This is a genomic window from Wolbachia endosymbiont of Culex quinquefasciatus Pel, from assembly GCF_000073005.1.
Lineage (GTDB): Bacteria > Pseudomonadota > Alphaproteobacteria > Rickettsiales > Anaplasmataceae > Wolbachia.
Genome location: NC_010981.1, coordinates 1,384,243 through 1,441,913, shown reverse-complemented (window position 1 = coordinate 1,441,913; position 57,671 = coordinate 1,384,243). Strand labels below are relative to the sequence as shown.

General features: G+C 34.6%; 44 protein-coding genes and 1 pseudogene (2 of these 45 only partly in view). 18 read left to right on the top strand and 27 right to left on the bottom strand.

What is annotated here, in order from left to right:
• Both WP_RS06740 and WP_RS06735 read right to left on the bottom strand, forming a co-directional pair.
• Nucleotides 1-1,008: the beginning of a TomO hydrophobic C-terminal domain-containing protein gene (locus WP_RS06740; RefSeq protein WP_007302849.1), read on the bottom strand. The gene continues 2,679 nt to the left of window position 1, outside the view; only the first 1,008 of its 3,687 coding nucleotides appear in the window; its start codon is at nucleotides 1,006-1,008; the stop codon falls past the left edge of the window.
• Between the two features lie 56 nt (nucleotides 1,009-1,064).
• The gene (locus tag WP_RS06735) at nucleotides 1,065-1,937 is read right to left on the bottom strand and encodes an IS982-like element ISWpi16 family transposase (protein ID WP_007301954.1); all 873 of its coding nucleotides are present in this window, start codon (nucleotides 1,935-1,937) and stop codon (nucleotides 1,065-1,067) included.
• A 759-nt stretch (nucleotides 1,938-2,696) separates the two neighbouring features.
• Here WP_RS06735 and WP_RS06730 point away from each other — a divergent pair.
• From WP_RS06730 to WP_RS06715, 4 genes are all read left to right on the top strand, one after another.
• Nucleotides 2,697-7,523 (top strand): hypothetical protein, encoded by a 4,827-nt coding sequence (locus WP_RS06730; protein WP_012482048.1) that lies wholly within the window; start codon nucleotides 2,697-2,699, stop codon nucleotides 7,521-7,523.
• 59 nt (nucleotides 7,524-7,582) lie between these two features.
• The gene (locus WP_RS06725; protein ID WP_007302851.1) at nucleotides 7,583-8,050 is read left to right on the top strand and encodes a hypothetical protein; all 468 of its coding nucleotides are present in this window, start codon (nucleotides 7,583-7,585) and stop codon (nucleotides 8,048-8,050) included.
• A gap of 203 nt (nucleotides 8,051-8,253) precedes the next feature.
• Complete coding sequence (locus tag WP_RS06720) at nucleotides 8,254-9,201, top strand: IS110-like element ISWpi12 family transposase (protein ID WP_007302573.1); 948 nt, start codon at nucleotides 8,254-8,256, stop codon at nucleotides 9,199-9,201.
• 230 nt (nucleotides 9,202-9,431) lie between these two features.
• Nucleotides 9,432-21,080, top strand: coding sequence for an RHS repeat-associated core domain-containing protein (locus tag WP_RS06715; RefSeq protein WP_007302852.1), 11,649 nt, complete (start codon nucleotides 9,432-9,434; stop codon nucleotides 21,078-21,080).
• Here the strand turns inward: WP_RS06715 and WP_RS06710 are convergent.
• On the bottom strand, nucleotides 21,064-21,984 hold the full coding sequence (locus WP_RS06710) for an Rpn family recombination-promoting nuclease/putative transposase (protein ID WP_012482047.1): 921 nt from the start codon (nucleotides 21,982-21,984) through the stop codon (nucleotides 21,064-21,066). The genes WP_RS06715 and WP_RS06710 overlap by 17 nt on opposite strands.
• A 120-nt stretch (nucleotides 21,985-22,104) precedes the next feature.
• Between WP_RS06710 and WP_RS07775 the strand changes: the two genes are divergently transcribed.
• The 5 genes from WP_RS07775 (at nucleotide 22,105) to wmk (ending at nucleotide 26,434) form a co-directional block, all read left to right on the top strand.
• Entirely contained in the window at nucleotides 22,105-22,659 is a 555-nt protein-coding gene (locus tag WP_RS07775) for a helix-turn-helix transcriptional regulator (protein ID WP_007301903.1), read from the top strand.
• Nucleotides 22,660-22,685: 26 nt separating this feature from the next.
• Entirely contained in the window at nucleotides 22,686-23,000 is a 315-nt protein-coding gene (locus WP_RS07770) for a hypothetical protein (protein ID WP_007301902.1), read from the top strand.
• 187 nt (nucleotides 23,001-23,187) lie between these two features.
• The gene (locus WP_RS06700; RefSeq protein WP_007301901.1) at nucleotides 23,188-23,856 is read left to right on the top strand and encodes a JAB domain-containing protein; all 669 of its coding nucleotides are present in this window, start codon (nucleotides 23,188-23,190) and stop codon (nucleotides 23,854-23,856) included.
• 295 nt (nucleotides 23,857-24,151) lie between these two features.
• Complete coding sequence (locus WP_RS06695; RefSeq protein ID WP_007301900.1) at nucleotides 24,152-25,393, top strand: hypothetical protein; 1,242 nt, start codon at nucleotides 24,152-24,154, stop codon at nucleotides 25,391-25,393.
• Nucleotides 25,394-25,456: 63 nt separating this feature from the next.
• Nucleotides 25,457-26,434, top strand: coding sequence for a WO male-killing family protein Wmk (wmk, locus tag WP_RS06690; protein ID WP_007301899.1), 978 nt, complete (start codon nucleotides 25,457-25,459; stop codon nucleotides 26,432-26,434).
• Between the two features lie 66 nt (nucleotides 26,435-26,500).
• Here the strand turns inward: wmk and WP_RS06685 are convergent, their stop codons facing one another.
• Nucleotides 26,501-27,421 (bottom strand): patatin-like phospholipase family protein, encoded by a 921-nt coding sequence (locus tag WP_RS06685; RefSeq protein WP_007302854.1) that lies wholly within the window; start codon nucleotides 27,419-27,421, stop codon nucleotides 26,501-26,503.
• Between WP_RS06685 and WP_RS06680 the strand changes: the two are divergent.
• A pseudogene (locus WP_RS06680) lies at nucleotides 27,420-27,926 on the top strand (phospholipase D family nuclease); the annotation flags it as partial. The gene WP_RS06685 and the pseudogene WP_RS06680 overlap by 2 nt on opposite strands.
• On the opposite strand, the gene WP_RS07765 reads toward WP_RS06680, so the two are convergent.
• From WP_RS07765 to WP_RS06600, 17 genes are all read right to left on the bottom strand, one after another.
• A complete protein-coding gene (locus WP_RS07765; RefSeq protein ID WP_012482045.1) occupies nucleotides 27,917-28,135 on the bottom strand; it encodes a hypothetical protein in 219 nt (72 codons plus the stop codon). The pseudogene WP_RS06680 and the gene WP_RS07765 sit on opposite strands and share 10 nt — an antisense overlap.
• Before the next feature lie 47 nt (nucleotides 28,136-28,182).
• Entirely contained in the window at nucleotides 28,183-28,701 is a 519-nt protein-coding gene (locus tag WP_RS06675; protein ID WP_007302856.1) for an ankyrin repeat domain-containing protein, read from the bottom strand.
• A 52-nt stretch (nucleotides 28,702-28,753) separates the two neighbouring features.
• Complete coding sequence (locus WP_RS06670; RefSeq protein WP_012482044.1) at nucleotides 28,754-29,698, bottom strand: contractile injection system protein, VgrG/Pvc8 family; 945 nt, start codon at nucleotides 29,696-29,698, stop codon at nucleotides 28,754-28,756.
• Nucleotides 29,699-29,908: a tail protein X gene (locus tag WP_RS06665; RefSeq protein ID WP_006015620.1), complete on the bottom strand. Its 210-nt coding sequence runs from the start codon at nucleotides 29,906-29,908 to the stop codon at nucleotides 29,699-29,701. It lies immediately after the preceding gene.
• Nucleotides 29,905-30,252, bottom strand: a complete 348-nt coding sequence (locus WP_RS06660; RefSeq protein ID WP_007303025.1) for a phage tail protein — start codon at nucleotides 30,250-30,252, stop codon at nucleotides 29,905-29,907. The genes WP_RS06665 and WP_RS06660 overlap by 4 nt, the downstream gene beginning before the upstream one ends.
• Complete coding sequence (locus WP_RS06655) at nucleotides 30,252-32,543, bottom strand: phage tail tape measure protein (protein ID WP_007303024.1); 2,292 nt, start codon at nucleotides 32,541-32,543, stop codon at nucleotides 30,252-30,254. The genes WP_RS06660 and WP_RS06655 overlap by 1 nt, the downstream gene beginning before the upstream one ends.
• A 109-nt stretch (nucleotides 32,544-32,652) precedes the next feature.
• Nucleotides 32,653-32,910 carry a phage tail assembly protein gene (locus WP_RS06650; protein WP_007303022.1) on the bottom strand — a complete coding sequence of 86 codons (258 nt, stop codon included), beginning with the start codon at nucleotides 32,908-32,910 and terminating at the stop codon, nucleotides 32,653-32,655.
• Between the two features lie 83 nt (nucleotides 32,911-32,993).
• Entirely contained in the window at nucleotides 32,994-33,275 is a 282-nt protein-coding gene (locus WP_RS06645; RefSeq protein ID WP_007303021.1) for a type II toxin-antitoxin system RelE family toxin, read from the bottom strand.
• On the bottom strand, nucleotides 33,259-33,459 hold the full coding sequence (locus WP_RS06640; RefSeq protein ID WP_007303020.1) for a hypothetical protein: 201 nt from the start codon (nucleotides 33,457-33,459) through the stop codon (nucleotides 33,259-33,261). The genes WP_RS06645 and WP_RS06640 overlap by 17 nt, the downstream gene beginning before the upstream one ends.
• Before the next feature lie 61 nt (nucleotides 33,460-33,520).
• The gene (locus WP_RS06635; RefSeq protein WP_012482042.1) at nucleotides 33,521-34,027 is read right to left on the bottom strand and encodes a phage major tail tube protein; all 507 of its coding nucleotides are present in this window, start codon (nucleotides 34,025-34,027) and stop codon (nucleotides 33,521-33,523) included.
• A 15-nt stretch (nucleotides 34,028-34,042) separates the two neighbouring features.
• Nucleotides 34,043-35,221 carry a phage tail sheath subtilisin-like domain-containing protein gene (locus WP_RS06630; protein WP_007301888.1) on the bottom strand — a complete coding sequence of 393 codons (1,179 nt, stop codon included), beginning with the start codon at nucleotides 35,219-35,221 and terminating at the stop codon, nucleotides 34,043-34,045.
• Nucleotides 35,214-35,765: a hypothetical protein gene (locus tag WP_RS06625; protein WP_012481833.1), complete on the bottom strand. Its 552-nt coding sequence runs from the start codon at nucleotides 35,763-35,765 to the stop codon at nucleotides 35,214-35,216. The genes WP_RS06630 and WP_RS06625 overlap by 8 nt, the downstream gene beginning before the upstream one ends.
• Nucleotides 35,766-35,787: 22 nt before the next feature.
• A complete protein-coding gene (locus WP_RS06620; RefSeq protein ID WP_007301886.1) occupies nucleotides 35,788-37,161 on the bottom strand; it encodes a hypothetical protein in 1,374 nt (457 codons plus the stop codon).
• Nucleotides 37,158-37,352 carry a hypothetical protein gene (locus WP_RS06615; protein WP_007301885.1) on the bottom strand — a complete coding sequence of 65 codons (195 nt, stop codon included), beginning with the start codon at nucleotides 37,350-37,352 and terminating at the stop codon, nucleotides 37,158-37,160. Before WP_RS06615 ends, WP_RS06620 begins: the two co-directional genes overlap by 4 nt.
• 4 nt (nucleotides 37,353-37,356) lie before the next feature.
• Nucleotides 37,357-38,541 carry a hypothetical protein gene (locus WP_RS06610; protein ID WP_012481832.1) on the bottom strand — a complete coding sequence of 395 codons (1,185 nt, stop codon included), beginning with the start codon at nucleotides 38,539-38,541 and terminating at the stop codon, nucleotides 37,357-37,359.
• 4 nt (nucleotides 38,542-38,545) lie between these two features.
• Nucleotides 38,546-40,471 (bottom strand): DUF4815 domain-containing protein, encoded by a 1,926-nt coding sequence (locus tag WP_RS06605; RefSeq protein WP_012482041.1) that lies wholly within the window; start codon nucleotides 40,469-40,471, stop codon nucleotides 38,546-38,548.
• Nucleotides 40,472-40,477: 6 nt separating this feature from the next.
• A complete protein-coding gene (locus tag WP_RS06600) occupies nucleotides 40,478-41,161 on the bottom strand; it encodes a hypothetical protein (protein WP_007302857.1) in 684 nt (227 codons plus the stop codon).
• A 140-nt stretch (nucleotides 41,162-41,301) separates the two neighbouring features.
• Between WP_RS06600 and WP_RS06595 the strand changes: the two genes are divergently transcribed.
• Entirely contained in the window at nucleotides 41,302-42,513 is a 1,212-nt protein-coding gene (locus WP_RS06595) for a hypothetical protein (RefSeq protein WP_007301877.1), read from the top strand.
• Entirely contained in the window at nucleotides 42,455-43,591 is a 1,137-nt protein-coding gene (locus WP_RS06590) for a hypothetical protein (protein ID WP_007303017.1), read from the top strand. The genes WP_RS06595 and WP_RS06590 overlap by 59 nt, the downstream gene beginning before the upstream one ends.
• 6 nt (nucleotides 43,592-43,597) lie before the next feature.
• On the opposite strand, the gene WP_RS06585 is transcribed toward WP_RS06590, so the two are convergent.
• The 6 genes from WP_RS06585 to WP_RS06560 all read right to left on the bottom strand — a co-directional run bounded on the left by WP_RS06585 (nucleotide 43,598) and on the right by WP_RS06560 (nucleotide 51,629).
• Entirely contained in the window at nucleotides 43,598-45,346 is a 1,749-nt protein-coding gene (locus WP_RS06585) for an AAA family ATPase (RefSeq protein WP_012482040.1), read from the bottom strand.
• A gap of 42 nt (nucleotides 45,347-45,388) precedes the next feature.
• The gene (locus tag WP_RS06580; RefSeq protein ID WP_007301871.1) at nucleotides 45,389-45,889 is read right to left on the bottom strand and encodes a hypothetical protein; all 501 of its coding nucleotides are present in this window, start codon (nucleotides 45,887-45,889) and stop codon (nucleotides 45,389-45,391) included.
• Between the two features lie 39 nt (nucleotides 45,890-45,928).
• Nucleotides 45,929-46,735, bottom strand: a complete 807-nt coding sequence (locus WP_RS06575; protein WP_007301870.1) for an AAA family ATPase — start codon at nucleotides 46,733-46,735, stop codon at nucleotides 45,929-45,931.
• A gap of 16 nt (nucleotides 46,736-46,751) precedes the next feature.
• Nucleotides 46,752-47,576: an ATP-binding protein gene (locus tag WP_RS06570; RefSeq protein ID WP_012482039.1), complete on the bottom strand. Its 825-nt coding sequence runs from the start codon at nucleotides 47,574-47,576 to the stop codon at nucleotides 46,752-46,754.
• A gap of 60 nt (nucleotides 47,577-47,636) precedes the next feature.
• Nucleotides 47,637-48,161 (bottom strand): sigma-70 family RNA polymerase sigma factor, encoded by a 525-nt coding sequence (locus tag WP_RS06565; protein WP_007301868.1) that lies wholly within the window; start codon nucleotides 48,159-48,161, stop codon nucleotides 47,637-47,639.
• Nucleotides 48,162-49,514: 1,353 nt separating this feature from the next.
• The gene (locus WP_RS06560; protein WP_370397693.1) at nucleotides 49,515-51,629 is read right to left on the bottom strand and encodes an AAA family ATPase; all 2,115 of its coding nucleotides are present in this window, start codon (nucleotides 51,627-51,629) and stop codon (nucleotides 49,515-49,517) included.
• Nucleotides 51,630-51,891: 262 nt separating this feature from the next.
• Between WP_RS06560 and WP_RS06555 the strand changes: the two genes are divergently transcribed.
• The 6 genes from WP_RS06555 to WP_RS06530 form a co-directional block, all read left to right on the top strand.
• Nucleotides 51,892-52,356, top strand: a complete 465-nt coding sequence (locus WP_RS06555; RefSeq protein ID WP_007302865.1) for a crossover junction endodeoxyribonuclease RuvC — start codon at nucleotides 51,892-51,894, stop codon at nucleotides 52,354-52,356.
• Nucleotides 52,357-52,469: 113 nt separating this feature from the next.
• Nucleotides 52,470-53,702, top strand: coding sequence for a DNA modification methylase (locus WP_RS06550; protein WP_007302943.1), 1,233 nt, complete (start codon nucleotides 52,470-52,472; stop codon nucleotides 53,700-53,702).
• Nucleotides 53,699-54,175, top strand: a complete 477-nt coding sequence (locus WP_RS06545; protein ID WP_007302942.1) for a hypothetical protein — start codon at nucleotides 53,699-53,701, stop codon at nucleotides 54,173-54,175. Before WP_RS06550 ends, WP_RS06545 begins: the two co-directional genes overlap by 4 nt.
• A 7-nt stretch (nucleotides 54,176-54,182) precedes the next feature.
• The gene (locus WP_RS06540; protein WP_012481772.1) at nucleotides 54,183-55,655 is read left to right on the top strand and encodes an ankyrin repeat domain-containing protein; all 1,473 of its coding nucleotides are present in this window, start codon (nucleotides 54,183-54,185) and stop codon (nucleotides 55,653-55,655) included.
• Nucleotides 55,655-57,490, top strand: coding sequence for a phage terminase large subunit family protein (locus WP_RS06535; protein ID WP_012481771.1), 1,836 nt, complete (start codon nucleotides 55,655-55,657; stop codon nucleotides 57,488-57,490). Before WP_RS06540 ends, WP_RS06535 begins: the two co-directional genes overlap by 1 nt.
• On the top strand, nucleotides 57,480-57,671 hold the 5' portion of the coding sequence (locus WP_RS06530) for a gpW family head-tail joining protein (RefSeq protein WP_007301848.1). It continues 33 nt past the right edge of the window; only the first 192 of its 225 coding nucleotides appear in the window; its start codon is at nucleotides 57,480-57,482; its stop codon lies beyond the right edge, outside the window. The genes WP_RS06535 and WP_RS06530 overlap by 11 nt, the downstream gene beginning before the upstream one ends.

The following is a 57,671-nucleotide window of genomic DNA, read 5'->3' as shown; positions in this document are numbered from 1 at the left end:
AGAGAAAGACTTATTAGCATACTTAACCAAGAGATCAAATGGAGTGTTACCTTCTTTATTTTTAGCATCAAGCCTTGCACCTTTACTCAGAAGTGGTTCAACAAAACTTTGGTACTTCCATTCATTCTCATCAAACAATTCTAATACATGATGTAAAGCTGTATTTCCTTCTTTATCTTTATACTCAACATCCATTGCGTTGACGTATTTATCCAAGAGGAGGTGTAAAATCTTTTCAGAGCCGCATTTTCTAGCATTACTTAAATTATCATTTAGCGATACTTTTGTTCTTTTTTCAAATAAGAGCTCGAAAATTTTCACATGGTCATATGCAATAGCAATTTGTACTAAAGATGTAATGTCATCAGTAGCGATTGTAACTTCTCTTATTATAGAACGACACTTTTCAAATTCACCTAAACTGATCTTTGTGCACAAGTCCAGACAAGTGTAATAATATTTCCATCTTTTATTTAATTCATTGATTTCTTCAATTATGTCTATACCGTTTATTTTCTGTTCAGTCGGCTCAGTAATATATTTCCGAATATACATGCAATATATTTTGCTAAAAACGTTAATTTGGTTGCCTTCTTGAAGCAGTTTAAGTTGATTTTTTCGTAGATCATTTATTTCTTTATTCAGTTTATTTGCTTCTTCACGAAACTCCCTCATTTCTTTTTCCCACATTGACTCCCTTTTACAAGTTTGTTGATTAGGATTCTCTCCTCTATCGTACAGGCTTTTTTTGGTTGGGTCAAATAATGTGTCCTTTGCTGCTGATATTTCCTTGAATTTTGTCAATTTCTCTTCAAGTTGAGCTCGTCGATCTTCTTCCGATGGTAGTAGCTTTCCGTTCTTCTTTTTTTCTTCTAGACTATCTAACTCTTTTCCTTCCTCACACAATTTATCTGGATGAAGCTTCACTGCTAATTTGCGATATGCTTTTTTTATCTCACCATGAGTAGCATCTCTTTTTACTCCTAATATTTCATAATAATCAGGCATTTGTTTCTCCACTATTTTGATACATTTTTTATAACATTAGTAACCTCAGTTATGGATTAGCCGATAAAGAAAGGCATAGAAATAGAAGGCTTTTTGGACTGCATGGAGTAGGAAATCAGAACAGAAAAAACATGAATTAGGAAATTTGTTGGCGATCTATGTCTTGTATGCTCAATCTCAAATTTGTTTTTCAAGGAATCAAAAACAGTCTCAATAATCGACCTTTTCCTTAATAAAATCTTCTCTTTAAGTGAAATTAGTGCGTTTTTCATACCTTTTTTTACTTTAGTGACTAACTTTAGGCCTCTATCGAAGAGTTTCTCAAAAAGCTCTTTCTTTATATAGCCCTTATCTCCAAACAAAAGTCCGGTCAGTCTTTTAGTGAGAGTTGGTAAAGGTTTTCTGTCATCAACGTTACCTTTGGTTAGGGTAAGTGCTTGAATTTCACCAATTTCGTTAATCACTAAGTGCAACTTGAAGCCAAAAAACCAACCATACGTACTCTTACTAATTTCTGCTAGATGATTAAAAACTTTATTCCTAGAGATCCTTTTTTTGTGGCAAACGGCAATCGTAGAGGTGTCGATGTAGGAAGTGCCGGTCATTTTCGCTTGTTCACAGAACCATTGCAAAAGTAATGCTAAATACCACAAAACTCGCGGCTTTAAGGCAATAAATCTGTGATATGAAGGCAGCTTTGAAAACTCTGATCTATAGAATAACTGAAGATAACAAAGATAAAAAGCCTTGAAGTTTTTACATGGTGATTTATGGTATAACAGGATTATGGTTAGAATTTCTGAGTGCGCTATTTCTGGTACTCTGGTTGGTTTTTTGCCGTTTGATAAGAACCTATTTGCAAAATTATCATCTACCGCACGACAAAAATCCTCGACGCAACAGTACAGTTCTGTAATATCTTTCTTCATGGGTAACCTCTTATTATTACTAAAATACTCGAGTTTACCCTGTTTCCCTCTTCTTAGTTATACTTTTATCTATTTTCTAATCCATAACTGAGGTTAGTAATACTATGTCTTTAAAAGAATTGGTACTATATAAGTATTTTAGCAAATATTATAATAATTGTCAATTTATTAATAAATTAGGTGAAAATTTGTAGAAAATACTACAAACAGCAGCGTTACAAGAAATTTGTTTATTTACCTTCTTAAAATTGCAAAAAATACCCACCTATGTGAGAGCAAGCCACATAAATACATGGTTGTAAAAATAGAATCTTCAAATTGCTGCAACAAAGCCAGGTAGGTTAGTTCGTATATAAATGTGGCAAAAGTAGGCTAATGTATCTATTTTTACGGTATAATAAAATTATTATAAAGAAAAGTTCGTATGTATCGTTTGGTAGACCATGAGATTCCAAAATAAACTCTTCTCACAATAGTGGTTTTGGGTTCTGGAAATGGTTATTTTACTTGAGACTTTAATAATATATTTTGCTAAATTAATACAAATTTGTTTAAGAGTACCAAAGAAAAACCAGGGTGAATTTAAAAGTGAAGTAAGTCAATAAAAGATTTTTTCGACACTGTCAGCAAAATTTTTTCTCAAAAAAACTGTTGCATTGTGAAATATTTATGCTACGAGTAATCTATTACTAGTATTAGTATATTAAATATCTTAGGGTGCTAGGTAAGAAATAGCTCTATTTAAAATTGGAGGGTAGTATGTTTGTAGGTAAAGAATCAAATTCAAGTGGATGGAAACAGTGGGGTATAGGTCTTGTAGATAAGACTTTATCTTCAGTTGATCAAGCTATCTCAGGTTGGTTTTGGAATTTAATCAATGATCTACCACGTGATTATTTTGCTAAAACGTTTGATCAAGTTAATTATTTTGATCAGAGTGTCTGGGAAGGTATATTTAGAGCAAGGATAGAAGATATAAAAGAACAATTAGAATCTGGTGTATCAAAAAAAGCATTTGAGGCAGATATCATAAAATTGCAAGGTTTAATCGGGAAACACAGTCTATCTCCCCTTGTTTATGAAGATGGGCTAAAAGAATTAGAAGATTTTGTGTCTGATTCAAGCAATCCTGGTAAGTACTTGCAACTATTAGCTAATGTAAGAAATGAGTTTAGGGAAGAATTAAGAGCTCAACCTTTGCTACTAAAGGAGTGTATCAAAAATGATACTAATCTAGGGCGAAGAGAAGTTGCTTATTATCAGTCTTTATTAGATAGCACAAGTAATAGAGAAATTCCTATCAAACCTTCCGCTTTAGGTAAAAGCATTGTGAGCAAGAATGGAGTTACTAATTCTAAGTTAAGAAATATTAGTAAATTACTTTTTTGCAATCCTGCACAAGCAGTTACGCTATTCCTAGCTGGCCAGGTAGCATTTGCTAATGCTGTCAGTATACAGTTAAATAATTCTTCTGCCGTAGAAAATTCTACTTTGCCTTTTGAAGATAAGCTTTTCAACATATCTAAAGTTAAAGAAGATTTAAGGAGTAATGTCTCTACATACAATGCTCTTGATGAAGCTACTACATTGAAGAATGTGTCAGAGCTAAGATTGGAAGAAGAAAAAGTAGATGATGTAGAAGAAATTTTAGCAAATTCTACATTATTACCATTTAACAACAATATAACAGGCATGGATGAAGTAGCGGAAAAAGTTATGATAAGTCCGAGTAGCGAATTTGCAGATATACCCGAGAGTAAGGTAGAAGAACTAGATGTTAGTAATTTAAATTGTACCTCAACTAATCATATGTCGCTCTTAAATAAAGTCCAAATGGAAAATGCTACACTTGAAGTAGTCGAAGAGCATAAGACTCTTGCACAACCTCAATTTGAGCCAGATTATCCTAGAAATTCTACTTTGCCTTTTGATAACATGTTTATAAGCGTTCGTGAGACGAAAGATAATAGCACAACCTCACTAGATACTTTTGCTGAGGATACTGTCATTAAAAATGACAAACATTTTCTTAGCGCTAATAGTACTTTTGAGGTAGAAGAAAGTGTGATAGTAAATACAGAGAAATCTAGCTATAGCCTTTTCACAAAAGCATTCAATGATGAGATAGAAAAAGTAAAAAACGAGATTAATAAACTAATAATAGCTTTGACTCAGACAGAGTTGGATGAAAGTACTAAAGTGGATGTGCGACGTTCTAAGCGTTCTATCAGTACAAATAGTAGTATTATTGATAACCCTAATCCGTCTGGAAGTTTTACACGTTCTAATCCTAGTAGTAAGGTTGCTAAGCTTGAGAACGAAATGAGAAAGATGAAGGAAGATATAGCGCAGTTGAAACAATCTTCCACCACTAGTAGTGAAGATAAAGTACGTCTTGGTAATTTAGAAACTACTGTAGAAACATTGCAAAAGCTTTTAGATGATCAGAGCAAGGAATTTACACAAAAAGTTGCAAATTTGGAAAGTCTTGTAGAGAGTTTAATTAATGTAGTAAATGGCTTCAGAAAGGAGCTTGATGATATGAAGAAGAAAGCTGCAGAGCAAGAAACGATACAAAAACAAAAAGGATTACCAGCCGAATGTGTTGAGGCAATTAAGAGCCATAACTTTAAAGCTGCTGAAGAAAAGCTCCAAGAGATTAATGATGATAGCAAGATTAATCTTATAATAAAAGAAGCTTATAATTATCAAATAAGTAATTTTGATTTAGTGCTGAAATTTGGAGATAGCGTTAGGAATATAAAAAGAAGCTTTTTAACTTACAAGGCACTTAATTATGAAATGGAAAGTAATGGACACAAAGATCCATTCAAAATGATAAAGTTAATTGAAAGTTTGAGAAAAGAAATTATTAATCAGTTAAATACCTCATCTGAAATAAAAGGAGAAGCTGAGTTTCTTGCAAGTAGCTTAAAGGATAGTGTAAAAGCTGTAGCAAAAGAGAAGTTAAAGGATGGTATGTTATACGATCGTTACGCTTCGGTTAAAGAAATTGCTGATAAAGTTTATAACTTCGATAGTACATTGTTTGGTAATGCCATTAAAGAAGCTGTGAACGATGTATATGGAAGAGTAGATACAGAAAAGATCTTAAGCATGATGCGCAGTCATAGTGGTTATATTGAGCAGCTTATACCAGGTTATGCAGCTGTGTTTGACAAAATGAAAAGTAATGGTGATTTGAGTTTAAATGATAGTACAGTTGGTCCAATGTTAAAGTTGTCCTCTCTTGTTAAAGAAACAATAGAAATGCCTAATTATCGCAATGTGAATTCACAGTATAAATCTGAGCTTGAAGATTTGAAACGCCAGTTACCAGACATAAAAAGCTTAGCAAAAGAGAAATTGAAGGATGGTATGTTGTATGATCGTTACGCTTCAGTTAAAGAAATTGCTGATAAAGTTTATAACTTCGATAGTACATTGTTTGGTAATGCCATTAAAGAAGCTGTGAACGATGTATATGGAAGAGTAGATACAGAAAAGATCTTAAGCATGATACGCAGTCATAGTAAGATTGTGCAAAGTATTCAAGGTTATGCAGCTGTGTTTGACAAAATGAAAAGTAATGGTGATTTGAGTTTAAATGATAATACAGTTGGCCCAATGTTAAAGTTGTCCTCTCTTGTTAAAGAAACAATAGAAATGCCTAATTATCGCAATGTGAATTCACAGTATAAATCTGAGCTTGAAGATTTGAAACGCCAGTTACCAGATATAAAAAGCTTTGCAAAAGATAAGTTAAAGGATGGTATGTTGTATGATCGTTACGCTTCAGTTAAAGAAATTGCTGATAAAGTTTATAACTTCGATAGTACATTGTTTGGTAATGCCATTAAAGAAGCTGTGAACGATGTATATGGAAGAGTAGATACAGAAAAGATCTTAAGCATGATACGCAGTCATAGTGGTTATATTGCACAGATTATTCAAGGTTGTGCAGCTGTATTTGATAATATGCGGAGAAATGGCGATTTGAGTTTAAATGATAATACAGTTGGCCCAATATTAAAATTGGCTTCACTTGTTAAGGAAACAATGGAAATGCCTAATTATCGTAATATAGATCAGCAATTTAAGTCTGATCTTGAAAACTTGAAACGCCAATTACCAGACATAAAAAGCTTAACAAAAGAGAAATTGAAGGATGGTATGTTATACGATCGTTACGCTTCAGTTAAAGAAATTGCTGATAAAGTTTATAACTTCGATAGTACATTGTTTGGTAATGCCATTAAAGAAGCTGTGAACGATGTATATGGAAGAGTAGATACAGAAAAGATCTTAAGCATGATGCGCAGTCATAGTGGTTATATTGAGCAGCTTATACCAGGTTATGCAGCTGTGTTTGACAAAATGAAAAGTAATGGTGATTTGAGTTTAAATGATAGTACAGTTGGTCCAATGTTAAAGTTGTCCTCTCTTGTTAAAGAAACAATAGAAATGCCTAATTATCGCAATGTGAATTCACAGTATAAATCTGAGCTTGAAGATTTGAAACGCCAGTTACCAGACATAAAAAGCTTAGCAAAAGAGAAATTGAAGGATGGTATGTTGTATGATCGTTACGCTTCAGTTAAAGAAATTGCTGATAAAGTTTATAACTTCGATAGTACATTGTTTGGTAATGCCATTAAAGAAGCTGTGAACGATGTATATGGAAGAGTAGATACAGAAAAGATCTTAAGCATGATACGCAGTCATAGTAAGATTGTGCAAAGTATTCAAGGTTATGCAGCTGTGTTTGACAATATGCGGAGAAATGGTGATTTAAATGATAGGGTAATATTTAAGTTAGCTTACTATATTAAAGAAACGATGGAAATGCCAAATTATGCTAATGTTAATTCAGATGAGAAGTCTGACCTTGAAAGGCTAAAAAGTATGCTACCAGAAGCAGCTAGAAATGTGGTATTCTCAAGAGATATGTGTATAAAAAATGCTCTTAATAATCGAAATTTACTTCGTGGTATGTCTCTTGATGCTTACGAGAATAATGATATGTTTCCTGTACGAGCTGCTTCTTATGGCGGCTCTGGTGATAGTAGAGGTGGAGATGGATATAAGTGGAATTTTGAAGGCCAAGAAGAAGGTAACGTTTTTGTTATAAGAAATTTTGCTTGTCCTCTAACAAATTTTGAATGCACTAATGGATATTTGTCTGTTAAAAGTGAAAGGGATCCTACTGATGGCAGGCATGCAATGGTATCTATAGATAATAGTAAAGCTGCTTGGAGTCACAAGTGGCAGATTGAACCTTATGGAGATAATATTAGAATAAAAAATGTTAAGTATAATGAGTATCTATATTCTACCAGTGGTAATTATTGGTCAGATGACGTTTATATCTCTGGTTCTGCTAGTAGAGCAGCTGAATGGCGCGTTGAGAGTTGCAAATCTTCTCGCAGGAAGCGTAATACACAAGAAAATGTTGGGCCTGGTTCTTTTGTTAAAGAAATAGAAGCAACTAACTTATCTGTTCGCGAAGATATAAAGCCATCTTCTAAAATCCATGATCTTACTTTAGAGAACGTAAGTCAGAATATCTCTTCTATTGCAAAGTAAGCCTATTAGTTAGCCCTATTATAAGATAGGGCTTTTCTTTTTTTATTCATGGAGTTTTTATGCCTAATCTTTATCAGCTAAATTTCTCACGACAAGCCTTTTCCTTTGATAAAAATATAGAACTTTACCGCAGTGGGAATAGTAGTAATGCTACCTTGCAGTTTTATGCTTTTTATAACGGCAAGCTATACAAGTATCGCTATGATAATAGGTCTGAATTCTTGCAGAGAGAGTGGAATTCAACACTGGTTACAGATGAAGCATCCAAAAGCCGAGTTCTACACTTTCCAGAGACATTGGAAAGTATGTTAATGCTAAAAACTCCACAAGGTATTAATTTTTATCAATACAAGAACAGAAATTTTGATCTTCTGGCTAAAAGTGATGACTTTGATGAAAATGAGTTTAATGATGTCTATGATTGGAACAAGCCCGGCAATATTATAAAATCTGGTCATTTTTACCATGATCAAAGTTTAATTGGAATCTTAACTAAACATCAAGAATATTGTAAGTCAAAAATATGATATAAAGGAAATAAGAGGGAAAGATAACCCTACTCACTATAGGAATAGGGTTATCACGGGCGTGTGCGACCGGCAGAATATTGGTATTACAACCGTGTCCATCAAGGTACACTAGCCCATCTCTCGATACGTTTGAATAGTTGTGTGGGACATGTATATGCACCCGTTTACAATCTTAAATTAATTAAACTATCGAGGTTATAATGATTACATCTTATCAAAATTTTATTGGCATTGATATCGGGAAATTTAAAAATGTTGTTGCAGTTCACGAACAGAAGAATACTGTAGGATTTGACAATAATACTTCTGGCTGGCAACAATTGTTTCAAAAGTTTTCAGATATCCTACCTAATTCTTTAGTAACTTTAGAAAATACAGGAAAGTATGAGCTTGGTTTATTACATTTTCTTGTTGACAAAAATATTGCCACACATCGAGCTAATACCCGTAAAGTAAAAAGCTTTATCTTGTCTCACGGAACTTTAGCAAAGTCTGATAAATCAGATGCAAGAGCTCTTGCTCAATATGGATTTGAACGCCACAGCACTATCTCTCTATTTGTACCCACTTTTGAAAATCAATCAACCTTGGTTGCACTTTGTCAACGTCGTGATGACATTACGCAAATGAGAGCTCAGGAAAAATGTAGACTGGCAGCACCTGAAAATGACCATATAAAAGAAAGTTGTCAAAAAACTATCGAATTCTTTAATATTCAAATAGATGAACTCAATAATACTATACAAAAAATTATTGATGAAAGCCGTGAGTTACAACAACGTCAAAAAATCCTAAAAACAGTTCCTGGAATAGGTCCAAAGTTATCTCAAGATTTTCTCTGTTTAATGCCAGAGCTTGGTTACTTAAGCAGGAGAGAAGTTGCAAGCCTTGCTGGGGTTGCACCTTATCCAAAAGAAAGTGGTAAAACTATTGGATACCGAAGAATAACAGGTGGTAGAAGCAATGTTCGTGCAAAACTTTTTACATCTGCCATGGCTGCTGCAAAGTCCAAATCTGTACTTGGTGCCTTTTATTCTAAGCTTGTTGAAAGTGGTAAGAAGAAGATGGTAGCTATAACAGCTCTAATGCGTAAAATTATAGTAATTGCTAACGCAAGGCTTAAAGAAGCAATTAATTTGAATATTTAAAATTTACATAGCAGTAATTGAAATGAATATTGTGAATAAGCACGTCCGCACAAACTTAAAGTGCTTATTCACAATAGCTTAAACGGAAATTGTTGCAGCAGCTGTTTGATATAGAATTCTGTTTCTATGACAAACGGGTTTTTATTATCTATATGGTTGGGTAAAGTTGCAAAATTATACAAATAAAAAATTTAAAAAACATAGTTGATGGAATAAAGTTTTATGCAGTAATGAAAGATGAGCTTCTTGCTGGTGAATATCCCATCTGGCCACTTGATACTAACTTGAGTATTCTTGGGAATTATTCTCAAGCAGATTTTTTCTTATCTGATCTTCAAAGGAAAGGTCAGGAGAACGTTATTATGCGTAATAGGGAAGGATTGAACATATATGAATTTAATCAACGTAATGGTCTTGAACATTTAACGCAGGTACCAAATGGTGCAAAGCTTGGTAATTCTGAAGAAAAATTATTCTTTCCTGATTTAACCGGCCAATCTTATAAAGATATTGTAGCACTAAATTCTAGTGGATTATTTATCTACCAATATGGACAGAATAATTACCGATCTATTCATTATAATCCGCTGTTTTCCAAGATAAAAGGATGGAATACAGAGCATATAAATTCAGTTCAATTTGAAGATATAGACTTGGATGGTAGACAGGATATGCTTTTTACTGGACCAAGAGGAATAGATATACTCACATTTGATAATCATACAAGCCAGTGGAGGTCTTTACTGGATAACTCTCAGCTTACTATTTCTGAACGTCATAGCAATGTAATCAAGGTTATATCATCTAATCCACATGTTATAGAACATCCTATTATTTTTACTCAGTATAAAGATCAATTACGCTGGGCAAATATTGTTGAAGCTGAAAAATCATTAGAGGAAGAAGTTGGGATTCAGGAGCGCAATGAAACATCATCTCAATCAGTACCACCAATAGTACCACAATTACTTCAATTACAATCTGAGGAAGAAAAGCCTATTCTTTTACTTAGGGAGCAATTAGATTGTTCTTCTGTTATTAATGCAGTTGATAAAAATACAGGAAAACCAAAATTTAAATTGCCACTAATTGATTTATCGAATCTTTCATCTGATATTAAGCTGGACTTCTTTTATGACAGCAATAGCAAGGCATCTGATATCTTGGGGCTTGGTTGGTCACTACCACGAAATTTTATAATGATGGATCATCAATCAAGTATTTTTCCTGAAGATGAAAAGTATTATGTTATTTTGCAAGATTTGCCCCAACAGCTAATATTTGACTCTAGTAACTCAACTGATACTGTTTACTGCTTTAAGTTATCGACTGATCAACCTGATTTACAAATTCATTATCATAAAAATGAAGAAAGATGGGAGATAAATAATTCAGGTATTAAGCAAATTTATGGACGTACTGATAGTGTTCGATCAGACTCTATCAATTGGGAGCTAGCATGGGAAAATTGGCGTAGTGTAGGTAGTAGCTCTACAGGACAAAAAAAACTAGCTACTGGTTGGTATTTGGCTGAAGTAAGAGATGAAAATGATAACGTAGTTCGTTATACGTATGACATAATTAATGTTTCAGTGCCGAATGGTGAGAGCTTTACTCAAGAAATTTACTTAAAAACCGTTGGTGACAATCAAGGAAATGAAGTCATTTTCAACTATTCTGATAAAGAAGAAAGCGAATATAATTTACTTCCTTTAATAGATAAGGACGGTAATCTAAATACGAGGAAGGTGGAGACACGTTATCTTAGTGGTTATAAGGTTAGTACTCCAGGCTATCAGCAAGATGTTGATTTCGTTTACAGGGTAGAGGATGGAAAGCGTCTTTTAACTGAAATAAGACAACGAGGAGATATTACTAACCAACCAATTTTACAGTTTACTTATAAAGAGTTTTCAGCATATATGCTAGAAAAAGTAACTTTACCAATAGGTGCAAGTGTTGAGTTTAGTTATCGGTCAATAGGGACAGCGTCTCACATTACTGAAGAATTAGGACGAAGATATGATGTGCAGAAAAGTCATAGAGTAGATTATAGTAATGATGATGTATTGATCAGTTATATAGATGAGCAAGGACAAGTAGCACTGAGAATGTTCAATCAGGAAATGATAGAAGAGCTATATTCATCTGTATCAAGTTCTATTTCATCAAGGTTTCCTCTATTAGGTCGTGGTTTAGTAAAAGCACACGAAATTGTGCGTGCAGAGGATTTTTTTGCTGTGATTCTATATTATAATACTGATAAAGAGCTATGTTTATTTCGTAAAGAAGAAGGTAAATGGCTACCAACTCCAAAATATTATAGCTTTAATGAAGATACAATGATCAGATTTGGTGCAGATTTTACAGTTGTAGCAAGCACTAATTCTTCTGTAGAGATAATTGATTGGAATAAAGCATCTAAAGAATGGACAAAAAAACCTTTTTTCAATAAAGACAATACATCTCTACTCCTTGCAGCATCTGGTAGAATGTTTTTAATTTATGATGATCAGGGCTTATTAATAGGGTACCGAAATCATGATAATGAATGGCAATCTAAAGTGATCAAAGAAATACCTGGAGTAGCTAGTAGTATACAAAAAACGTTAGAAAAGTTTAACTTAAGCAATAATGTGCATAAGCATCTACTTAGCTATTTTAGAAATAATGCGCTGCAGTTAAATAATAATCTTTTGCTTTTAAGTACTTGGGAAGCAGAAGGTCCACAACTTTATTCGATAATAAATCTTTTTGTTCTAGACAGAACATACCAGATTGTTCAAGAACAGCAATACAGAATTGATCAAGATAATATCAACGTGTTTTCACGTGAAGTTGAAGATTCAAGTAATAATAAATACACTCTTGCTTATCGGATAAATGGAGATAAATACAAGTTTACTGTTAAAGATTTCAGTGGACCAATTAATGACGAACTAGAGAACAGTAAAAAAGAAGCATTAGATGAAATAGAAGAAAAGAAGTGTAAAGCATTAGCTCAAATAGATGCAGCAAGGGGTGACTTACAGATAAAAGCAGAAGAAGCAAGGATTGATTTGCAAAATAGAGCATATGAGGTAAGGAGGGATTTTCAGGATAATGCAACACAAGCAAGAGCTTCTCTAGATGCAAGAGTCAAAACAGAAAAAGATGTAGTAAGCTCTAGAATAAGGAAAGTAAAAACTGATTTGGAAAATAAAGTCAAAGGAGTACATGACGATATACAGAGTGCAGTGCAAAAAGCTAAGGCAGATATGCAGGTGAAAGTGGAGAAGGTTAAGTCTGAAGCATTTGCTGAAATAACAAAACAGGGACGTAAATTTTTGGCAGAAGTACAGTCAAAGGAAGAAAGAGATGAAATTCATAGATTAATGCAAAAGGAGAAGGATAGTGTTCTTAGTAAATTAAGCGAAGAGGTAAGTAAAGTAAACGCTCAGCTAGCAAGAGAAAGTAACGAAGCTTATAGAAAGCTGGAAGAAAAAGTGAATGAAACTTACGAACAATTAAAAAAAAGTACTAATGAAGCTTATCAAAAATTTGAAGAAAGTAAAAACGAAGTATATGGACAATTGGAGAGGAGATTACGAGAAGCCCTTGAGCAATTGGAACAAAAAATACATGAGGCTTATGAACGCTTAGAAGAACAGATATCTCAGGCTTATCAACAGTTAGAAGAAGGAGAGAAGGAAGTTTATAAAAATGTAAAGGATAGTCGTGTAAGAGTATACGAACAAATAGAGGATATAAAAGCTAAAATTTGCAAAAATGTAGCTTCTTTATGGGAAAAAGAATTCTTCTTGTTAGATTCTGTAAAATATAGCGCAACTTTAAATTCACAAATAGCAGTATGCAGCCATAGGAAATTTACTTTCACAGGTGATAAATGGAAGGAAGGGACAATATCAGAAACAGAATTGAGACAAGAAAATTTCTCTATTCCATTAGGTAATAAGCTTGTTCTTGACAAAGAAAATTCACGATCTTCATTAAAGTTATATAGCCAAGGGAATAATAGAGAGAAGCAAGGAAATAGCTTGCTAGACTTAGAAGTAAAACAATTAAACCAAACTTCTATACGAAATATGTATCCTGCTTACTTAGCTTATCAAGAAAAAGATAAACAAGTAGGTGTAGTTGAATTTTCAAGTGACGGTACAATTGATAAAACATATAAATTGCCTCAAGAGGAAAAGTTAAGTTCATGGAGTAGTTATCAAACATTAGTAACACACGTTAACAATCTTGATTCAGGAGAAAGCAATACTTTAGTCTTTCGTCAACAGCTTGGTATAAGGCGCTTATTGCCCAATCCTGTAATTACAAAAACTGCAGTGACACTTGAAAATGGTAGTAAACGTATTACAGGCTATGAATATGACGTTTCCTCAGCAAAAGCATTGGGTAATTCTGTATATTATGAAAAAACTTCCATAATTCCAGGTAATAACAAAACTTTTTTTGGCTGGATTGAAGAAATGAAGGATTTCGATAACTATTCTAATGGAGAAAAAAAGGTATTTAATGCACAAGAAGTATTAATAAAGACCCTAAAGCTTAAAGAGGAACAGGCTAGTACCAACGATACAATAATAAATAGAGAAAACCTGTACTTGAACACTACTTTATTAGATAAGACAGGAAAATTAGAGGTAGCACAATTTTTTCCTTATGAGATAGCAGATGAGGAAGTGAGCCATTATGGATTTGAGAATTATGAGATAAATAAAATTGGAAAAAATGTTACTTTACCTGAAAAAAGATGGTTATTTAATGAAACTGATGTAGTAAAGCAAGGATTTTCATTTACTGGACAAAGTTATTTAAGTTTATCAAGAAGTACTTTAGAGGGTACATTCCAGCCTAATAACCAAAATCAAGAATATGTTGCATCATGCTGGATGAGGCCGCAAAGTAGGGTGTTTGGTCTTGGTGCTGTTACTCCTTATCTCAAAGCAGTTGTTTATGCTGAAAATGGTGATGAAATATTTGGGCTATTAAGCGAGGTTAAATTTCAATCTGGTGATTGGTTCTATTTAGAAGTAGTTATAGATCTATTACATGCGAAACAGATTTATAAAGGCTTACAAAAAAGTTCAAACTCAACCTTGACAGAGCAACCTGACATTAATCTTAAAACATCTATTATTGTGAGTCCTGGAACGAATACCACAATTGATGTAGATCATGTCCGTTTTTCACCGTTGAACAGTCATTCTAAAGTTAACGTATATGACACTAAAACTAAACAGGTTAGAGAAGTTATACAAGCTAATGGATTAGTCGAAAAACATGTTTATGACGAATACCAAAATGAAATAGCAAGTATAAATGAGTATGGCCAACTTGAGAAGTTGAGCTCTTATACTAAAGCTTCAAGTATTGGAAGAGTAGTGCAATTAAAGAGTAGCATACAGATTCAACCAGAAACAGGATTTTATGAAGATTTTTCTCCTTACTCGTTTAAGGAACGTTGGAAAATAGATAATGCGGATGTTTGGAAAATTTCTTTAGCTCAACTGCAACATTTCACTAATCACTTACATAGCTTGCAGCTAAATCCATATGATATTAACTCTGCTTCTCACGGAATGAGGGTGTGTTTTTCACTGCAGTCAGAAAGCTCCATCATAAAGTTTAATGATGATCTGAAACTGATGCGTACAGGCAACAGAGCTAACATTATATTTCCAGGAAAAAGGCTATCTGTACCACTCAATGGTGAAATTCTAGTAGCTGTTGAGCATGGTCGTTTATTGGTCTGGATAGATGGTGGTTTATATTTTGATGGTTTGTCAAACGGTTCTTTATTTAATTTAGGTGTTAGTGGTAAAGTAAGAATAAGCGATGTAATGGTCTTCAGCGAGCCAAGTATTCAGGTAACTTATTTTAATGCACTGGATGAAAAATTACAAGAAGTTGTATTAAAAGGTGAAAATACAGCAATAGTGACAGAGTATCTATATGATGAGCTAGGTAGACAAACCATTACTACGCAACCAGCACGTATAGAAAGATCTAGTAGCCAATCTGTACTAGCTTATTACCCTAATTTTGTTACTAATAGTAACCCTTATTCGGCAAATTCAGTATGGAAAATTGAACAGTTACAGGGCGATGTAGGTAGAATTGTTGGAGAGCATAGTTATAGCCAGACTAAGTATGACAATAATCCTCTGGATGAAAGATGTGCGGTAGGGCTGCCCGGTAGGGAATTTTCTGTTTCAGGTCCTTATGCAAAGCGCTTTGCTTCTTCGTCTGAAAATCTATTTATCAACAATCTTTTTCCTACTAGTCAAAACTACAGTTATCAAGTGGAATATAAACCTGGAGGTGTAGAAGATATTTCCGTCTTTGATAATAAGAACAATAGAGTGGCTCAGTACACCCGTGTTCCAGGTAGTAGAGATTTACTAAGTACTTATGAGTATGATGAAAATGATAAGCTAGTGAAGAGCTTACCACCTCTCTATCACGAAAAAGTACGTACTTTTCATAAACTTAATTCACAGCTCCAATCTTTATCTACAGAAGAAAAAGCATTACAAGATTTCTTAGGAGCACATACAAGTTATGATGGAAAAGGAAATGCAATTATAAAAACAACACCTGATTCTGGAAAAGTAGAGCATCTATATGATAACAACGGGTTACTAAAATTTGCTGTGCATTATTCTCAGCTTAACGGTGAAGAAGTTGAAAACGTTATATATTTTGATTACGATCAATTAGGTAGATTGATCAGTACAGGTAAATTAACTTCTCCACTTCCTAAAAAAGAAGAATTACCCACTTTAGCAATATCTAGCAATAACATAGAGGAATATCAACAATTTTACCATAGCGATTTCGAACGTGAACCTATATTGCGTGGAAAGGTAAGGAGAACCATTACTTTTAACAACAAAGAACCTTTAATTGAGGAGTCAATATTAAATATAGATAAAGAAACCTTAAGTAAACGTATTCTTATTCCAATTAAAGATAATGATGAACCTTTGCTCATTGCAATAAATAAAAGATATACGGCAGGAAAGCTAAGGGAAATAGAATATCCTATCGATGTTCAAGGCAATTCTTTTAAGCTTACTTATAGTTATAATAAATTGGGCAAAGTTACAGGAATTGGTGTACCAGGCAAACAAAATCTTTTTGTAAATTTTGCTCACAATTCTGCTGGACAAGTTATTAGCGAGCAGCATTTACCAGAATCGGCGAGGAATTTTACTCGTCAGTATAGCTATAATGCTCCAGGGTTTCTGACTAAACTGGAAGATAAATTCTTAACAGAGAAAGTTTATTATACTGATAGAAGTTACGGTGGGCATGGATATGGTGATGGAACTGTTACACGTACTGAATTTAAGGCAACTTGGCATGAACACTGTGATAACAGGGAACTTGGGTTAAATGAACAATCGTTCGTAAGTGAAAATATCACACCTAAGGAGTCAGAACTTTGTTTTCATAAGCTAAAGGAAACAGGTTATTTAAATGAGCATAACCACCAAGCCAAAGCTTACTATCCTGCTTTGGAACCAAAATTACCAATTGTGTGTAGTGACGGAATCACTGGACGTCAAATTGCAAAAACTTTAGGAGAAAAAGGTTTTCCTACTGAATATGGGCATAGTTATGATTATGGTAATCACCAAGAACTAACTAAGGCAAAATATTTTGTAGGGAATGAAGCACCTTTACCATTGCAGCCTGATACTTTTGCTAAAGAAATTCGAGGGATAAATAGTACAGTTTCACATGATATATGGCAAATATTGAAAAGTGCTGGATATTTGAGAGAAGATAATGCGAAAGTTGATATATCTCTATCTCATGCTAAGCGAGGAAAACCCTTTATTCGTCCAACATTATTTAGTGACCTGAAAAGCATTAATGCTAATTATGGAGGCTATAAATTACCTCTGGAAAGATTGTTAGCTACTGCTTTTTCTCAAGGGCAAAACCTATCATTGCTAAAATCAAATTTGCAGAATGCTTTCATAAAGTGGAATGGAGGAGTTGGAAGTAATGAACTGCAGCAGACTGCAAGTAAAATTATAGAAATGCTGGAAAGAAAGCAGCACCTAGATAATCCTCTGAATGAAGAGTTTAGCAATTTATTAAGGAAATATGAGTCATTTATTCCTGATATAGTAAGGTTATTATCAGAACACTTTGCGAGACAACTTGGTGAAGCAGAATTTGACGTTGAATCGTATGATATAGATGCAAATGGCAACCATAAGCATTACTATACTGGATTTGATCGTTATGAGCTAAGCTATAGTAACAATACTAACCAAGTAAACAGTGTTAAATTTAAATCCTACTCTTCATCCAAGACGGAGCAAAAGTTTGCTATAAAGCATGACAGCCGAGGAAATATAATTCAAGCGTTACATAAGGGCATCGAACAGATTGATTATGACTCAGTATCAAATCATGCGACCAAGATAAGATTAACTGACGGTAGAGCATTGATCTTTTACTACGATGCTCAAGGTGAACGTATATTAAAGAGAGTTACTAATAGTCAAGGAGAAACAACGAAAGAAATACATTATATACGAGACGAATTCGGTCGTGCTTTAGTAGAAAGGCAAATTACATATATTTCTCAAGATTTACCACCTGATATACTTATCACTGCCTACATCTATGGTCCAAGAGGGTTGCTTGGATTTATACGTAGAGATGAATTTTACAGCGTAATAACTGATCATGAAGGTTCGATAAGATTAGTAGTAAAAGGTGATGAGGTGGTAGCAGCCTATGACTACTTGCCATATGGTAATTTAATGCGTGAATACGGAGGCAATCCCGAAGCTCATATTGCATATCGCTATACTGGTCAAGAGTTGGATGAAGAAACAGGTTTATACAACTACCATGCACGTTTTTATGATCCAAGCATTGGCCGCTTTTACCAAATTGATCCTCAAGGACAGTATTTTAGTCCATATAAGTATGCTGGTAATTCACCAGTATCAATAATAGATCCAGATGGAGAGTTTGCTTTCCTTATACCGCTAATTATAGCAGGGGCTGTAGCAGGGGGGTATTTAGGGGGAGCTGCAGCTAATAAAGAATGGAATCCTGGTAAATGGAAGTGGGATAGTGGAAAGACTTGGCTAGGCATAGTAGGTGGTGGGGTTGGTGGAGCATTATTGCCCATAGGTTTTGGTGCATCTGTAAGTGCTTTTACTTCTATAGGCTTATCAAGTACAGCATCTATTGCTGCAACAACTAGTTTAGGAGGAGCAGGAATTTATTTCAGCACAGCCGCAGCTAATAAAGAATGGGATCCAAGTAAATGGGATTTCAGCTCACCAGAAACATGGAATGCAGCATTTCAAGGATTTGCGATAGGTTCTGGTGCAGTTGGTGGAATCCGTAGTGCTGGAACGTTTTATAAAGGTTTATCTTCTACTTGGGGTAAAGGTGCTTTTATTGTTGGTAGCACAGGTACTGGTGGAGGACTTTTTGTTTTAAATGGATTTGCTGCCAATTGGGATTTTTCGAAACCAGGGGTTTACTTTGGCTTTGTAGATGCAATTACAGGTGCTCCTGATTTGGCTATGTTTTTACGGGGAGCCGGTAGGTTTTTAGGTAAAAATGGACGTAATATTGTAAGCACCTTTGACAGTTTTAAGTCATTGAATAATCAAAAAGGCAGATATTTCGGTGGAACAGTATTTTCTAACCTGAATCAAGCTTTTCAAGGGATAGATGCTTCAGAAGCGCTAAAAAGACTTGCAAGCAAGCAAACTTGGAGTAACACTGCTACGTTTTTAGGAGACTTATCCAGTCATCAATTCTCAAAAAGTGTAGGAAAAATTGCCGGAGGGGTGGCAATGGCAGGTTCTTCAGCTTATTTAATGGGTAGTGCAGTTAGTGAAAATGGCTGGGACCTAACTTCTGCATATACTTACCATGCTATAATTAATGGAATGCTTACAGGGGGGCAGCTTGCTTCCTCTGGTAGAGCTTATTATAGAGGTAAAATAGTTAAAAATCAGCTAAAATTGCCAAAAGAAATGGAGAGGATAGCTCAAAATTATGCAAAAGAGGCTTTGACTATTTATCAGGAAATCCTTAACAAAGGAGGCCAGATTATTATTGGAGGTCATATTAGCTCTAAGGTTATTACCATTGATGGTAAGGACTTTACTATCCTAGATCCAGGTAATAAAATAAATAAAAAGAGCATAAAGGATATTGAAAGTATTGATCGTGATAATGGTGTTAAAGACTGGATGATTAAAAATGGCGAAGAAAAGTTTATAGTCGCTACTACTAAAAATGGTTGGGTAACTATAGATCCGAAAGGAGAAATTCAAGGCATAAGCAGGCTACATCCTATTAGAACTGGTCAAGACCCTATCAGTTATAGTAGAAAGGTGAAAGTACAGATAAAAAAGGGGGAAGTGCCTAATACCGCAATATCTGTAGCAGTAACTGAGAATCTTGCTGTAGTAACACTTTCAGGCACTGACTCTCCGGGACTGGTAATATTTATTGACCGCAAACAAGGTGTAACATACACTAAACCTTTAGCTAGGAATAAGGAATTTGCTGGAAAAGAAGTTACGATCGATCAATCCATAGAAAATGCTATTAATGCACTTAGGGAATCAGGAGAAGATTTTCCTCCTTGGTTACCTAGTAATTGTGCTGAACCTAGTGCTTTAGTAGCATTATCAAGTTCTAAAGAAGCTTTTCCCCAATCTTTAAACTCAAGGTCTTATGAAATAGATGATATTGACTTTTTGGCTACATATAAAGTACCTAAACCATTTCCAGATAATATAGATTTTAAAAAACCACTTGATCCAAAGTTTCCTGACTTAGTACCTTTTGAGCGGTGTAACTATTGTAAGGTAACAACTGGTAGCGTAAGAAATGTTATAACTGATCCTGCTTGGTTAAAAAAAATTGATGATCTGATTGGTTTAAACGAGAAATTAGACTACTCTAAACAAAGGCTATATTTTCTTATCCCTTACCATGACATAACGAACAGGATAGTTAAAATGAATACTACAAACAATGGAAACAGATCTCTTTCTAATAGGCAAAAAAGGTCATCTGATAAGCGAATTATGGTAGAAGTTGAACATAGTGCTATAGACCATAGCATAAATGAAACAGGAAGATGGAGTGAACCTAATACTGTTAAAAACAAAAAAATTACAAGTAGTGCTACAAGTTCATCTGCAAGAACTGGATCAAAAATAAACAATTTGTTCAGCTGGATAAAAAGCTCTATAGGTGGGTTGTTAAGTTCTAAATCTGTGGGAACATCAAATACTACAAGTTCAATCTCGCAAGTTGATGCGCAAATAGATGTGAATAGCACAATAATGTTGCTTGACTTATTGATTAGAAAGGTTACGGGTCGAAAGTATATTTCTACAGCAGATCAGTCTATATCTCCACTAGAAGCACAGGGATATGCACTCAATATTACAAAGGGATTTGAGAAAGTAGTAGAGCAAGCTGGATTAAAAAGTGGTGTATCAATGCACCGGTTAAATATTGATTATATGGGAATGCAAAAAGAGATTACTAGAAAAGTCATGAGTGGTAAATTTAATGAGATTTCAGGGATTTTAAGCTCATATGTAGAGAAAGCGTTACCTGGTAGAGAAGCAGGATACCCTGGTAAATTAAGCGAGAAAAGGTTTAATGAGTTTATGATTAAATTTAATAAGGGGCTAGATGTGACATTAAATCAATCAATAGAGCACAACGGAGATGGTAGATTAGAAGTTGATGTTGTAAAAGAACAGAAAACGAACTCAGGGCCCCAAAGTTATTTAAGTAATGCTTCCGTTCAAGGTCATTTGACTCAGAATAAGGTTAAATTAATTTCTTAATATCATCTAAAGAAAGGCCGGTTATTTCAGCAATAACATCAATAGATACACTGGCCTTAAGTGAGTTTTTTGCCACAGCAATTTTAGCCTGTTTTTCGCCTTCTGCTTTGCCTTTTTCATGGCCGATTTGGATGCCTTCTTGTCTACCTTTTTCTTGACCAACTCTAAGACCCTCATCAAATTTTTGAGCAAAAGCAGCAATCTCATCCATTATGCGTTTTTTCATTTGTTCATATGCTAGTAACTCTTCTTCTGACCAATTAAACTTATTCATCTCTTCATAAGCTCGTTTTATTATTACGTCACTACCAACTATCTTATCTAGATCCTCTTCCCTTGTTTCTGCTGCATATCGGAAAAAATAACACCATTTTTCTACTATATTTTCTAGTTGGTCTTCTTTTGTCTTTGTAAATTTAGGTAGTTCTATGAATACGAAGTAAAAATCCTTCAAGTCATGTTCAAAGCTATTTTGATCTAAAATGACATGATTAGATTTGTAATCAGCCTTATCTGGAAAAATAATACAATCAGCAACAGCAATAAAGATAATTTCCTTGAGATTATGATAATTATCACCTTGATCAGCTTGACTTGAGTAGGCTTTGGCAGCATAATATTGAGCGCGTTTTTCGAAGCCTTTGGTCTTAGTAAACTGCATTTCTATTATGTATCTTGAACCTTGAGAGTCTTTACAAAGAACATCGACAATACTCTGCTTTTTAGCGGCAATTTCAGGGTCCAAAATGGTAGCTAAGAATTCAACATCGTGAATAGCAGCTAAACCAGTAAAGCCTAAAATATCGTTCAAGAAATGAATGAGGATATCTTTATTCTTTTCAGTGCCAAATATTCTTTTAAAGGCATAATCATTGCGTGCATCAAGAAATTTAGAAAGAGCCATGAGAAAGTAAGATAAAAAGCATTAATAATTATACACAATTGTGAAGAAATATTCAACTAAAATTCAAACATAGAAGTTTTTGTATATCTTTATTTGGTAGTATTAACCTCTATAATATTTATGGCAAACATCTCAATAAGGTATCAGATAGCACAAAAAGTAAGGAGCTGGAGGTTAAAGAGAAAATATACTCTGAAAGTCTTAATAGACAAAACAAGCATAAACTACCACACGCTGCTAAGATATGAGCAAGGAACATGTGGCATTCCAATTGAAAAGTTAAAAATATTAGCAGGGGCATTATCAATTCCTATTAGAAATCTATTTCCCAAACGAAAGGTGCTAAGAGAAAATAGCTGTTTTGATAAAGCTAAGGAACAAGCAATGTATAATCTAATGCAAGGATACATACAAATAGGAGAGCGAGAATTACGCAAGGTGGTTTATGCTTTGACCCAATCTATTCAAGCTGAAAAGGAAAGTAATATCAAAGCAGCAAGAATAAGAATTGCGAGGAATCTAGTTAAGGCAGGGTTTGATACTGAGATTATCTATCGAGCAACAGGCTTATCAACTGAGGAATATGCTGATAAAGAGAGATACGAGCCAAACGGAGGACAAGAGATCAAGAAGTGGAGAATAATAAGAGGATATACACAAAGCAAAAAAGCTTAATGTAGGGCCCTCACAGATACATCATTATGAACAAGACTCTTTTAAGTGAAAGGTTGTGGGAGATAGAAAGAGAATTGTCAGTGAATGCTGAAGATCTGATAAAGGAAGAAGATAATTATGAAGATGGTGAAGCAGAAAATGATTTATTAAGTTTGGCGAGGGAATATAGAAAAATTGACAATCAGGAATCACGAGATGAACTGGACATATGGGTAGAATTTTTCTTGCAAAGAAAGCAAATTTACAAAGAGAAGATTGATAAAATAGAGGGAATGAAAGTTACAAATAATTTACTTAAATTAGGCTTTTCTACTGATGTTATTTCTAAAATAATTGATTAACAACAACCTTTTTACATAACTTGAAAACAAATATATATTAATATCTTTACCTATTAATGAAAAAATAAGTAAAAAAGATTGAAAAATTGATTTGACTTCACTCGAAAGCTATGGCTCTATGCCAATGCTGATAAAAAACAGCAGTAAACATTTAAAAACAATTTGTTATTAACGAGGAGTATATTTTATGAATAATGGTAAAAAACTTACAGAAGAAATAGAGAGAGTATTACAGAGTGGAGGAGGAAGTGCTCTATTTGATCGGGAGATAGTGTCAGTGCTTCTAGGAGCAGTTCATGACAGAAAGCAAGCACAAGATGTTACTAAAACTCTAATGGATAATTGCCCAGGAATAGGAGAAATTTTAGGGCGAGAAATCGATGATCTGAAAATGATAGAAGGAATGACTGAACACGCAGCTGCAGCAATTGAATGTGTAAAAGAAGCTTATAAGAGAGCACTAAGAGAAGGGTTAAAAAGAGGACCTGTAATGGATAGCCAAGAAAAGCTGATAGAGTATGTAAGGGTAAACATAGGCTTTTCAGCAAAAGAAGCTGTCCTGATAATATACTTGGATAAACAGAACCGTTTGATAAGAGACGAAGTGTATTTTGGTACAATAGATGAAGTACACCTATCTGAAAGGAAAGTGGTAAAAAAGGCGTTATCAATGGAAGCAGCGTCAATAATATTATCCCATAATCATCCAGGAGGGAGTTTAGAACCATCAGAAGATGATAAGGTTATGACTAGAGAATTAGTGTCAGCATGTCAAGGAGTGGGAATTGAACTAGAGGATCACATTATTATGACAGACAAAGGATATTGCAGTTTTAAGGAAAGAGAGCTGTTATAAACCAAATTTCAATTGCTTGAGAAGTTTGGCTACCAACTACTACAAAACAATACAAAGAGCATAAGTAGCAAAAAAACTTAGTCAAGAATCTGTATTGGAGAATTACAAAATATAAAAGATCTTTGTATAGCTTGTATATTAAGTCGTGATTAAAGAATAAAATTCCCAAAAATCTATTCTTTTATTATAAATAGTTGCAGAATATACAAGATCTTTTTATAATTTGTGTATTCAGTTAATCATAAAGCAATAAATTGCTCTGTAGACTTGAATAACATGCTTAATAGGAGGCTATATGACTACTAAAAAAACAGTATCATTTGATGATACAGATGGAAATACTTATGAGTTAATCATTGATTCTAAAAAGTTACCAAAAGGACTATATAGTGCTATTAGGCGTACTAGCAAAAAAAATCAGCAGCTTATACTTGTAGACGAGACTGATCCGAAAATATTTGATGATAAAAGTAGGTTTGAGAATCCTGAAGGTGTGCCTTCCCCTAGCGATGTTTCTGGAAAATCAATCAATCTTGGAGAAGGACGCGAGGTTTATAACAAAAAATCTTCAAATCGTCAAAATCCGTTTATTCCAGCCTTAAGCAAGATAGAGCCAAGTGCAAGTGAAAATGCAGAATTAAGATGGTTTAAAAGTAGAGTAGTAAAGGCAAAAAGCGTAGACGAACTGAACAAAACTATAGATCAAGCACTAAGTACTGGAATAAGGATAAATGCGTATAGCGAAGGACAGAAGAGTTTTGCTGATACGGTGATATCGAAAATGCCTTTGATCAAATGCAAAGAAAATGAGAAGGAAGACATAATATGTGAATTGATGCTAAATGGAGCAATATTCAGTTACGATCTATTGCAGGATAAGGGAATAAGTGAAATGCATAACAAACTGTATCAAGAGATTCGTCCACAGATAGATGAGTGGCTTAAAGAATTGAGAGAAATCGGTGAAAGTGCTATTGAAAATGAAGGAATCATAGAAGACGTGGAAATGGATAATCAGACGTTTTTTATGAAATTTTCTGAGAATAGTAAGGTAAATATTGCAAGAGTATTGGAAGGTACAAAAAATTTAGGATTAACCACAGGAGAGGTAAAATTAGGAGGTGATGTTATAGAAATAGGAGATAGTAAGGTTGAAGTTAGAAGTGAAAAAGAAGGTGAGAGGAATTACGTTGATGTGTCTGACAATAGTGCTTTTGAGATAACATTTCCTACAAGTATTGGTAGCCTAAAAATTGTAATATACCATAATGCAGAAAATGACCATGAGATAGAGGTCAGAGTAGCAGATAAAGAAATGTGGTCTGAATTACAAAAGAAAGGGGAAAATATAGGAAAAGGGTGTTTTTTTGGAGGAATGACGGTCACAGAAGCGGTAGAAAAAGGAAGTTTCCCTAGGAGTGGTAAGTGGAGTAAAGAAAAGGTAAAAGAAGAAATAAAGGCGATTAGTAATAATGAAGCATTATCATGGGTTGATAGGGTGTGTGGAGGTAGTAAAGAAACCTCTCGAAAGCTTTAAACAATCGGAAACTTTTCCTCAATAAAGTTAAGCTATAGCAAAAAATTTTCTAGCAGGGTATATATGTTTATTTCCGTAAAAATAGTGAACAATAATACAAAGAACATTAGCCCTGCAAGATACAAAATAGCGCAGAATGTAAGAAGCTGGAGGTTAAAACAAAAATATGCTCTGAAAGACTTAGTAGATAAGACAGGGATAAAATATCATACATTGCTAAGGTATGAGCAAGGAGCATGTGGCATTCCAATTGAAAAGTTAAAAGTGATAGCAGAGGGATTATCAATCCATGTTAGAAATCTATTTCCTAGGCGAAAAGCGCTAAGAGAAAGTGGTTGTTTTGACGAAAGTAAGATCGAATGGATGTATAATTTTATAGCAAAAACAAGAGGACGCAAGGCAATTTATGCATTAACTAAATCTATTGGAGCTGAAGAGGAAAATAATGTAAAAGCTGCAAGAATAAAAATAGCAAAAAATATTTTAAAGGCAGGGTTTACTAATGATATAATTTACCGAGCAGTAGGTTTATCAACTGAAGAATATTCTGATAAAGAGAGTATACATTATACAAGCCAAAACGGAGGACAAGAGATAAAAAAGTGGAGAATAATAAGAGGATATACGCAGGAAGAGTTAGCAAAAAAGCTTAATGTGGGACCCTCGCAGATACATCATTATGAACAGGGGAGTGTGAAAATTTTAAGTGAAAGGCTATGGGAAATAGCAGAAAAATTATCGGTGAATGCTGAAGATTTGATAAGGGAAAAAGATTGTTATGAGGATGATGAAGGAGAAAAAGAGCTATTAAGCTTGGCAAGAGAGTTAAAAAAAATTAACAATCAAGAATCACGAGATGAACTGGACATATGGGTAGAATTTTTATCGCAAAGAAAGCAAGTTTACAAAGAAAAGATTTACAAAGCAGAGGCAATAAAAGTTGCGAATAATCTACGTATGTTGGACGTTTCTATTGATGCTATTTCTAAAATAACAGATTTATCTATTGAGGAGCTTGAAAATTATGCTTTCAAAACTTAATCTGGGTTAAAAACAGCAGTAGTTTACTGACTCATAAATAATATATTAAAATATTAGAGAGAATAGTTATATATTTAATATATCTATACAGAATTTTTCTATCACTTTCTGATTGTCCTCTATCATTGCCTTTGCCTCTTGCTGAAGAGATTTGATATTTTTTGATGTAATATTATCCATGTCAGGTGATGCTATTTTTAGTTGCGATTGTATACGTATATATTTATCGTCTATTACTTGTTCTAGTTGATAATCAACGCAATCCAATCCAGAGGCAAACATCACATTCAGTAGTGGCTTGACCCACCCTATTTTGCCAAATTTCCTTGAGTTAGCATACTTTATACTTCTATCTGTTCTACCAGTGCCTATTGATAGCAGTATAATCTCATCATTTGGAAATAACCTCTTAGCACTTGCATATGCACAAGCCGCTGGATTATTAGCAAACACTCCGCCATCTATCAACACTCTCTCTGTTTGGCTAATTTTTAGACGTTTTGGTGTGAAGTACGTTGGAGCAGCTGTTGTAGCTCTGAGTGCATCTTTCAACTTAATGTTTTTTTCTTTCCAACTTTTGAAGAAAAATTCACAACTATTGTGAATGTCATAACTGGTGAGTAGTAGATTACTCGCAACATCGGCCATAGTACTTTCACCAAAGTATTTGTTGAGAATAAATTCCATATTTCTATATGAGTACTGAGAACCACTCAGCCAAGAAGCAATTGATTTTCTCCAAAATGATGATTGAAAGATATATGCTCCATACTCTTGATAAAGTTCAACCAAATCATTGGCAGAGTATTGAAGTTTATTGCTTTTACAAAGTCCAGCAACAATAATCCCACCGGTTGAGGTTCCTGCCATTAAATCAAAGATTTCAGCTATAGTTCTTCTTGTTCTTTTTTCTATTTCTGCTAATATTATGGCTGGTATGATGCCTCTTATGCCTCCGCCGTCAACTGAAAGGATGTATTTTGCCATGGTTAGGTATTTATTGATTTTATTAACTTGTTCGCTTTTATCGGGATGTGTTTCCTGCCCAAAAGCCACAGTCTGCTTCACGCCTGGAGAAAATTGCACCAACCTAATAATTGATTCCGTGGGTCATGCTAAAAAATCCGTGTTGGTTCAGGCATACCAATTTACCTCAAAGCCTATTGCTGAATCCTTGGTTCAAGCTAAAAAGCGTGGAGTTGATATTAAGGTTATTCTAGATGAATCACAAACTAGTTCAAAACATAGTGTAATTAACGAATTATTTGAGCACAAAATCCCGATATGGATTGACTTTAAACCCGCTATTGCTCATAGCAAGGTAATTATTATTGATGAGCAAAAAATCATAACCGGATCATTTAACTTTTCAGATGCCGCTCAGCAAAGAAATGCTGAAAACCTACTGATCATAACAGGAGATTCTCCACTAGTTGAACAATACGTCAAAAATTGGAAAAATCGCCAATCGCAGTCTAAGCATTATACACCAGACTTTAAGTTATCTTTGAATTCATCTAATTCCTCAGAAAGATTTTTCACCCTTTCCTCAAGTACTAACACTTTTTCCATTAAACCATATTCAATAAGTTTATCGTGAAATTGTACCCTTGAGTCTAGCTTGGATAACCACCATATGAATGCTACGGTTTGGATTAATAACGTGATAATTAATGTAATTGGGATTTTTTGCTTTTGCATAATGATTTAAAATGTGAATTTATTATGGATAGCTACTTTAGTAACTACTATTTTGATTTATGCTGTTCCTCTGCATTTGCAAGTAGCTTAATAATTTCTCTGTAAGGTTTATTTTTATCGTGTCGCGATGCCATTACAGCTATTTTTCTAGCTCCTTTTCCGTCGTTATCTTTTATGTTAGGATTCGCACCTTTTTCTAATAAGAATCTTACAATCCCTAAATGCCCTTCACCTGCAGCATGATGTAAAGCTGTCCTTTTAAAGGCATTTCTGTCGATTACATTTATATTTACTTTCTCTTCTAATATTAGAAATCTGATAATATCTAAACATCCTTTTCTTGCCGCACAATGTAACGCTGTTTCACTCAAGTTTGGAGCCATATCCTTTACTAAAAGTTTTACTATTTCTAAGTTGCAATTACTAGCAGCCGCTTGTAACGTTTTGTTATAATTATCCGTAGCTTTGGATTTTTGATAGCAATATGTAATAACAACACATACCATTAATATTATAAACCATACAAAATGTATTTTTTCTTTTTCATTACATTTCAGTTGACTCATATTCAGTAGTTTCTTTACATTGAATAGACTATATACTTATTTTTCCTTAACATTACTTACTCAAAGATGCTGATAACATAGTAAGGTAGCCTGAGCTATTTAGAGTATGCTCCGCTCTATTAACTATCCATTCACCATCTACCGCTTGATTAAAAGCTATAAGATTAAGTTTAGCTTCTGCAAATAACTCTGGATTACCAGGTATAGTGATATCCAATACTGCATTATTTCGCTTTAGTTGTTTTAACTTAGCATTTGCTGCACTTAGTGCTGATTCTGCATTTGAGTACATTTCTAGCATAATATAACTTGGCTCGCCGCTACCAACTGTTTCTTTAATAGTTTCACCCTTTTCATAGCTATGCCACTTTGCCACTACTGAATTATACTTATCACGTACGGTAAAATGCACTTTCCAGTTAATTGTATCTTGAGGTCTAATAGTCGTTGTTCCTAAAGCTTTTCCTGTGGCTGATTTTGCCATGTTTTTTGAAATAAATAATATATACCCACCAGCTAATTTTGCCATTGCTTCACGCTCTGTTGCGATCTTTGTTAACAGACTTATATCACTTTCATCTGCCTGATTAATATGGGGTATCAATACATTCTTAAATTCCTCAGCAACTTTATGTCCATATCCATGTTTTTGAGCTATTTCTTTCACTAAGTTTTCTATGGTAATTTGATGCCATTCTTTTGATACTTTTGCCTTCAAAGATATTCTTAAATTTGTTGCATGAGCTTTTATTAGTAGAGTTTTAGGTGGACCCTGTATAGTCACTTCGTTGACTGTATATATACCCATTGGAAAGATTCCAATTTCCTTATAACCTAGTGCTATGTTCAATTCATTCGGAATATCTATGTCTTCATCCCTGTAATCAACACACACTTCAACTACATCATCTATTATTCCTGATTCATCTGTAAGGTGCAATGATATAACTCTATCTTTAATTGATTCACATTTATCTATTATAAAATCTGGCTGCATTTATTCCCAGACCTTTAATTTTGACTTTTGTACTATTTTCTTAATAGTAGGAAGCTTTATCTTTAATCCTGCAGGCAAAAAGCTTCCGTATTCTGCCAAACCTAAGTTCTCTGCTAGTACTAATTCCACTACTCCATCAGTAAATCCGTAATGTTTCCAGCAAATCAGATCTAACATCTCATTTTCTTTACTCACATAGTATACAGTCATCTATAGCTTTTTAAACTCAAACTAAATTCAACTTTTCTTGGTAGTCCATTAGGTAAAAAATACATCTGCTTTTCTTCTAACCTAGTAATTACGAATTGTCCTAAAATATTACCTAAACTATCTACTAAAATATGTGGTTTTTCAGCTTCTTTCACACTCTTTAATTGATTTAGCCCGTTGAGATTATGCAGATAAATCGTTCCTTCTAAATCTATATTTTCTACACCTTGACCGATATTTTGTAATAGTGGCATATTTTCAATACACTCAATCGTGCTCCAACGATTTTCTCTGCTATACTTTAAACTTGTGGGAGCAAACTTATACGGACCAAGAGATAGCATCAATAAAATGTCTCTACCGTATCAAATAAAACATCACGTGACTTTTCTCTTATCCTTTTTATTACTTCATCTGCAAGACTACGAACATCTTGGTTAGGTTCTGCTTTAATGCTGATAGTGTAATTATTAGTGATGTTCTGAGTTTTATTTTGTTCTTTATTTTCAAATTTACTCCTTGCAAAGTCAGCAAGTATCTTATCGTTTTCTGTGGACTTTTTCTCTTCGATAAGGCTTTTGACTCTAAAGATATTCTTATTTCTCTTGGAAAATTCTTTAATTATACTGTTACCTAACAAAGGATTTCCACTGTTGAAAATGTTGCTCTTTAAGGGAGTATGGACTGCTTTTACTTCAGTTTTCCTTTTTTTAAGCTCTTTCAATGTGCTATTCCCCAGTACTTTTCCAAATACACTTTCCCCTATCCATGAAAAAGCTTCTCCTATAGGTTTAATAAGTGATTTCCAAAAGCTAGAGAAAAAGTCTTTCACCTTTTGCCAGTTAGTCACAACAAGAGCTGCACCAGTAACAAGACTTGCTATTAAAAATCCAATCGGGTTACTCATTACAGCGAGTGTTACTGCTCTTAGTCCTGTTATTACTGCAGGAAAAACTGTAGCTGATAAAAATGAAAATGTTGCAATTATTTTTGCTCTTAAACCGAGAACTGTACTTGCTAAAAAAGTAAATCCATAACCTAAGCCCACTACTAAGATTTTCAAACTTATTAAAGCTGCTATAGTTCCCATGATTGCTTTGGTTAAAGTTGGATATTTTTCTGCAAATAACGCTATGCTTCTAGTTTTTTCTTGTAAAAATTCAGCTATAGATTTTAAAGTAGGCAGCATCACTGAACCCAGGTTCATACCAACTTCAGCTATTGCGTTTCGAAGAAGTCGTAATTTACTGGCTGTGGTGTCTACACGGTTTTGAAATTCTTTCTGCAACGAGCTCTTGTACTCTTCTGTGTCAGCTAGTAACCTTATAGCATCTTCATATTTGTTAAAACTTCCAGCTAATAATGCAATATCATCTTGATATTCCTGACCGAAAAGTTTCATAAGGATTGTAGAACGTTCCTGGTTATCCATTTTCTTTAGAGTTTGAAAAAAGTAGAGTAATGCTTCTTCGCCGTTTTCGCTTATTCTTTGTACTATTTCTTCTGCAGTTATTCCCATTTGCTCTAGTGCTGCTTTAAAATCCCCTCCTTGTTCTTCAGCAGTCTGAAGTTTACTAAGTAGAGCATTTATAGCAGTTGCAGCTTTTTCAGGTGTTTTACCTAAGCTAATGAAAGCATTTGCTAAACTACTTGTTTTCTCGATATCCAAACCAAACTGCTTTGCAGTACCACCAACTATTGCTAGAGTTTCAACCATATCTCTTGCTTTAGCAGCAGTGTTATCTGATAAGTGGTTGATCACATTACCAACATGTTCCATTTTACTAACATCAATTCCATAAACGTTAGAGAGTTTAGCTATAGAATCACCTGCTTGCTCTGCAGACATATCAAATGCTGTAGACATTTTTGCCACTGTTTCTGTAAACATAAAAAGATCTTCTTTCTTGATACCAAGTTGACCACCACTTGCAGCTATTTGTGCCAGTTCTGCGGCTGATAATGGTATAGTGCGTGACATCTCTTTTAACTTCTTTGCAAATTTAGTTGCTTCATCCGTTCCTTTTTTAAAATCTACCACTTTTGTAACATCAGCCATAGCACTTTCAAAATCAATCGCAACTTTGATTGGCGCTGCAAGCGTTAGCCCTAGCCCAATAGTCTCTATTATTTGTGACTTAAAATGTGATTTACTTGCTAAAAAACTTTGGTGACTACGTATTGCAGACCCAAGCTTACCATACTTACCTTTTAGCACTTCAATAGAAGAACCAAGTTTATATTGATCACTTACTAATGACTTAATATTTCTGCCACTTTTCCTTACTTCTTCATTGAATGAATGTAAAACATCTCTCTTTTTTAAGTATGCTTCTTTTGCTTTTGTTGCAGAAAACTTAGCTCTATCAAACTCAGCTTTTAAAGTTTTGCTCGGCTTTTCCACTTCTTTCATTTGTTTAGCCAAGGATTTTACTTGATCTTCAAAGTCTTTCCACGACCTCTTGCTAGTCAAAACATCACTACCCAACTGCTTAAACTTTGATACTGATTTTAAAGACGAATCAAGACGTCTTATATTTTCACCAAGATGAGAAAGTTGACTACTACTTCCTTTTATTACAGTATTAAAGCTGCCATCTAAAACAGCTCCGATTTTTATAGATAACGTTGACATTTAAGCTCCTTTGCTGATTTGCTCCATGAAATAAACTCACTAATCTCCATATCAAGAATGTGCTCAACTCCACCACCTATGATAGAGCCAAGCACTAGTATTTCTAATCTCAAGTTTTTTGGATAATCGGTGAAAAAAAATCCTTTAATACCTCTTGAACTTTCACATAATCAGCAATATCTAACTCTTCAATCGCTTCTTTTGCAACTGATGTCAAATTGGCAGTCAAAGTTACTTCCTTACTCAGATCACTACCATTAAGGCGTTCTATTGCCAAATAGTCTCTAACTTTTGGACGTCTAACAGTAAGTTCTGAGACAGAAATACCATCAACTGTTATTGGGTTATTAAGTGTTATAGCTTGCATGTTCCTCCTTAAAAAGTTAATTAAATAAAAGTCTATATCGGCTTTTACATAACTAATTTCTTTGTATGGTGCTATAAATAGGATTAGTTTTGATAAGAATCTTTTCTGTGTTCAATTGCAGTAATAACTACTGTATGTTCTGGTACATCTATATAATAAAGTATACGATAGGTACTCACCCGTAGACTACGTTGTCCACTTAAGTTATGCTTTAATGGCTTTCCAAGTCCAATTGGATCAACTGTTAGACGCTCCATTATTGCCTTCTTAATCATTAACTTTACTTTTGCTGGAAGAGCCGGAATGTCTTTCTTTATAACAGATTCTGAATAGTCTATATTGTAAGGCTTAATCCCAGAAGGCATCTTGATGTTTAACCCTCTTTTCTTTATAGCGTTCGTCAGCAATCTTAGATAATTCCATATCTTCAATTTCTTCTTCCATTAATTCAGTTAATAACTTTAAAACGGACTTGTCTTGAGATTGTGCTACACTAACAAGTAAACCAGTTAGCTGCTCTATGGAATTTGTATGAGCTTTAGAATCCATATTAACTATATACCTACAACTTCTTATATTTTAACATTTTTATGTAATTTTGTCAACCATATTAGATCCCTAGAATCGTTTGTAGCAAGGCCATTTGATCAACACCATTTATCTTTCTAACCATATTTTCAGCATCGATTTCTATCAGCTCATTACCGCCTATAGTAAGTTTATAGTAATGGGCAGCTACAGTACATTTCAGCGTTGCTTTCTCAGCAGGTTTCCAGCTACCAAAATCAAATTCTCTAAATACTCCTCTAAGGTTTATTACTACTGCTTCTATATCATTGCTACCACTGCCTTGCATACCACCACGAAGAGTTAAAGATACTGAATTTCCATTTATCAACCCAAATAGCCGAAATAGCTCTGTATCATATTCAGCAAAAGTAAACTCAGCTTCAAGCTTTTCCATGCCCATATCGATGTTTATTGGAATATCCATACCACCAGCACGATACTCTTCTGTTTTTATGGTAAGTTTTGGCAAGGTTATTTCATCTATTTTTCCTGCATAACCACGACCATCTACGAATACATTAAAATTCTTTAAAATCTTCGGTAACATCTCTTTCTCCCATTTTTATAATATTGTACCACTCACCAGGTGTGACCTGAAAGTAATCTGTTCTGCTGGATATGGTGGTGTAAATTCGAAATCAAAATATACTTTCCCGCTTGCAATATTTGCCGGTGTATTGAGTTCAGGTGTTGCATAACATTTTCCGCTAATAATAGCTCCTTGTGCTTTTAAATTGGCCAAATAAGAATTCACCCCCTCAATTACATCATCTATATAAGTTTTGGTGATATTGCGATCAACTGCCCATAAATGAGCTCGAAGTAAACTATCATTGATTAAATCTGCAGTCCTTCTCACTGACAGAAAAGCCCATTTTGAGTCATTTGAACATGTTCTATTTCCCCAAAGCCTATAGCCATTTTGATGAATTATCGTTGTTACTTCATTTTCATTCAAGTGGTTTGCTCTACAATTTGTATTACCGAGCGTAAAATCAATAGGCCTGCTTGTTCCAACAATACCATTTATCTCTTTGTTTGAAGGTGAATGCCAAAATCCTTGCTCACTATCTACTTTCGCTATTAAACCAGCTACAAATGGGCTTACTGGCAAAATTTCTTCTTTTCCTTCAATAAATACCTTAACCCAAGGATCAACTACGTAAACTCTTGAGCTGCCTACACTTTTTCTCCATTTTATTACTTCTTCATCATTGGTATTTGGACCATCTGCTACTATTATGCTTCTTAGCTTTTCTGCTACTCCTATCAAAGCTGCTACTACTGGGTTTTTAGATTCAGGCAATTGATGAGTAAATTGAGGAGCAATTAATATTCTTGGAGCAACATGAACTATACTTTCACTGTTGAGGAATGCCTCTATCCCTTGATACTCTCCAGTCTCTTTATCAACACCGCCAATTATATTCTTCAGCGTCTCTTCTTCTTTTAATTTTGGATCGCTGTTTTCACTCTCTTCAACTCTAATTACTATAACTGTTACACCAATCTGGGAAAATATTCCATTTACTGCAGAAGGTAAACTTCCACTCTTTCCAAGCTTTGCTGCTTCCTTCAAGCTTCCTGCAATTAACACTGGTTTATTCAGTGGAAATTTTTGCCCATCTGCTTCAGGTGCGGTACCAATTACACCTATCACTGATGATTTAGCTGTACGTACTGTTTTTGCCCCTGAGGTTACCTCTATAACATTTACTCCGTGTAAAAATTCTTCAGCCATTTCTTTGTATCTTTTGTTTAAAATCGTTTAGTAAGTTCTCTAGCTCATTTTTACTTTTGGCTTCTGCAATTTTCTTCTTGGTAATGTCTTCCAACTCTTCACATTTAATTATTTCTTTTACTGCTTTTTTTGCTTTTTCTTCAATTATTCTTGCCATTTCAATAACTGTAATACCACGGACTTTTGCTAATGGTTCTATAATTTCTTTATCCTTTTCATCCTGGTCTGCTAGAATGCTTTTTGCGGCTTTTTCTTGTATTTGATACGATTTAGACTTTTGATGAGATACTCCTGTGTATTGGTTAGTATAGTTATCATAATAAGCACGAAGATTAGAAAGTGCAGAAAACTTCGCATTTTGTAGTAACTCCAATTCAATATCTTCTTGACTCCGCTGAGCAATTTCTCCTCCTTCTGTTAACTGATAACTCTTTTGCCAGTCAAAATTCTTTGGCGCTTCATACCAATCATTTCCAATTGGCTTACTTTCAAGCGTTGTTGTTTCTACTTGTTTGTTATGTTCAAATCTAATATAAATTGGCATTGGTTTTCTCCGTTTTCTAGTATCAATTCCAAATTTTATGAGTGGCATCTAATCCTGGGCATTGCCAAGCTCTTAGCGTTCTCTCTACGTCCACCTCAAGTCCCGTGGTTAGAAAATTGCTGCGAAAATTATATATTCCCCACTGAATAAATTGACCATAGATTGTGCTATACGTGTGCTCACTTGCAAAGAACTCAGGTGTCTCACCAACTCTTTCACCTTCTGAGTGAAGATTAGATGACGTATAAAGTAACACTGCAACAGTTTTTCCTGCTGGAATGAGTATGTTACCTGATGCAATAAATTCAGGACTGTTAATTTCATGCTGGTAAATACGTGTCCAAGTAATTCTCGAAATCTCTGACTTCCTTGTATTAGTTTTATCAGGTGTACCTATAAATAATCCTGCTCCTCCATAATTAACTTCATCTTTATACCACATTGCAGATCCAACAAAGTTTAGAGTTTTACTTATATCTACATTGCTTGTGTTTTTTACGAATATTAGTCCCAATGCAGCATAAGGGTATTTCAGCATATTGAATTGCTCCGAAAATCCATCATACATGAATCTTGGGTATGATTCTCCATAGATAAATGTACCTTTGCTTCCCTCTAAAAAACTGAGTTGTCTTGGCCGATAAAAACTAACATAGCTTTCATATGTGTGAGTACCTGCTAGTAGTTGTAGCATATAGTCTGTTTTTGTTACATCACTACTCCACTGACCAAGCTCAGTTGTAAAAGTTCCGTGGCCAAAGTAATTATTTTTTCTACTTAGTACACCAAATAAAAAAGGTAATGCTCCAGGTTCAATCATATGACGATTTCTTACTTCTTTCATGATTGATGAGCCACTTGGTACATCATTAACAGTACGGAAGTTATTCACTAAACCTTTAAGACCATCTTTATGATCATTGCCAACACTGTTTATTGCTGCAATATTGGCATTCTTTCTCGTATCAAGTAGCGATAAATTTGTTGTTCCTTTTTCATCAATTCTCTTTAATAACTGCTTCTCTGATTCAGAGATCACTGCTAAAGAACTAGCTTTTTTATTATCCAGATCAGTTAAGTGTTTTTTTGCACTATCAAGAAGTTCTTTTAGCTTACCATCAGTCATCTGTACAATTTCAGAAACCGCACTTTTGTCGATTATTGATTCCAGTGCTTTAGCAAGATATGCTAATTGATCTGGAGTACTGTTTTCTGCTAAATCCTTAAGTCTTTTTTGTAGTGCATCAATTATTTCTTTTATTTTAGCCATTTGCACAATATCAGAAATAGCTTTTTTATCTGCTATCAATTCCAGCGATTTTGCAAGATATGCAAGTTGATCAGGTGTGCTGTTTGCTGCTAAATCCTTTATCCTTTGGTATATTGCTTCTTTCATTCCCAAAAATTCAAAAAAGTTTCAAATCTAAATCGTTTAAAATTATTTTTTAGTTGATTATGCTCATCTTCTCTTTCGGTAATATCTTCATCTATTTTCTCAATTGTGGTACGGATACGAACAACATCCTGCACAGCAATATTTTCTGGATGAGGCAAAGAATATCCTCTACTTGTTTTATCATCTGACATTCTGCTAAGTGATAATGATTCGTAGATTTTTGACTTTAGGGCGATAAACAACTGTTCCACTTAAAACCAATTTTATCCTTGTATCATTACCATTAAAATTTGATAGCACATGAGTTCTCTCTACCAAATTTTCTCCAATTGGTTTTCCTGATGTTAAATTTACTAATTGCCAATCCACGTTTTTTTGTACATATGCTTTAACATCTGCAGTGCCAGGTATTAGCGCATCATATGTTATGGTAATCTTAGTGTTAGCTCCTGCTGTAATACTTCTTGTAACATAATCTCCAGACTCTAAAAGATTACCTAGAACTAGCTGTAACCCAGGATATAGCACTGGACTTTTTTCTTTTGACCCTTTTAAATTTGCCTTTACTGTTAGCTTTCCAGATAGTCTTTCACGTAGTGCAAGTGGCAAATTATCAGACAAAAAATTTTCTTTTCCTTCTTCATCTGTTAAGATAAATTCCACATTGGTATCAAATGCTACTTTTTCGACGTTCGTCAAAACAATTAAATCTGAAGTATTGGTTGCTGTAACTTTTCCCAGATCAATAACGTGAGAATTTTCGCTAAATTTTGCAGCTAGTAGTCGAAACGTTAAATCTAAATTTTGATGTGGAGTCCAGGTACTTGCATTACTAGATGACAGTAATACTCCTACTTGATATGGCTGGCTTGTTACCCAACGGCTATTTACTGCATCATACTTACCAAGTTCTGCTATTTTTACTGCAGTACCCGAATCATCAGTAAGTAGTACTATTGCATACTCCTCTCCTGCATGGCAAAACACTGGTGACCACTCTATACGTGTTGCTGTGCCATCTATCTTTATATCTTTTGGCTCAATATAGCTTTCAGCAATGACAGTTTGCGAGGGCACTCCCACTGCTGTTTCTCTAATCTGCACAACAACACGTTTTTTGCCTTTATTTACAAACCATAGCTCCACACCTCCTATGTGCCTACTCTCATTCAGAGTAAATGTTTGCGCTAAAGGATCAACTCTTCTTGCTGCGATAACTCTTCTTCTTTCCTCTATGGTAATTGTTTTTTTACCAGTATAAGTTGCCTCTCCATAGCTTCCTTTATCCCCATAAAACTGTACTAATTTGGTACCTGCTGGAATATTTGCTGGTACTTTCACCTTTCCCTGTAATTTTCCCTGATTGTTAGCTGTGAGCATGTTTTTATGCAGTAGGCTGAATGACGATACCATCGAACTTCACCTCCTTAAGCTTCTCACTTGGCCCAAAACCTTCAATTTCAAAATTCTGTACTGCTTCTCTCATAAATTCAGCTTCATATGAAGTACTTGACAGCAGCTCTGTTGTTTCTCTAGTATTAAATTCTCTAGTTACTGGACTTTTCCAGTTTGTGGTAACTTCCGTCCAGTGATCTATGTTTTTGTTCATGGTAACTTTTGCCGGTACTGGATCAAAAGCTTGATATGGATTAATCTTTTCTCCTTTAGTCTGTAAAAGCTGCTCCAGTACCGGCTCAAGTTCATACGGTAAAAGATAAGGTTTTGTGCTCTTTTCAACATCAATAATTTCTACGTCTATCGGTAAAATTAGTTCCTTATTTACTATTGCTGCAGACTGTGAAATTCCTTGATCACGCATATCATCATCAAAAAACGAATCAACAAATACTCCTTTTTTGGTAGTAGGTTCTCTTGAATTTGCATCACTGCGTAGACGTTCATAGGCAACCAGCGCATAAAGATCATTTATTCCTTTTTTCATTGCTTCAAGCTCATTCATCGGTACAGCATGAATAGCATTATTCACTATTTTTACCCCTTCGCCTTTTTTCCACGTCTGATGAATGTAGCAGAGCAAAAGTTGTCCACTAGGCGCTCTAGGCATTGATGGTCGCCAAGGGTGGGAAATTCCTTTTATTCTTCTTACCACTCCTTTGCTATCGATAGTAATTAAATCATAGCGGGGCATTTTCCAGGTGTAATCAATCAGAACCAAGCTGTTATCAACTGCTCCTTTTACTTTGCATCCCTGTTCACTTATATCTTCAGGGCTTACATGAGTACGACAGCGGTAAGTTATTTGATAACTACTTCCAGGAGCTGGTTCTTTGCCGGGTAATGACCAATCAACGTTTCCTGCGTTTAATTTGTAATCTATACTATTTTCATAAATAACATTGCCTTGTTTAACTTGAATAATCTCAAGTACTGCAGAGTCAGGTATTGGATCAATAGCTCCAGAATATGAACCGTGAGTAACAGTAATAGTTTTTTGAACAGTTATGTCTACTTTTTTGATTTCACTTATTGGAAAATCATTAACCTTCAGTTCCATTACTCTTTGGCTATTTGGCTGAAAAGTATGTGGTTCTGATTCAACTGATTTTATATCCGGATCTTCATCAAAAGAAACTCGAATACTGTGAGGAAGTTCAATCTCATAGCCATCAACATGAGCTTTGCCCTCATTAATCACAAATATTTTTTTTCCTCCTTCTCCCTCTTTCTTTTGCAAGAACATTACTTCAAGACCATTTACGACGTAGGAACCATTTGCTTCTTTATCATAACGAGCAAGAGCTGTAGTTACTATGTTTGCTTGTGGTGGCGGTGAATGTTCTATTAATACTCCATTTTCAATGTTATAAATTGGATAAAATTCTCCTGAAGCATTAGTAGTCACACCCTCAGCTTGATAACTCCAAATGGTGGAAACTTTAAGCCTTGCTGCTCCTACTTCCTGATAATTTCTTGTACCAATTGCAGGATCACGAAGGTTTTCATCCTCAAGTTCTGTAATGGTAGATTCTACATAATAAACACCTATGCGAACTATAGTACTCAGTGGAATAGTAAATTCTTCTTTTTCGACTTTTCTAACTGCTCCACGCAGATAGATTTTTCCTCCTTCAAGTGTAACTTTACCAGTTTCTCTATCTATAATACAATTGCTTCCTGTTATAACATCACCATCACGAAATATTGCATCACCTATACCTTTAAGCTTAGAAAGAGCATACTCCTGAGTTTCATTTAATTCTGCAGACTGTAAACCTCTTCCTGCAAGAAATAAGCTTTTTTCGTATTCTTTGTCAGGATTAAAGCGGTTATAATAGGCGTTTAAAGTCATTTTGTTTCAAAAAGTTACAACAAATGAAAAAGTTTCCCGGGTTGCTGAAGTCCTAATGAGCGGTACTGTATGCTCTAAAACTAATAAGATCCCTGGGTCTTCTATATCTTGTGGTTCAAAATATCTCTGTCCAGGAGGCAACTTTTCTTTTACCTTTGTACCAACCATAACTCCTAATTCCCGTATAACTTGATTTGCTGCGTTCGTGAAATCGAAAGTAAATTTAAGGTATAAATTATTGGTTGGTACATTTGATGGCTTAAACCGTCCTGAGGGAGTAATTAGTTCTCCATTTTCATCACCTGTGCAGAAAAGAACTTCATCTGCAGTACGTCTACCAAGCTCATTGAGCAGTTTTTCAGAAGTTATCAGCTCTGGTGGTGTGCTTTCAGTATACTCTATAGTAACTGCACTATTTGCCGTGATAGAGCTATTTTCCGTACGTTTTATTACACCACTACTGCTATCAACTATATAATCTATACTTGGCTGATAAGTTGTTTGTCCTGTAAAAACCCTTACATCTTTAATAGTATGGTGATCTAGAGCTATTTCATCCTCAACAAAAACTTTTTCGACTTGATGACTACTTTCCCAATTGGCATCACCACTGCCCCAAGCAAGATGTAGAGATTGCTCTTTTATGCTGGCTGCTATTGCTGCTCTGCCTGATTGCGTTAGAATTGACATTATCTGTTTTCAACCCTCCTATTATATATAATCGCTTTTTCTCTTCAATTTGTTCAATTTTTTTTTATTATTTTTTTATGGTAGTATTGACGCAACTGTTTAATATACTACAGTTGTCATAATATTTTTTCTTTTGGACAATGATTGCCAATCAAGAATTCTGGGAAGATGATCTTGAAGTTCCTGCTACTGAGTTACTATTGAGTTTTCAAAATCCTGATTTGTGCAAAAGTTGGATTAACTCTCTTAATAATAAGCAATTAAATGTTATTCTTAAACAACACTTCAATTATCAACAGCATTTGTTTGATAATAGTCCTTATTATGACTATAGGTCAGTTCAGCAAAAGCGTAAATTCCTTATCGACAGCAACCTTGATTATTTACCTAATTATTATTTAATCAGCTACTTTAGCCGTTTGAAGTCTGATTCAGCCATAATTGAGATAGCAAAGCCTATATTGAGTGGCGATGTAAAATATGATAAAAAATCTATACTATTTACTCTCTTTCTTATTGACCATAACTTGCTGAAGCACGTCTTTCTTTTTAATAAAGTTCAAAAAAGAAGTTTTTCATCATTTATTTTAAATAATCCTCCAAGACAAAGACAGAGCTCATTTAAAGATTTTTTGTCGAAAGAGGTACTGCGAGAGATATTAACTCAACATGATTCTCTAGCAAATGACAACTTTGAAAGTAAGTTCAAAGGTTTTTTTTACTACCAAGACCGCATTTACTTATTTATACGTCGTGCTAGTGATTCAGACCTGGTACTTAGCTCAAACCAAGTAATACACGGTTACAAACCTGACTGGATTATTCTTGACTTCTCTTTAAATAGCAATCAGGTAAATTTGTGTACTAAAAACCTCAAACGTGGCTTAGAAATAGCAAACAGCATTGCCAGTCGATATTTTCAACGTGAATGCTCATTTATTAATCTACGTAATCAGAATAAAGTTGCCCAAGTGCGTACATTCTTGACTGACTGTGTACATGAATTAATAAAAGACATCAAATTAATTGAATTAAAGTTTACGTCACCTGAACCAAGCACTTATTTTACATTAAACACAAATTCCATAGAAAAGTGGTTAAAGGTGTTAGAGCCTTCAATTGGCAGTATAATCTACAATATTAGTCTTGTTCAACATATAAAGGTGATATTTAGAAACAAAAAAGTTACTCTATCTTTTCATGCCAATACAGACTATATAGCGATCAATTATTCAGAACACGTACTTGATAAAAAAGAACGTGAAGATTTTAAGTTAATGTTTTCCAATACTTATGGACTTACCATTCTGTCAAAAGCAAAATCCAACTTTCTACAGGCAAATAGTTACTAATCTGCTACGGTGGAGTGACTCTTATGATACACCTAGCAGAGATTATTTAGAAGTTGCACAATACCTGTCAAGTCTTGGGTTTGTAAATTTAAGAGAATATTACTTTATAATCTGTGCTAATGATGAAGATGAGTTTGATTTTCATGTAATAAATCCTTTCTGCAACAATAGATTAGAAATTGTCAGCGATTATGATGAAGATTATGATAACCCAATAATGTGTGACCTCTGTGAACGTGATATTTTACCTGATACTTATAAAAAACAGCGTTACTTTTCTTTAGAGGTAAAAGTTAATCATTTGAAAGTTATAGAATGGTTTGAAAAGCAATTAGCAAGTTTAAAGATTACTTGTAATAAAGTAGCAACCGGAGTTTATTATGTTATTGTTGACACAAGCCTTATCAGCTTAATTATTCCCGAATGCTGTCCTGATAACTCATACTCTGCTGTGGATAAGTTAAAAACCACCCCTACTGCTTTAATAACTTTTAATAAGGAGAGTCTTAAGCCACCACTGAATCTACACATTGTTCCTATAGCAGATCTAATTTGCGAAGATCAAAGTTTAAATGAAGTATTGCATCAAACAGTAGAAAAAGGAGTACCAGAATTATTACCTAATGTTTCTTTTCAGGCATTCAATTGCTATTCTTACATTCCATTGCAACAGACTAAGTCTACTCCAGCAGAAAAGACTTTTCAGCTCCATATTAAAGGCAATGACATTTGTGTTAATGGTATAGGAGTTATCGAAACACAGTCAAAGTCTGGAAGAATATTTTTTATTTTCTTAGATCAATTTTTTCATGACTTTAAAAGTGGAATTTCTCCAGAGCAATACAAAACTTTAAACGTTGGAGAAATTGCAAATCGCTTAGAAAACATTCACGATGTTGAACAACAAATTCGCAAACCAATAAATAGAATGCAAAAAACTATAGCAGAGAAATTGGCTATAACTTTAGGTTTAAATGTCAAAAAAGACGATATTATTCAAACTCTGCCATGGTCAGGGATAGGTACTAAGGAATATGGCTACAGGCTTAATCCTTTTACTATTGTTCTTAAAAAATGAGTGTTATTAAATATCTCTCCTCGTTAAATGCTCAGCCACTTTCATAACTTTTACGCGCTCTGGTATTTCTTTTTCATAGAATTTAATATAACCTGAAGCAACTAATGCGTTAACATATCTACGAATGGAATGACAACTCTTCAAACCAAATGTATCTTCAAATAAATAGCAAAATTGGCTTTTAGTATAAAATTTTCCCTTAGCTGCTCTCTCATTAATTAACCGTAAAATGATGTCATAACTTTTTTTTCGACGTTGTTTTACAGTTGGTTTTTCTGATACAGTTTGCCAACTGTCATTTACTTTTTCGATCTGCATAGGTAAAATAGATTTACCATTTCTAAGTTCAAATATCAATTGACGAGTATTTTGTTCTCCGTTTGGCTTGATCATCATTATCCCTGAAGTATAAAAACTTCTTAAAGCCGATGCTCCGCTAAAGTTTTGAAATGGTTCCTCTACTAATGACTTTTTCGATACCTTGTTAGTATTGTGCGTTAAAATGATTCCACAACTAGGGTTTGTTATAGACCTCAATTTTTCAACTCTATCTTTTAAAAAACAAAACATCGAGCTATTACTATTTTCTCCTTTATATTGATTGAAATCAAAAACACCACGTAGTGTATCTATAGCAATGATATCAACTGTTTTAACGTCTAGTCTCTCTGCTATAATATCTTTTACTTCTTCTACTCCTTGAGAATTCAAAAGTAAGCTTGTTTTTGGTGTAATAATTAAATTTTTTGATATTAATTCTAGAGATTTATCATCAAATTTCAATTGTTGTAGCCGTTCCTTAATGTAGGGATATTCAAGATCAGTTTGAAGATAAAAGATCTTTAATGGTCTAATTGGAACCATACTCAAAAACGGTAGTCCCGCTGACAGATGTGCTAACCAAGAAAGCAGTAGATCAGTCTTGCCAACCTTTGGAGCTCCTCCAAGTAGTAAAAGTCCTCCAGGAGTAAGAATTCTCGGTAAAATTATATCCTCTGGTGATGGAGATTTATCATTTAGATAATGACTAGCAGGAAATGCTTTTTTCTCAGATAATACACTTAAACTTTCACGGTTCTCAGATGATATACCTAAACTTTCAGGATTCTCACAGGACATACCTAAATTGTCTAGTTCCACTGCTACTTTTTTAACATATTGTTCATCTTTTTCCGGCCAAATTATTATATGCTTATCTGTTAGCATAGACCAATCCGTTTTCTCAATATCATCATCTATTGCAGTTGTTGCTGTAAAACCTCTCTTTATTAAACTATCAGCACGGTTTTCACCTTTAACTATAATCACTTCATCAGACTTAATAATACCGGGAATGTTATATAATGGCTTCAGACCATTCCTAGAGGTTCTTAGATTCCATATATGTCTATAATTGTTTTTATACAAATAAACATAAGCTATAGCCTCATTATTTTTATCAAGGTAGCTATATTTTGCTATTATACGCTCACTAAGCCACTTGGTTATAAGGCTGGTAATCTCAGAAAAATCAGTTTTATTGGTTATTATGCTCCAGAGTTCAATAATATCTCCGTTAGTTTTCTTATCACAGTTATACCAAGTGCCAGTTTGCTTACCTTCTGCCACTACCATCAAGTGGTCTTTATTAATATTTCCAGAATAGAACCCATAACCAAATTTACCACCAGGCAATAAGTAAGACAGACACTCTTTAATATTGTGAGCCAATAACATTTTTATCTCTTGTCTTGATTCAGTAATGCAAAACTCCATGTAACCTCCGATTAATTTACTATAAAAATAGTTGCAATTTATTTAGAATGGTATCCAATCAGCGTCTGAATTTTTCTCTTGTTCAGGAGTAATGACCGTAGCAATTCTGTTCCTATCTCCATAGGTATTATTAGCCTCAATGCCTACTTTTGCTGTGAACTCCAGGCCGTTTAAATCTGCAATTGAGTTGATTTTTCGCGCAAGAACTGCTTTTTCTGATGTGTCATTTGTATGAATATTACGAGCTGACTCTAAAATACTGCGAATCATAGAACGTCCAGATTCTCCCCAAGTATCTTCTTTACCTTCTGATTTGCCACTTTTAATACCAATTATTTGGTAAATCTTACATTTTGCGTATGGACCTTCAATGACGGTAAATTCAGCGTTTAAATAGATGCTGCCAGTATCATAGCTTTTAGTGAACCAATTTTCGTAACCACCAGGCTTAATTGCCATTTTTACCTTGACTATTGTACCTTTAGGTATTAAACTACTCTGTAGTTTCGCATTATTGAAATCAGTTAAAAAATCTTGCAGCATAAGTTGCCCCCTATATATCAATTGATTTTAAAAAAAAGCTCAGTTATTCCATTGATCAAGAAGCTGCCAGCTACCGTTGATCTTATCGATAAGTTTATTTGGCACACGTTCACCATTGCGTAGCTCAAATACTATTTGACGTCTGGTACTTTCCTCATCATAAGCAACCATCACCATGCCAGTAGTGTAAAATCCCCTGAGAGATCCAGCACCACTTAAGCCCTGAAATGGATCTTCTTCGAGCATTTTCTTGGATAATTTTTTCGTGTGATGCGTTAATATTATTCCAGCATTTGGGTTAATAGCATTACGTAGTTTTTCAAGAGTTTTTTGCAGAAAGAATAGCATAGCGCTATTATCGTTTTCATTGCCATACTCACTATTAAAGATGTTGCGCAGAGGGTCCACTGCCAAAATATCAGGCTTAAAGCGTTCCTTCGCAATTTCTTTTATGTAATTTATTTCTTCATGGCAAAATGATAAATGCACTTTTGGCGTAATTATTAGGTTATTAGCAGCTATTGCCAAAAGTTCTGGATCAAGTTGAAGACATTGCAAACGTTCCTTCATATATTCGTATTCAATTTCAGTTTGCATGTAGAAGATTTTCAAAGGTCTACTTGGAGTCATACCAAGAAAAGAAACACCTGCAGCCATATGGACAAGCCAAGAGATCAAAAAGTCACTTTTACCTATTTTAGGAGGGCCACCTAGAACCAATAAACTTCTCTGAGTTAAAATTCTTGGTGAGACGATGTCTTTCGGTATAGATGATTGGTCATTCAAATATTCTTTCATACTGAAAAAGGGAATCTTTTGACCAGTAGTTAAAAAGTCTTGTAACATATGTAACCTCCAAAAGTTAGTTGTGTGGCATAAATTGAGTAGAAGTAGAAAAGGTTTTAGTTTTGATTTTTGTAAGTAATTTACCTAAATGCGGCTCTTCAACCATATCAAGGCAACCACTACGATCTTTAGCAGGATATCCCCAAGAATTAATAGTATGGCAAACAAAGGAACGTACCTCTGTACCATCATCCTTCTTGATGCTTACCATGCTAATTACTTCATCAACAATACCAGGTATTTCACTGGCAGTTTTAGCTCCTTCGCATTGTGGTAGCCAAGTTGGGCGATTGAAGTCATCTAAATATTGACCTAACGTACCAACTGTAATGATATCTTTATTGGGAATATGTTGAAACTGATTGAGCCAAGCCATCATTTCTTGAGCAAGTAACCCGTATGCAGCTCTCATGTCTTGTTTGCCATTTCTGTCAGAGAAAGCTTCTGGTTGCATTTTTGCCCATAAAAGACATAACCGCGAGGCTACTGTAATACTGTCGATAAAAATACAGCTATATTTAGAGAATTCTAGATCTTTGTACTTACTGAATACATGCTCATAGTGTCTTTGACTATATGCTGAATCAGATTTTAATGCAGGATTAGGTCCACCAATTAGGCAGGCAATATCGCGAGCTTGATTCCAGGTACGAATACTTATAGAATCCCCTTGCCAATCTTGAACAGCAAGTAGCCCAGCTTCAAAATCAAGACAAAGTGTCGGTTCATTCAAAGTTTTAAGCAGACTGGTCTTACCAATTCCATATGGTCCGAAGATTACTATCTTCACACCTGTTACCATTTTTACTCTTTGTTCACTATTTATTATTTTTAAAGTCATAGTTTTATTACCCCTTCATAATATGTAATCGCAAAATGACGACGATTTGTTCAAAAATTTTCATAAATATATTTTGAGATGAGCAAGTTTAGCGCGTATTTGTTCTCTAATGTCATAGATGGTTGTTCTAGATATTCCATGTATTTCTGCGATTTCAGAGATACTATGAGATTCAAGCTGATAACAAATGTCCTGCCAGAGCTTTGGTAGTTTTGAAATTGCTTCGTTTATATCAACACTAGCTGCTACTTTATCTGCAAAATTACTATTTTCATCAATAACATCATCCAAGTCAGTAATATCAACAAATGCTACGCCTGCTTTACTACCACGTTTAGCACAGGATTGTTTGCGTAGAAGGCTTATTGCATGGTTTTTTATGACACTATGAATAAATGCATTTCTACCACTTTCTTCACCATTATACTGGCTTAAATCAGACCAAGTTTCACATAAGAGCTGCTGCTTTATATCTTCAATATCAGAATTAACACAGCATTTATAAGATTTAATTTGTCTAGCACGTTTTCGTATTTGTTTAATGATTGAAGGATCAATACCAGGATATTTATTTTTAGATTGCATATAGCACTCCATGAAAGATTGAAAGGAATAAGGATGAAGGGTTTTAACCTCACTTTGTACGGCATGGGAAAAATTCGTTCCCCCATATGAAAAAATAAAACTATTGATATTCTGGCCTTTTTTCTTGAAGCATCCCCCATGTGAAAAATTTGTTCAGACATGGTTCGGTGAAAAGAAGAAAAATAGGTTGATCCAATAAGATTTCTACTAAAGAATTAAAGATTTTATAAAACTTTTTTAACCCTATAAAGAAAGGTGAATTTTTTTGTCAGGCTTGTAAGAAATTTCTTTACAAACAACAAGCTATTGCATAGAGGTGGTATAATTCATTACAGAATCGTCTTGAAACGCAATTGAAGGTCATTTTATTTTTTTCTAAGCATTTGTTTAACCGCTTCTTTCTGGAGCATCTAAAATTCATAGTCCTCTATAATAATTATACCGGATTAGTCACAACTTTTTCCGGAAATTTTTCAAAAAAAGTTTAAATAATTTTAAAATTGGTTCGATAAAGCTCATCAAAAAGACAAAAATGATTAGGCCTTTTAAATCTACTAAAGACTTTGATTTTAAAACTCAGCATGTTTATCCTTCCACTGTTTGTTAGGTTTTTTATGTTCTTTCAAGTTAATTCAGCTTTAAAAAAAATTTCTTTATAACTAAAATAAAACATGATAAAGTTGGGCAGGAATCTTTTGCGAAGTTAAAATGTAGTGTTAATTGCCTTTTAATCGGTTTTAATGTGGTTTATAAGCGTTCTTTAGTTCAAGGTAGTATAATTGACCTTAAAGTCGTAGAATCTTTTAAAAACGCTATTGTGAGCCATTTGTTCTTTTTTATTCAATTTAAATATCTTAGTAATATTTTTGTAGTCTTTTTACTTTCATTAACATTTTATACTGTTTGTAATTTACTATTATTTATTATTACTTTTATTTATTACTCATATATATTATATAATAATATAAGGGTTTTAGGAACGTAGAATCAGCCATAATGGCCAACTTTAGAGGGGTGCTTTCTAGGAACACTTTTAGGAATAGAGAGTATAAAGTTTAGGTTTCTAGAGGTATTTTTCATTCCTTAATTTCTGATTACTGATTCAGTAACGCAGCAATAGGAACATAATTCAATTATTAGTGGTATGATTTTTTATATATTCTATCAACTTCTAGTTGAAGTTATAATATATAATGTATTCCAATGCTTGTAATAAAAAAATAGGGTAAACCCTCAGATGCTTGAAGAGCTTACCCGTAATTTTATCTACAACTAATTTTGTTATTGGAAAGACAAATAGAACATATTATGAATTTGCTTAAACTCTTCAATTATAGTCAAAAAGGGCTGTTTCTAATTTGTCTTGTTAGCAATGAGATTTGGTATAATACCTTCAGCTCCATGAATAAATTTTCCAACACCACGAGCAAAAGGGCCTTCTCTAACATCAAGCCATTTATCTTCTCTCGAGCCTGTAGACATTCCTTTTACTAACTTCTTTGTTTGTAGAAGTTCTTGTACTATACGCTCTAGTCTATCTCTCCCTAGACCATGAAGAATATCAGGTAATCTGTGCCGTTGTTTGTATACTCCTGTATTTCCTGTATGAGTGAATGGATGCCCTGCAACAGCAGATCTTGCAATTGCATCAACAAGATACATTTTAAGGTCTTTTTCACTAGCATTTTTACCTTTTAGTTGCACTGTTATATCTTCTAATAGCCCTGTTTCTTGGTTTCTCAGGTAAGTACGTACAGTTCGGTCAGCTAAACCATTTGCCTTAACAACTGCTCCATAAAATAACGCATTCTGTCTTGGAGCTTCTCCTATTGATTGAAAGATCTCTGGCTTAGCTGTACCTTCTACTGGCCAAAAAGCATATGAGCATCTGACACCATTAACAAGAGCAGATGTGCCTCTAATTGCATCACGTGCTTGTTCAGCAGTTAATATAGGCTTTTCTCCTTTTGGTTTTCTCAGATGATGAGCAGTAACTATCGAAGCTCCGGTACTACATGCTAAATCAGACAATAAACACATTAGATAATCTCCTACAGCAGGATCAGCATTTATGTCTGCATGAATAAACGATGCAAGAGGATCAAACACAACTAATTTCAGATCTTTAATTTTATCAAGTTGTTTTATTATAGACTCAAATTCAGGCGAAACTTCAATAATTTTACCACGAATACTTCTCAGTATTGTCAGTGATCCTCTTACGTTTGGTAGTGGTACTATAAACAGCTTATCTTTAAATTTTAATCTTTTACATTCAGGATCAAGACGTTCAAGCCGACGGTGTACCTCGCCTGCATCATCTTCTGCTGAAAAGATTACTACTGATCCATGTTCAGTAACAGGTGAACCAAAACCACATATCTGATCTGTGTCACTTGCAACCTTAAGCGCCAAATCGAGGAGTAGCATACCCTTACCTGTATCTCCCATAGCAGCTACTATTGAAGTAACACCCAAGGGAAATATTCCTTCAACAAGAAACTTTTGCTCTGGTACTGGACCTACAAAACGATCTGCACTCCAGTCTAAAATGTTCAGTGGTGGTCTAATAATTACCTTTTTCAAGTTATTTTCAATGAAGTCAGAAACATTTGTGTTTTCTTGTACATAGTCCGCAGCATCCCAACCTTTTGGTTTACCTTCTGGAATTTTGACTATAGAAAGCGATGCAATACCTAAGCTGAGAAGTTTTGTAGTAGCATTTTCAGCATATTGTTTACCAGGCTCATCGTTATCCGGCCAAATAACAATATGCTTGCCTTTAAGTTGTGACCAGTCAGTTTTGTCCGCATCTGCATTTGCTCCAGACATTGTGGTTGTTGCAGTAATTCCTTTTTCTATTAGTGCTTCTGCGCATTTTTCACCTTCAACAAGAATGATTTTATCAGACTTCAAAATACCAGGGATATTGTATAGTGGTCTTGTATCAGGTGCTTTATAACTCAACGTTTTAACATTAAAAGGCTTGTATACTTTTTTCTTTCCAGGAAAATCAGAACGGTAAACTTTTACAATCACCTGACCATTTTCATCATAATAATTCCAACTGTAGGTAATAAATTTCTCAAAGTCTTCGTCAATGTATTGCTTCTCTGTATATTTTTTGTTATACCCAAGCCACTCAGCTATAGAAGCCATTATCTCATGAAATTCTGTTTTGGAGTGTACTTCTGCCCAAAGATCAATAATATCACCACCTTGATTTGTTGCAAAATCTTTCCAAAGCCCAGCTTTACTACCAGTTAATTCTACTACTAAACTTTTTCCTCGATTACCATGTACATCACCTACATAAAACCTATTACCATGAAAAACCCCATTTGGTAGCAAGTAAGAAAGACAAGATCTGAGATCGGCCAGAAGCCTTAATTTTATGTTCGCTGTTTCTTCTGATGATGGTAGATAACTTTGTGAAATAGTATTGTTGAAATCGCATGAAATATTCATAAATTCTCCATTAAAACTTATCAGGGATTTTTTCTGTTTCCTCATAAGTAATTAATCGCAAAATGAAATGAATTTGTTCAGCGTAATTTGAAAAAACATAAAAAATAATATTTTTTTGAACATTCTGTGAAGTTTTTGCGATATATATTAGTAGAGGGGTATGAAAGTTTGAAACTCGTAATTTTCACTCCCACTATTTTCAAGAGGTAACTTAAGTGTCCATGTTATTGCTTAGGCTACCTCCAAACAAATATCTTACAGAATGTCAATACTAACACTGGACCTCGGCAAGCAAACGGGCTGGGCAATTCTTACAGATGGAGTAATTGAAAGTGGCAGTGAGAGTTTTCATACTAGTCGTTTTAGTGGAGGTGGCATGTGCTTCTTAAATTTTCGTAATTGGCTTAATTCTTTGAAAGAGATTTCTGTAGTGTATTTTGAGGAAGTAAGAAGACACTTAGGAACTGATGCTGCTCATTGCTACGGTGGTTTTCTTGCCGTTCTATCTGCTTGGTGTGAAGAACATCATGTGCCGTACAAAGGTGTTAATGTTAAAACTATCAAACGCTTTATAGCTGGTAATGGTAACGCAAGTAAGAGTGAAGTTATTGAAGCTGTAAAGGAAAAAGGGTTTTTACCTAGAGATGATAATGAATCTGATGCTTTGGCACTAATATTCTACGTTATGAATTTTAGTAAAGATTTTAACACATTAAAAATACCATAAAAGTGGGTCCTTTCGGCTATAATGGCGGGTTTGGTGGTGCTGACCTCAGGCCTTTTCTAGTGTTAGACATATTTTGAATATTAACTTTTTAATTATTAAGAATTTAAACATATATGAATTTAGCAATCCACTACTATCCTACTCGAGATCTAGTCGAATATGAGCGTAACCCACGTAAAAATGATGACGTAGTAAATAGAATGTGTGCTTCTATTCGGGAGTTTGGTTTTCGTATACCAATAGTTGCAAAAAGCGATGGGACTGTGGTTGATGGCCATTTAAGACTTAAAGCAGCAAGAAAACTTGGTATGGAGAGTATTCCAGTGGTCCTCAGTGATAATCTAAATGAACCACAAACCAAAGCTTTTCGATTGCTGGCAAATCAATCAGCTAATTGGGCAAAGTGGGATGATGAGCTTTTGAAAGTAGAAATTCAAGAGTTAGAAGATTTACAGTTTGATCTTAAAATGACTGGATTTGAATTAGAAAAAGTTCAACATTTCCTTGATGATTTAGATAGTGAAAAAGAAGATCTTTCTGACTTAGTTGTTGATGACAAAAAGGTAGAAATAACAAAACCAGGTGATCTATGGATTTTAGGTGATCATCGAATCTATTGTGGTGATAGCTCTGTAGTTGAATCATATAAAGCGCTGTTAGATGATAAAATGGCAGACATTACTGTTTGTGATCCTCCATATAACGTTGATTATGGTAGCAGTCAAGAAAGAGAGGATAAAAAGATACTAAACGATAATCAAGGTGAAAAGTATGAGCTTTTTCTCTACGACATCTGTTCCCATATTTTAGCATATACGAAAGGAGCAATTTACATCTGCATATCATCATCAGAGTTTTCAACGTTGCAAAAAGCATTTGAGGAAGCGGGAGGAAAATGGTCAACTTTTATCATTTGGGCGAAGAATCACTTTACGCTAGGAAGATCAGATTATCAAAGACAATACGAAGCAATGCTTTATGGATGGAAAAGCGGCAATAAACGTGAGTGGCATGGAGGAAGAAATCAAAGTGATCTGTGGTTTTATGATAAGCCAACACACAATACACTACACCCAACGATGAAGCCAGTAGAGCTAATGGAGAGAGCAATAGTAAACAGCAGCAGACCAGGAGACATAGTACTTGATCCATTTAGCGGCTCTGGCAGCACACTGATTGCATGTGAGAGAACAGGAAGAATTTGTAGAACAATAGAGCTAGATTCAAAATTTGTAGATGTAACGATAAAACGTTGGCAAGTGTATACAGGCAGGGAGGCAATTCTTTCTGGTACTGGTAAAACTTTTCCAGAGATTCAAGAAGAAAAAAAGGAGCAAAAAAAGTGAAATTAATAACACAAACAGAATGGGCAAGAGAACAAGGATTTTCAAAGCAATATGTCTGTTATTTAGTAAAGAAAGGAATAGTTGAGTTGGAGAATGGTTTGATCAATAGAGAACAAGCAAATGAAGCAGTAGCAGCAATAAGAGATCCAAGTCAACCATTGAGAAGAAAAAACTATTCAGAAAACGGAGAAAAACTTTCCACAATGTTGCTAAAAACGCGAATAAAAAATGAAATGGAACGAGGTAAACTGCTTGAGGCAAAAGCTAAGGCTGAAATAGGAGAGCTTGTAGCAGTAGAGGAAGTGAAAAACGAAGCATTTAATGTAGCAAGAGTTGTACGTAATAATCTGCTTAATATTCCAAATAGAGTTTCAGCGCTGCTTGCATCACTGAGTGACACTGAAAAGATTCATATGGAGCTAACTGAAGAAATTACAAACTCGCTTGAAGAATTATCTAACACTAAATTTTAAATATAAAATGTCTGCTCACTTAAGTTTAGAATTAATAAAGTGCCTCATTAATCAACCTGGATTAGATGTTAATGTTAGAGGATTAAATGGCAAGACACCACTACATTGCGCTATAGAATTTGACGAATTAAGCATGGTGGATCTGCTACTTACGAAGAAGAACATTAATCCTTTTGTAGAAGATAATGACGGCAAAACATCTCTTGATTACGCTAAAGAAGGAAAAAAAGCAGAAATATTAAAAGCGCTAATTAATAATAAATACGGGTCAGAACAAGATAGCTTACTTCATTTAGCTGCAATGGTGGGTGAGGTAAATGCTGTAAGGTACCTAATAAATAGAGGCATCGATGTTAATTCGCGTAATGCAATATTTCATACACCATTACATTTGGCAGCTGGTATTGGACATGTAGAAGTTGTAAAGATTTTAGTCAGAGAAGGAAATGCTGAAATCGAGGTTTTTGATGCACGAAATCAGACACCGATGCACTATGCAGTTAACAACAAAAAATTAGAGATAGTAAAGTTATTACTGGAGCTAGGAGCAGATGTAAATAGCGCACGTGTAGGACAAAATTCAATGAAATTATCACCTATTCATATAGCTGTAAGTAATACTAATTACGATGAAAGAGATTTGTGTTTGGATATCCTCAAATGCTTAATAAGGGAGCCTAATGCTCAAGTCAATTTGCAAGACTACGAAAATAAAACACCACTACATTATGCTGAAAGACTGAAAACAATAGAAGTTTTACTAACGCGAGAAGATATAGACCCTCTGGTAAAAGACGATAGTGGCAAGACACCATTTGATTACGCTAAACCTGAGATAAAGAAGGCTTTGATAAGTAATAAATACGGTTCTGAAAAGAATAGTCTACTCCATTTAGCTGCACAAAGAGGAGAAATTGAGCTTGTAGAGTCTATCTTAAAAGAAGAAATTGATATTGATATTTCAAATAATAAGAGTCTATCACCGATCTATCTTGCTGCAGAAAAAGGGCATTTACATGTAGTGAAGTTATTGCTGAAAAAAGGAGCAAACTATACACCTGTTCTGCACTTAGCAATCAAGTCAAATAATTTAGAATTACTAAAAGTTTTATTTAATGAAAAAAATGGAGCGTTACTCTGCAGAGATACCGTTGTTAATTTTCCAACCCTTCATAATAAATATATAGCACAGAGAGAAATAGCAGATAAAAGGATGAAAAAACATAATAATATTATCTGCATCTGTATTACAGTTAGCGCAGTAGCAATGGCAGCATATATAGGTTTAACAGCAGCAACAATAAGCAGTGCAATCATTTTTGCAACAATAACAGGGATATTTGCGCTTGTTGTAGCAATAATGGTAAGTGAGATGAACAAAAGATATATAGAAAAGGAATTTCAGAAAAAGATGTTTATGGAACTGGAGGAGTGTAGTTCTACTGTTAATGATGTTGCAATTGTGAGTAGATGCAGATAATGATATACGCTAGAGCTTTTTCTGAAGGTTTAAGACCAGATCCAGAGCTTAAAGTATCAGAGTGGGCGAATGAGTATCGAGTTTTAGCGCCAACTGCAGCATCAGAGCCAGGTAAATGGAGAACAGAGAGAACGCCATACCTTAAAGAAATCATGGATTCACTTTCTCCGTCCTCACCAGCAGAAAAAGTAGTATTCATGAAAGGAGCGCAGATTGGAGGAACAGAAGCAGGTAACAATTGGATTGGCTATATTATAGATCAGACTCCTGGTCCAATGTTAGTTGTGCAGCCAACAGTTGAAATGGGAAAACGTTGGTCAAAAGGAAGATTTGCGCCGTTAATAGAGAGTACACCATGTTTAAAAAGTAAAGTAAAAGACCCAAGGTCAAGAGATTCAGGCAATACTGTGCAAAGTAAGGAATTTCCAGGTGGAATAGTAGTAATAACCGGAGCAAATAGCAGTGTAGGACTAAGATCCATGCCAGTAAAATATCTCTTTCTTGATGAAATAGATGCCTACCCAGGAGATTCAGGAGGAGAAGGAGATCCAGTACTGCTCAGTATTGCTCGAACTAATACATTTGCACGTCGAAAGATTTTTTTAGTATCAACGCCAACGATTCATGGAATAAGCAGAATTGAGAAAGAATTTGAAGCAACAGATAAGAGATATTTTTTTGTACCATGTCCGCATTGTAATTACTATCAAGTTCTAAAATGGTCACAAATAAAATGGGAAAATAACGACTCAAGAACAGCACATTATGTCTGCACTGAATGTAGCGGCAAAATAGAAAATCATCAAAAGACAGAGATGCTAGAACGTGGAGAATGGAGAGCTACAGAGGCAAAAGAAGGGGAGAAAAAAGGATTTCATCTTTCAAGTCTTTATAGTCCAGTTGGGTGGTATAGTTGGCAACAAGCAGTAGAGGATTTTCTGCATGCAAAAGAAAGTGAACAATTACTGAAAGTTTGGATAAATACTACGCTTGGAGAAACTTGGGTAGATAAAGGAGAAGTACCTGATTGGAAGCAATTATTTAACAGGAGAGAATTTTTTCCCGTAGGCACAGTACCAAAAGGTGAAGTGGTTCTCACAGCAGGAGTAGATGTCCAAAAAGATCGGTTAGAAGTAGAAGTTGTAGCATGGGGAAAAAGCCGTGAAAGTTGGTCAATAGACTACCGAGTATTTGAAGGAGATACAGGAGGTAGGGAAGTATGGGGAAAACTCTCTGAGCTTTTAAATCATCATTTTATTGGTGAAAATGGGCTTGAATATATGATAAGCATGATGGCGGTTGATGCAGGGTATGCAACGCAGGAAGTATACAACTGGGTAAGAGGTCATCAGGGCTCTGGAAGAGTAATGGCAGTCAAAGGTGTAAATAAAGCTCTAGTGCCACTTAGCAGCCCAAGTAGAGTTGATATAACAGTTGGTGGTCAAAAGCTGAAAAGAGGAATAAAGCTCTGGCCAGTAGGAGTATCGATATTAAAGTCAGAACTTTTTCAATTACTTAATGTTTTAAAGGACGGTGAAGAAGCTCCAGCAGGATACTGTCATTTTCCCGAGTATGCACCTGAATATTTTAAGCAGCTAACGGCAGAGCAATTAGTCAGCAAAGTGGTAAAAGGATACACCAAACAAGAGTGGCAAAAGGTAAGAGAAAGAAATGAAGTGCTAGATTGCCGAATTTATGCGAGAGCAGCATCTATTGCACTTGGAATTGATCGTTGGCCAGAGAGTAAATGGAATAGTTTGAGTGGAAAAATGGAAAGCAAAAAGCCTAAAAAAGTAATACAGAGTAAGTGGCTTGGTAATCAAAATGTACAGTGAAGAATATTTAACTCAAGTTGAGAAAGCAATTCAAAAACTGCAAAGCGGAGAAAGAGTTGTCTCAATTGCATATGGTGACCATGTTGTGAGGTACGGGGAAGTTCAAATAAATGATTTATTGAATTTAAGACAACGAATTAAGGCTGAGTTAAAAGTTGCAGGCATGAGGCCAAAGAGGAAA

Bases quoted from the DNA above. Each gene is read 5' to 3' on its own strand.
- WP_RS06725 (WP_007302851.1), top strand. From the start codon at position 7,583: ATGCCTAATCTTTATCAGCTAAATTTCTCACGACAAGCCTTTTCCTTT.
- WP_RS06560 (WP_370397693.1), bottom strand. From the start codon at position 51,629: ATGAATATTTCATGCGATTTCAACAATACTATTTCACAAAGTTATCTA.
- WP_RS06540 (WP_012481772.1), top strand. From the start codon at position 54,183: ATGTCTGCTCACTTAAGTTTAGAATTAATAAAGTGCCTCATTAATCAA.
- WP_RS06615 (WP_007301885.1), bottom strand. From the start codon at position 37,352: ATGTCAGATGATAAAACAAGTAGAGGATATTCTTTGCCTCATCCAGAA.
- WP_RS06590 (WP_007303017.1), top strand. From the start codon at position 42,455: ATGGACTTACCATTCTGTCAAAAGCAAAATCCAACTTTCTACAGGCAA.
- WP_RS07775 (WP_007301903.1), top strand. From the start codon at position 22,105: ATGGCAAACATCTCAATAAGGTATCAGATAGCACAAAAAGTAAGGAGC.
- WP_RS06555 (WP_007302865.1), top strand. From the start codon at position 51,892: ATGTCAATACTAACACTGGACCTCGGCAAGCAAACGGGCTGGGCAATT.
- WP_RS06675 (WP_007302856.1), bottom strand. From the start codon at position 28,701: ATGAGTCAACTGAAATGTAATGAAAAAGAAAAAATACATTTTGTATGG.
- WP_RS07770 (WP_007301902.1), top strand. From the start codon at position 22,686: ATGAACAAGACTCTTTTAAGTGAAAGGTTGTGGGAGATAGAAAGAGAA.
- WP_RS06715 (WP_007302852.1), top strand. From the start codon at position 9,432: ATGAAAGATGAGCTTCTTGCTGGTGAATATCCCATCTGGCCACTTGAT.
- WP_RS06650 (WP_007303022.1), bottom strand. From the start codon at position 32,910: ATGCAAGCTATAACACTTAATAACCCAATAACAGTTGATGGTATTTCT.
- WP_RS06730 (WP_012482048.1), top strand. From the start codon at position 2,697: ATGTTTGTAGGTAAAGAATCAAATTCAAGTGGATGGAAACAGTGGGGT.
- WP_RS06580 (WP_007301871.1), bottom strand. From the start codon at position 45,889: ATGCTGCAAGATTTTTTAACTGATTTCAATAATGCGAAACTACAGAGT.
- WP_RS06700 (WP_007301901.1), top strand. From the start codon at position 23,188: ATGAATAATGGTAAAAAACTTACAGAAGAAATAGAGAGAGTATTACAG.
- WP_RS06630 (WP_007301888.1), bottom strand. From the start codon at position 35,221: ATGGCTGAAGAATTTTTACACGGAGTAAATGTTATAGAGGTAACCTCA.
- wmk (WP_007301899.1), top strand. From the start codon at position 25,457: ATGTTTATTTCCGTAAAAATAGTGAACAATAATACAAAGAACATTAGC.
- WP_RS06625 (WP_012481833.1), bottom strand. From the start codon at position 35,765: ATGCCAATTTATATTAGATTTGAACATAACAAACAAGTAGAAACAACA.
- WP_RS06635 (WP_012482042.1), bottom strand. From the start codon at position 34,027: ATGTTACCGAAGATTTTAAAGAATTTTAATGTATTCGTAGATGGTCGT.
- WP_RS06600 (WP_007302857.1), bottom strand. From the start codon at position 41,161: ATGTCAATTCTAACGCAATCAGGCAGAGCAGCAATAGCAGCCAGCATA.
- WP_RS06570 (WP_012482039.1), bottom strand. From the start codon at position 47,576: ATGACTTTAAAAATAATAAATAGTGAACAAAGAGTAAAAATGGTAACA.
- WP_RS06695 (WP_007301900.1), top strand. From the start codon at position 24,152: ATGACTACTAAAAAAACAGTATCATTTGATGATACAGATGGAAATACT.
- WP_RS06565 (WP_007301868.1), bottom strand. From the start codon at position 48,161: ATGCAATCTAAAAATAAATATCCTGGTATTGATCCTTCAATCATTAAA.
- WP_RS06585 (WP_012482040.1), bottom strand. From the start codon at position 45,346: ATGGAGTTTTGCATTACTGAATCAAGACAAGAGATAAAAATGTTATTG.
- WP_RS06710 (WP_012482047.1), bottom strand. From the start codon at position 21,984: ATGGCTCTTTCTAAATTTCTTGATGCACGCAATGATTATGCCTTTAAA.
- WP_RS06550 (WP_007302943.1), top strand. From the start codon at position 52,470: ATGAATTTAGCAATCCACTACTATCCTACTCGAGATCTAGTCGAATAT.
- WP_RS06605 (WP_012482041.1), bottom strand. From the start codon at position 40,471: ATGACTTTAAACGCCTATTATAACCGCTTTAATCCTGACAAAGAATAC.
- WP_RS07765 (WP_012482045.1), bottom strand. From the start codon at position 28,135: ATGCAAAAGCAAAAAATCCCAATTACATTAATTATCACGTTATTAATC.
- WP_RS06660 (WP_007303025.1), bottom strand. From the start codon at position 30,252: ATGCTATCTCTTGGTCCGTATAAGTTTGCTCCCACAAGTTTAAAGTAT.
- WP_RS06610 (WP_012481832.1), bottom strand. From the start codon at position 38,541: ATGCTCACAGCTAACAATCAGGGAAAATTACAGGGAAAGGTGAAAGTA.
- WP_RS06665 (WP_006015620.1), bottom strand. From the start codon at position 29,908: ATGACTGTATACTATGTGAGTAAAGAAAATGAGATGTTAGATCTGATT.
- WP_RS06670 (WP_012482044.1), bottom strand. From the start codon at position 29,698: ATGCAGCCAGATTTTATAATAGATAAATGTGAATCAATTAAAGATAGA.
- WP_RS06535 (WP_012481771.1), top strand. From the start codon at position 55,655: ATGATATACGCTAGAGCTTTTTCTGAAGGTTTAAGACCAGATCCAGAG.
- WP_RS06575 (WP_007301870.1), bottom strand. From the start codon at position 46,735: ATGTTACAAGACTTTTTAACTACTGGTCAAAAGATTCCCTTTTTCAGT.
- WP_RS06620 (WP_007301886.1), bottom strand. From the start codon at position 37,161: ATGAAAGAAGCAATATACCAAAGGATAAAGGATTTAGCAGCAAACAGC.
- WP_RS06720 (WP_007302573.1), top strand. From the start codon at position 8,254: ATGATTACATCTTATCAAAATTTTATTGGCATTGATATCGGGAAATTT.
- WP_RS06595 (WP_007301877.1), top strand. From the start codon at position 41,302: ATGATTGCCAATCAAGAATTCTGGGAAGATGATCTTGAAGTTCCTGCT.
- WP_RS06640 (WP_007303020.1), bottom strand. From the start codon at position 33,459: ATGGATTCTAAAGCTCATACAAATTCCATAGAGCAGCTAACTGGTTTA.
- WP_RS06645 (WP_007303021.1), bottom strand. From the start codon at position 33,275: ATGCCTTCTGGGATTAAGCCTTACAATATAGACTATTCAGAATCTGTT.
- WP_RS06685 (WP_007302854.1), bottom strand. From the start codon at position 27,421: ATGGCAAAATACATCCTTTCAGTTGACGGCGGAGGCATAAGAGGCATC.
- WP_RS06735 (WP_007301954.1), bottom strand. From the start codon at position 1,937: ATGAAGAAAGATATTACAGAACTGTACTGTTGCGTCGAGGATTTTTGT.
- WP_RS06655 (WP_007303024.1), bottom strand. From the start codon at position 32,543: ATGTCAACGTTATCTATAAAAATCGGAGCTGTTTTAGATGGCAGCTTT.